Origin of the sequence: Paenibacillus sp. NPDC093718 (assembly GCF_050279985.1) — a bacterium.
Classification (GTDB): Bacteria; Bacillota; Bacilli; order Paenibacillales; family Paenibacillaceae; genus Paenibacillus_AQ.
Genome location: NZ_JBNNUS010000002.1, coordinates 790,657 through 848,327 on the forward strand (window position 1 = coordinate 790,657; position 57,671 = coordinate 848,327).

Here is a 57,671-nt window from a genome sequence, read left to right on the forward strand (position 1 = left end):
AAGCCAAAGAAAAGGGGTTATCGTTATCCTGCAGCATCAACAGCTCCACTGTTCCCGATGTGATCATCGGCGACGCTCTGCGGCTGCGGCAAGTGCTTGTTAACCTCATCAGCAATGCCATCAAATTCACGCATGAGGGCAGCATCACGATGAATGTCGAGGGACTGCGCAGGACAGGGACCCAGGAAATCACGCTTGCTTTTCAAGTAAGGGATACGGGAATTGGCATCCCTGCTGAACAGCAGCATCAGCTGTTCACTTCCTTCTCACAGCTTCACCCATCCTTGAATCGCAAATATGGCGGTACGGGATTGGGGCTGGCGATCAGTAAAAAACTGGTCGAGCTGATGGGTGGGGTCATCGGCGTGGAAAGTCGTGAAAACGTCGGATCCTCCTTCTACTTTACGATCCCTACCCATGCACTGCATGATGATATCACGGACAAATAAGGTTCGGTGTCTCTCCAATATCCACCACAAACAAAAGGGTGATCTACAGCAATGAGCTGTGGACCACCCTTTTCTCATATATGCAAATGGTACTATTCCTCGTACAGGGACTCCAGTTCGTCGACGAGCGATCCTACATAAGCTACCGCTTTGGAGATCGGCTCGGAAGTGGACATATCGACGCCAGCCATCGCCATTAATTCCAGCGGACTCTTGCTGCCTCCGGCTTTGAGGACTTGGAGCCACCGGTCTACTGCCGGTTGTCCTTCCTCGCGAATCAATTGTGCTGCAGCTGTTGATGCGGTCAGTCCTGCGGCATACGTATATGGATAAAGACCCATGTAATAATGCGGTTGTCGCATCCAGGTCAGCTTTGCTCCTTCATCGAGCTCGACCGCGTCACCCCAGAAATCGGATAACACAGTTCCTTTTAGCTCAGATAGCTTATCTGCGGTAATCGGCTCATCGGCCATCGCATGGCGGTATACCCGTCGCTGCATTTCCGCTTCCAGAAGGTGAGTCACATAGTTATGGTAATACGTGCTCAGAAGCTGAAGAATAACAGAGCGCCGCATCCGCTTATCCTCGGATTGACTGAGCAGGTGATCCGCCAACAGCAGCTCGTTCATCGTTGAAGGCGCCTCGATAAAATACAAGGAAGGACGGGCATTGGTGATACGCTGATGGTCCGCTGCCAGCATCAAATGACCAGCATGCCCGACTTCATGCGCTAACGTGAAGGCATTTCGCATATTGTCCGCCCATGCCATCAGGATATAAGAATGCACTCCGTATACGGAGGAGCAGAACGCTCCCGTAGATTTACCAATATTATCGGCATAATCCACCCAGCGCTTGGAGAACGTGGATTGAACGATCTTGCCGTATTCAGGACCCAGTATCGACAAGGCACTGGAAATCGTGGAGCATGCTTCTTCATAAGTAACGCTTGGATTGTAATCCGTGTCCATCGGCGCTTTCAAATCGCAGAACAGCATTTGATCCAGCCCAAGCACACGCTTCTTCAACTTCATCAGTCTTCGCATATGCGGAGCTAACTCCGTCAGAATGGTATCATGAATATTATTGTACATCTCCATCGTTACTTGCTGCGGTTTCAGCAGCATGTCCGTTACGGAATCATACCCTCGAAGCCGGGACATCACCACTTGCTTCTTCACTTCGGTGGCGTACGCCTCGGCAAATGTATGGCGCGAACCCTGCAGTGACTTCGTGAACGAGGCATAGGCCTCGCGCCGAAGCTGCGTATCCTCGGACATTTCGTAAGAGTTCTCGTACAGGCGGAACGAGACTGGCTTGGTTCCGTCATTCACTTGAATATCGTCAAATGTCATATCCGACAGCTTGCTGCGCAAATAGATGCGGTAAGGGGAACCGAGCACCTCTCCCAGCGATGCTAACACGCTTTCCGTCTCAGGACTCAAGCGGTGAGGCTTCGATTCCAGCAACAATGTCAAGCTTCGGGCATAAGGAACAAGCCCGTCTTCCTTCGTTATGTATTGATCGATGATTCCATCCTCGAGATCCAGCAGCTCCGATTCAATAAACGTCAGGGAAGATTGGATGCGTGAGAGAACATCGCCCGTTTTGGCCGAATTTGCCAGGTTGGCCGGATTGGTTCCGTCTTCCGATTGTCGTAATCTGGCATACGCTCCGACTCTGCTAATGCTCTCCATCAGAGCTTCCTGTTCATTCAAGCACTCCAGAAGAACGGATGCACCCTCTCCCAGCCTGCCTCTGAATCGAGTCAATTGAGCAGCTTGCGATTCAATCGCTTTTAATCCCGCTTCGAATGCTTCTTGCGAGACAAACAAATCATCCAGATTCCAAGTTGCCTCGATTGGAACCTCACTTCGTGTCAGCAATTTCCCCATGGATACAACTCCTCTCGTGTCTTGTCCTCTCATGATTGACGACAGCAGTTACTATTGATTAGCAACGGTATAACAATTCCATCATATCACAGTTTTTTAAGGGATCGTATTCGCTTTTCGGCCTTGACTTCTGACCCTATTTATGGATATAGTTATTTCATACTCTTATCAAAAGGAGAGATTTTGATGTCGGTGGTCGTTCTTAACTAACCAAATTTCATATGGATCGAAATGTAAAATTTTGGGCATTCCCTGTATAGGGATATGTTTATTTTTTGATGGATTTTCATTTCGTCCGTTGAATTAGTTAAGAACTGCGGATATCAATGGAAGCCCCTTTAGGGTTTATTCAGATATGATATGGTCATCCGTGCTGAGTTCAGCACGGATTTTTTGGGTCTCCCCCTCCTTCTATTCAAAAGGGTTATTTGGAGCGGTCCCATGCGCCATGCCATCAGAATAACGATCTATGGGCGGAAAGCGAACCTTAGTAGTTCGCTTTCCGCCCTTTTTGTGTTGTTTACCATCCATTTTATAGTCAAAAGGAGAATGTAACCCATGAAACCCTTCGCATTAAACAAATTGGAGTACGAGAAAATACGCACCGAGCTTGAACGCTTTGCCGTATCGTACCTGGGAGTCGAGCATATCCGGAAGATGGCCCCCCTCACCCAGATGAAAGCCATCCGCAATAAACTGAATGAAACGGAAGAAGCCAAAACCCTGCTCCGTACCGGAGCTAGCGTCCCTATACCTTCACTGGAGGGCATTCAAATGATCCTGGATCTGCTCGGCACCGGTTATGTGCTGTCTGAGCGCGATTTCGGGAATATGGTCCAATATCTGAGAAGCTGCCGCCAGCTCATTCAATATATGAAAGCCAAGGACGGCATTGCTCCATTGATCAGTTCCTACGCCTCATCCATGCATGAATTGCGTCCACTTCTGTCCGAAATCGAACGCAGCATTCACGGGGGGCGTGTTGTGGATAGCGCCAGCAAAGATTTGGCCAAAATCCGCAAAAAAATCATCGTAGCCGAGGAACGGATCAAGCGTAAGCTCGAAAGCCTGATGGGCCGTTACAAAGGGATCATGCAAGAGCATGTCATCAGCAAGCGCGGAGAACGTTACGTGCTGCCCATCAAGAAGGAGCACCGTAAATCAGTGAGCGGCTCGATTCTGGATGAATCTTCCAGCGGGCAGACGGTATTCATCGAGCCTTCCGACTTGCAGGGACTTCAGATGGAATTGAATTTTCTGCACGCCGATGAAGTCCGCGAAGAAACGAAGGTGCTGAGTGATTTGACCGCACTAGCCGAGCAATATCAATTCGAATTGAGAACCAATGCCGACATTGTTGGAATCTACGATTACATCATAGCCAGAGGCAAGTACGCCGTTTCCATCGGCGGGCGCAATGTAAGCCTGAACCAGGAGGGGTTCATCCACCTAAAATCCGCGGTGCATCCTTTAATCGGCTCCACGATGGTACCACTGGACTTCTCTATCGGAGAGCGGTATAAAACCTTGATCATTACAGGGCCTAATACCGGCGGCAAAACTTCTGCTCTGAAGACGGTTGGACTCATCACCGTTATGGTGCAATCCGGTCTGCTGGTTCCTGTCGCGGAAGGCAGCCATTGCGCCATCTTTGACGAGATTTCCGTCGATATCGGAGATGGGCAGAGTCTGGAGCATGCCCTCAGCACGTTCTCTGCGCATATTCGCAACATCCGCGATATTTTGCAGACAGCCGGCCGGTCTACGCTTGTACTGCTCGATGAAATGGCGTCGGGAACGGATCCTGGTGAAGGCGTTGGATTGTCGATTGCCATTTTGGAGGAGTTGAGTCAACGTGAAGCAACAGTTGTTGTAACCACCCATTTTACCGAAATCAAAAATTTTGCCGAGCGCACCGCCGGCTTTGAGAATGCCCGCATGGAATTTGACGCCGACACACTCGAGCCGCTCTATCGGCTACGGATTGGTGAAGCCGGGCACAGTTATGCCTTTGTCATTGCAGCGAAGCTGGGCATTCCGGAGTCGATCATTGCCAGATCGCGGGAAATCACGGAAGCGGGAACGGCGAGAGATAACACGGCCCTTATACAAAAGGATTGCTCAGAGTCCGATGATGAGGCTGAAGAAGCGCGTCCGGAAGAATCCGTTATGTTGTCGATAGACAAACAGGATAAGCTAATGAATGATGAAGATCATCAAGACAAAGATGCTCCCTCTTCCCTCTATCAATTAGGCGATCGTGTCTATGTGCCTTATTTGAAACGAAGCGGAACCGTGTATGAAACCATCGACGGTAGAGGTAATATCGGTGTTATGATTCGGAAGGATAGACTGAAGATTAACCATAAACGGCTGAAGCCTTATATTGCGGCCAAGGATCTTTACCCGGAGGATTATGATCTTGATATTGTTTTTGAGAGCAAAGAAAACCGGAAGAAGCGTAAACTGATGAACCGCAAGCACGTAGAAGGAGTGCAGATAGAAACGAAACCGGAATAACGAGACTCTTGACGATGAGTTGACCACGATATCAAAAAGAATGCTAAGGATATTCGGAGGAGAGATTACGATGAACATACGTACAGAAACCAAGAACGATTATGAGAAGGTCCAGAACCTTCTCACTCAGGCTTTTCCCGGACAGGAAGAAGCGATTCTAGTACGGCGGCTGCGGGAAGATAAAGACTTTCAACGGGAGTTGTCAATCGTAGCCGAAGAAGATGGGATCATTAAGGGACATATTATGTTCAGCCGGTCTAGCCTTTTTGACGGGGGGCATAGCCATCACGTGGCTGCGTTAGGGCCGCTGGCCGTGCTTCCGGATTATCAACGACAAGGGATCGGCGGGAAATTGATCGAAGAAGGCAAACGGCGGTGTCTCTCGCATGGCTATCCACTTGTTTTTCTGTTCGGTCATCCGGCATATTATCCCCGTTACGGATTTGTGCAGGCCAGAGCCTATGGAATCGACATCATCCAATTTACGGTTTCCGATGAAGTGTTCATGGTTGCCGAGCTTCAGCCGGGCGCACTCGATCATCTGCATGGCGAATTCCGTTTCCACTCCGCTTTCGAAGATTTGGGGTAAGTCGAGCTTCAAAGTCCATATCATCCGAATAGGTTTGATCAAGCCGGGGAATCCTTGGTGGCATTCAGCTTCTGATATGTTGTACAATAAAATCTAAATGACTATTTGAAGGATGGTTTTCAACATGTATGTAGCTCAGGATTGGCAAGATTACGAGGTTATCGATACCGGAGGCGGAGAAAAGCTGGAGCGCTGGGGCGACGTGATTCTCAGACGTCCGGATCCGCAGATCATATGGCCCATTGAACGTGAAGATGGACAGTGGCGCAGCGTGCACGGACACTATCATCGCAGCTCGTCCGGCGGCGGACAATGGGACATGAAAAAGCAGCTTCCGGACCGGTGGACCATCTCATACGACCAATTGAAATTTCATATTCGACCAACCAATTTTAAACATACCGGTTTATTTCCGGAGCAGGCAGCCAACTGGCGCTGGATGATGGATAAGATCGCTTCAGCCGGACGTCCGGTCAGCGTGCTGAACTTGTTCGCCTATACCGGCGGAGCAACCGTCGCGGCCGCCTCGGCCGGAGCTCAGGTTGTTCATGTGGATGCTGCGAAGGGGATGGTTCAATGGGCCAAGGAAAACGCGGCATTGTCCGGACTTGCCGACCGTCCTATCCGTTATATCACGGATGATGTGTTCAAATTCGTGCAACGGGAGCAGCGGCGGGGGAACAAATATGATGCGATCATTATGGATCCTCCATCTTATGGCCGCGGACCAAGTGGAGAAACGTGGAAGCTTGAGCAAAGCTTGTATCCCTTCCTCGAAAGCTGCATGAGCATCGTATCGGATAATCCGCTGTTCATGCTGATTAACTCCTATACAACCGGAATCTCCCCTACCGTTCTGAATAACATGCTGACCATGACCATGAAGCCGAAATACGGCGGTACCATCAGTGCGGGAGAAATCGGATTGCCGATTACCCGCTCCGGCATGAACCTGCCGTGCGGCATCCTGGGTCGATGGGAGTCCTGATTCGATGAGCAAGCGGGAACCAGCAGCATATCCGGTTGTGCCGATTCTGTTCGAGGATAATCATGTGTTAGGAGTAACCAAGCCGGTAAACATCCCCTCCCAAGAGGATGCTACCGGCGATCCCGACATGCTGACCATTCTGAAACAGGACATCAAGGAGCGCTACAATAAACCGGGCAATGTATTTTTGGGATTGGTGCACCGTCTGGACCGTCCGGTTGGCGGAGCGATGGTGTTTGCCAAGACTTCCAAAGCCGCATCCCGATTATCGGAAGCCGTCCGCAGTCGCAGCTTCCGCAAGCAATATGTGGCGGTCGTTCATGGGATTCCTGCGAAAACTTCAGGTCGGCTCGTAAATATGCTGTATAAGGATGTAAAAACCAACACCGTTCATGTCACCACTAAAGGTATGGACGGGGCCAAAGAGGCCATTCTGGATTACACCGTGCTCCAAACGTCGGAAGGCTTCAGCCTCGTCCTGATCGAGCTGCACACGGGCAGGCCGCACCAAATCCGTGTACAGCTGAGCCATGCGGGACATCCGCTGTTCGGAGATCAGAAGTATGGAAGCAAGGTGAACAAAGCCGGCCAGCAGATTGCCTTATGGTCCGTATTGGTCGGATTTCCTCATCCCGTTACCAAAGAAGAGATCTCCATTCGTTCCATGCCGCCCTCCGTCTATCCCTGGAGTCTTTTCTCGATAGAGAAGCTGGCATCGACATGACGCTCCTATCCATAGAACTCAAAAAAAACGAAATCCAGCCTTGGATTTCGTTTTTTTATATACCCTTGTTTCATAGTGGAAAATACTATAATATTTTATCCCTTTACGATAATATATTATCCCTTTACTTTTATCAAAGAATGCCGAAAAATAGTAACTACATAGTTTAACATTTTTTAGGTGATTTGTACAATCATGGTATAAACTCTGATTTTGAGTTTATATAGATCAATGCTGCCAAGGAGGAGGAGGAGGATCAAAGCTGTTCATGAATGGTCACAAATTAAATATTCAAGGAGGTATTTGTTATGAAACAGGTTCAATGTCAAACAAATCGCCGCTTGCATTTGAAACCGCTGTGGATTTTTTTAGGAAGCACTCTGTTGTTCTTCACCATCATGATCATCACGGCAAGCAGCGTCTCCGCTCATGGGTATATTGAATCACCAGCCAGTCGTGGTTATAAGTGTAAGCTCGGAGAGAACACCAACTGCGGCAGAATCATATATGAACCGCATTCCCTTGAGGGAAAAGGTAACTTCCCCATCGGTGGACCAGCTGATGGTCAGATTGCTGGTGCTGGAATTTTCCACGAGCTCAATGAACAATCACCTACCCGCTGGAGTAAAGTGAACATGAACGGCGGACCGAATACATTTAAATGGGTGCTGACCGCTGCTCACGCCACATCCGATTGGAAATATTATATTACGAAAAAAGGCTGGGATTCCAGCAAACCCCTCGCACGTGCAGATCTCGAATTGTTCTGCTCCTTCAATGACGGTGGCAAACGTCCGCCGAACACCGTAACCCACACCTGTAATGTTCCTACCGACCGCACCGGCTATTATCTGATCCTAGCCGTGTGGGAGATCGCCGATACAGGCAACGCCTTCTATAACGTAATCGATGTGAACCTGAATAACGGCAGCGGAAATCAGGACACGCAAGCTCCAACCGTACCGAGTAACTTAAGATCCACAGGCGTCACCAGCAGCAGCATTTCGCTCTCCTGGAACGCTGCCACGGATAACGTGGGGGTAACAGGCTATGAAATCTATCAAGGATCTAATCTAGTAACAACCGTATCAGGATCAACCTTAAGCCATACCGTCACCGGTCTGCAAGCGTCAACCTCCTATACCTTTACGGTAAAAGCACGCGATGGAGCAGGCAACGTCTCCACGGCAAGCAGTCCGTTAACGATTGCCACATCCAATCCGGTACCGGACACTCAAGCTCCAACGGCCCCTGCCAATTTAAGATTAGTAGGTAATACCTCAACCAGCGTATCACTAGCCTGGAACAACTCCACGGATAATGTCGGGGTTAGCGGCTATGACGTTTATCGGGGCACAACGCTGGTGACCACGGTATCCGGCAGCACGCTTTCCTATACGGTCAGCGGGTTAACACCAAACACAGCCTATAGCTTCACCGTTAAAGCTCGTGATGCGGCTGGCAACGTCTCCCCTGCAAGCAATGAACTGCAGGTTACCACGGCGGACGGCTCCACACCGGAAACTCCGGCCTGGGCACCTAACACTTCATACCGGCAGGGAGCTTTAGTCACATATGGCGGCAACACCTATGAGTGCCGTCAAGCCCACACGTCCCTGCCTGGTTGGGAACCCTCCAACGTGCCGGCTTTATGGTTGCTTAAGTCATGATCTCCATACGTCATGTAAAGATTCAAAACGTGATTTAACGATGATGTTCCATAAGTATGAAAATATGTAACAGCCCCCAAGGGTGAGCTGCCGTCTGCAGCTGCCCAGGGGGCTTCTCTACGTTTACGACGTTAGCATTAGCTTTAGATCTTATACCTCAACCAGGACTTCCTTTGGAGCTGTACTAATCTTACCTAACAGATAGACAAGCAGCTGTTGATTATGCGAGGATATGCGGTTCAAAATTTGGGAAAGGTACTCATCCCTAACCTGTAATCCCCGTGTATATTCCTCACGCCCTTTATAGGAAATCGTCACCCAGACGATCCGCCTGTCATTCGCGTCCCGTTCCCGTTTGATCAATCCATTCTTCTCCATCCGGTCCAATAGCATGGTTACGGCTGCCGGACTTGTGGCCAGGTAAGGAATGAAATCGGAAGGTTTCATTCGCTTTAATTCAGCAAGCACCTCCAGCACCATCAGTTGCGATTCCGTCAATGTCGGTGCTAATCCGGCTTCCATATGGAGCTTATAATCCTTGGCCAGCTTGGACCACACCTTGGCGAATTCGGCAGTATGCATATTTATCCCGTCCCTTCAATTATGCTGTCATGATCAAATATCGGATACCATCCGTGGATGTTGCGCTGTACTTCGGTGAATGGATTTCGTTTGAACCCTGGTCATGATTCCATAATAGTTTATAGGATTAACTTTTCGCGGGCGACCTATCAATATCCTTCTTTTTTCGTTAAAAAATATAATTTCCAACCAAGCGACAAAACCCGCCAACCCTTATATGACGGCATTTCTTATGGTTCACCCTGCTTCGACATGGTCAGGCATATGTCAAATAGTATAAATAGCAGCCCTAATGTTGCGCAAACGCAAAATATAGCAAAAGCACCTCGACAAATATCATCGAAGGTGCTTTTCGTCCATCTATCTTATCTTGTCCAAACTTGGAAATTTCCTAAAGAAGGGTGTTACGCAACCTTGTTTAGCTTTCTTTACCTAACTCCGCATGCGGAAGACTTACCAGATCAACAATCCGTCCTTGCTTGCCAACATCGGCAAGCAGTTTGCCTATCGATTTACGTTCCGCGATCGGTACTTTCTCCGTGTGAATCAGATGAGCTTGCCCGTCTTCGCTGTACGCCATAATCTGCAGCGGTTCACGGCAATAGAAAGCACCGACAATGGCGCTGCCGTTAGGCTTCACCCGCTTGCCTTCCTTAAACTCAAACGTAGCCATGCCTTTTCCGCCGCGGCTTTGCGTCTGGTAATCCAACAGCAAGCTGCGCTTGCCATAGCCAAGATCCGTGATGGTCAAAATCTCACCCTCATCGTTCTCCACCCATAATGCCGCAACGACTTCATCCCCGTCACGGAGCTGGATTCCCCGAACCCCGCCGGAAACGCGTCCCATGGCGTTGACTTCCTGCTCATTAAACCGGATGCTCATCCCTTCTTTCGAGATTAGCACAATATCTTTACTGTTATCACTCACGACGACCTGGATAATGCTGTCTTCCGCAGCGACCTTGGCTGCCGCAACAGCGCCAGCCCGCTTGGTGACATACTCCTTGAGCTCTGTGCGCTTCACTTGGCCTTTGCTGCTGACAAACACAAGTGACTTGCCTTCTTCTTCAAAGTTCGAAACCGGAATGACCGATACGATGTGATCCTCTTTCGGCACCTGAATCACGTTAACGATGGCCGTACCGGCATCCTTCCACTTGTATTCCGGAATCTGGTGAACCGGCAATAAGAAATACTGTCCACGGCTCGTGAATATAAGCAGATTCTCCAGGGTATTGACTTCAAACAGACGTGTGATGTAATCCCCTTCCTTAACGCCTGAGCTTTCCAGCTCACCGCCGCTTCGGGTGAAGGATAACATGCTGGTACGCTTGATGTAGCCTTCATTAGACAGCGTTACGAGCACGTCCTCTGCGTTCACCAGCACTTCAAGATTAACCTTGATCTCTTCCACTTCTTCCTGAATGACAGAACGCCGTTCGATGCCGTATTTCTCGCGAATTTCAAGCAGCTCTTTGCGAATGACGGCAATCAGCTTCTTATCGCTGTCCAGTATCGCACGCAAGCCCTCGATTTTCTTCATTAACTCGTCCAGCTCTTTTTGCAGGGAATGAATTTCAAGGTTCGTAAGGCGGTATAATTGCAAGGTCAATATGGAATCGGCTTGTCTCTCCGTGAAACCGAACATCCATTGCAGATTGTTCTGGGCATCATGACGATTCTTGGACGCTTTGATCGCCGCAATGACCTCATCCAGGATATTTAAAGCCTTAACCAGGCCTTCCAATACATGCGCCCGATCCTCTGCTTTCTCCAGCTCGTATTGTGTCCGGTGCGTGACAACTTCACGCTGATGCTCGATATAGGCGGATAACATGTCTTTAAGCCCCAGCTGTTGAGGGGTTTTATTCACGATCGCAACCATATTGAAGTTATACGTAATTTGCAGATCGGTTTTCTTGAACAAATAAGCAAGAATTCCGTTTGCGTCAGCATCCTTCTTCAGCTCAACGACGATGCGAAGTCCTTCCCGTCCGCTCTCATCGCGAACCTCGGCGATGCCCTCGACTTTTTTCTCCAGTCGTATGTTCTCCATAGTGGTAACAAGCCGGGACTTAACGACCTGATAAGGAATTTCCGTGATGACGATCTGCTGCTTGCCGCCGCGAAGCGATTCAATGTCCGTCTTTGACCGCAGATATACGCGGCCTTTGCCTGTCCGATAGGCGTCCAAAATGCCTTCGCCGCCCATGATGATTCCGCTGGTCGGGAAGTCCGGACCTTTGATAAAGGTCATAATCTCCGCCAGCTCAATCTCCGGCTTCTGCATGACGGCAATACAAGCATCGATCACTTCCCGCAGATTGTGAGGCGGGATTTCAGTGGCGAAGCCTGCGGAAATCCCGCTAGCTCCGTTCACAAGCAGGTTAGGGTACCGTGAAGGCAGCACAACCGGTTCCTTGGCCGTGTTATCAAAATTATCCTTAAACAGTACGGTCCGCTTCTCGATATCCCGAAGCAGCTCCATGGCAATCGGCGATAACCTCGCCTCGGTATAACGCATCGCCGCCGCGGGATCATCATCCTGCGAACCCCAGTTTCCGTGGCCGTCCACGAGCACATGTCCCATCTTCCATGGCTGAGCCATCCGAACCATACCTTCATAAATCGATGAGTCCCCGTGCGGGTGGTAATTACCCATGACATCCCCGACGGTTTTCGCCGATTTACGGTATGGTTTATCCGGTGTGTTACCCGAATCGTACATGGCATACAGGATCCGGCGCTGAACGGGCTTCAGCCCGTCACGGACGTCCGGGATCGCGCGGTCCTGAATAATATACTTGGAATACCGGCCAAATCGATCACCTACGACCTCTTCCAGAAAAGCCGGCAAAAATTGCTCAGATAAACTCATTCCTTCACCTTCTATTCCTCAAACTCTGCGAAGTTGACATTTTCCACGATCCACCGCTTGCGGGGATCTACTTTATCTCCCATCAGCGTAGACACGCGACGCTCCGCTTTGGCAGCATCATCGATTTGTACCTGCAGCAATGTCCGTGATTCCGGGTTCATCGTTGTTTCCCATAATTGCTCCGGGTTCATCTCACCCAGACCTTTGTAACGCTGCAGCTCATAGTTTTTGAATTCCTTCAAATAATTAGCCAGCTGCTCATCCGTCCAGGCATACCGAACGGTTTCCAGCTTCCCGGATTTGCTGGCGATTTTATACAGTGGAGGCTGCGCAAGATAGACGCGGCCTTCATCAATCAACGGTTTCATGTATCTGTAGAAGAACGTAAGCAGCAGCACCTGAATATGAGCGCCATCCGTATCCGCATCCGTCATGATGATGATTTTCGAATAATTGCTGTCCCCAGCGGTAAACTCCGTACCGATCCCTGCGCCAATGGCAGATACAATCGCTCGGTATTCATCATTCTTCAGGATGTCGGCCAGCTTCGATTTCTCCGGATTCATTGGTTTCCCTTTAAGAGGCAGAATAGCCTGGATTTTCGAATCCCGTCCCTGCTTCGCAGAACCGCCAGCGGAGTCCCCTTCGACAATAAACAATTCGGTTCTCGTAAAGTCCTTGGACTGCGCAGGCGTCAGCTTGCCGCCCAGATTGGAGCTTTCGCTGCGCTTCTTGCCGCTGCGCATCTCATCCCTTGCTTTACGGGCCGCTTCACGCGCTTTGGAAGCCTGAATGGCCTTCTTCAGCAGCGTTTGTGCGATCTGCGGATTCTCCTCGAGGAAGATTTGCATCTTCTCGGTGACAATGCTGTCAACCGCACTGCGCGCAGAAGCGCTTCCCAGCTGGTCCTTGGTCTGTCCGACAAATTCGACCTCAGCCATCTTGACGCTGATCACGGTCATCATGCCTTCCCGAAGATCATTGCCCTCCAGGTTCTTGTCCTTTTCCTTCAAAAGATTGTTCTTGCGGGCATAATCATTCATGACCCGGGTATAAGCTGTCTTAAAACCCGTCTCATGCGTACCGCCCCCGCGCGTCGGGATGGAGTTAACGAAAGAAGCCAGCGTTTCGGTATATCCCGCATTATATTGAAGGGCGATTTCAACTTCGATATCATCCTTCTCCGCATAAAAATGGATCACGTCATGCAGGACGTCCTTGCCTTCATTCAGGAACTGAACGAACTGGCTTGCGCCGCCTTCATAGAAAAACTCTTCCCCATTGCCGCTGCGCTCGTCTTTCAATACAATCCGGAGTCCGGAGTTCAGGAAGGCAATTTCCTGTAAGCGCTCCGCTAGCGTATCGTAGTTCAGATGTGTTCCCGCGGTAAACACGCGCGCATCCGGCTTAAACGTAATCTTCGTCCCTGTTTTGTTCGTATTCCCAAGCACCTCAAGACCCGTTACAGGTTCCCCGACATGCTCTTTTCCTTTTTTGTCCTGCCAGTATTCAAATCGTTGGCGGTGAATTTTACCGTCACGGTAAATTTCCACCTCCAGCCACTCGGACAGCGCATTGGTTACGGATGCGCCAACACCATGAAGACCGCCGGACTTCTTATATCCGGAACCACCGAATTTACCGCCAGCATGCAAAATCGTAAATACAACCTGCGGGGTGGGGATGCCTGTCTTGTGCATTCCGGTTGGAATACCGCGTCCGTTATCGTATACCGTCGCGGACCCGTCTTTATGCAATGTAATTTCAATTCTCGAGCAGTACTTGGCCAAATGCTCGTCTACGGCGTTGTCCACAATTTCCCACACCAGATGATGCAAGCCTGACGAGCTTGTGCTCCCTATGTACATGCCTGGCCGTTTGCGTACCGCAACGAGGCCTTCGAGCACTTGAATGTCGTCAGCATCGTATCCTGAACGGTTATTACCGCCGTTCTTCGATGACTCTGCAAACATATCGATCTGTTCGACCATTCATGCTCCTCCTTCAAATTCACGTATCTCGTGTATTTCTAGTTCTACATTTCAATATTTTAGAGGAACGGTGTTCCCTAAAAAATGCAAACAAATGTTTCATGCTTTGTCCATTTTAATTCAAGATATCCCTTCTCGTAAAGACACTGAATGAAACAATAACCGCACAAATTGCCCAGACGGCCAATACGGCAAGGGAAAAATTCAAAGTCATCCCCTCAATTGGCGGCAAATTGCCTGCTAAATAATTAGTTAAATTGAGGTTTACCATGAACAAATATTTCGCGCTGCTCCAGGCCGATGCCATATTCGTCAGAATATTTCCGGCAATCAATGCGGCCATCATGATCACAATGCTCGCCGCCGTGCTTCGAACCAGTACGGACACCATAAAGGCCAGCATACCGACACATACGCCGACAAACCAGACCAATCCGCCCTGCATGAGCAAATACTTCCACTGTGGAACAGCATGAACGCCGGACATATCCACATCAGACCCAACAATCTGGAATCCCGTGAATACCGGTATGTCAAACCCCTTGTATCCGAAGGCTAAACCGGAGATCAGATAGGCTATGACAAAGGTGGAAACGACAATAAGAGACGTAAACATGATCAAGGCGATCAATTTGCTGAGCAGCACCTTCCATCGCTTCACAGGCCTTGTCAGCAGCATTTTGATGGTACCGGTCGTCCGTTCGCCGGAGACGATATCCGAAGCGATAGCCATAATGAGCAGCGGGATAAACAGGGATATCGCATTATTCAAAAATTCCCGTGTAAACGTAACCCCGTTTGGTTGATTAGGATTCACATCATGCTGCAAATAATACTGCATTTGCTGAATAAAGATTTGCCTATATCGTTTCCATTCATCCGGTACCCTGTCACTGCTAAGCGAATTCTCATTATCCGTGATTCGCTGCTGAAGTTCAAGCCGCCAATCACTGTTGAACTTCTCCCGGCTCCGTTCAGCTGACTTCATCTGGGCATAAGTAAACATGGGAACCAGAACAAGAAGAACGAGCAGAACAACATAAAACCGCTTTCGTTTAATAATTTTGATGCACTCGTTTTTGATCAGGGGCAACAGGTTACTCAATACTCTCACCCTCCGTCATCTGCAGGAACAGCTGCTCCAGCGTAGGATTGATCCGATGAACCTCTCGGACCTGTACTCCCGCGGCCACCAGCCGTTCCACAGCTCTTGACGTGTATGTAGTGCTCATACGGGTCACAACAGCATCCGGAGACATGCCTGCCAGCAAATTATCGTCGAGCACGTCCTCGGGGCGTTCGACAATTTGGCAATAATCCAGCTTTTGCAATATTCGTTTCCCTTGCACGGCGGGATTCAGATCCCAGATCACATGATCACTGTTGCCGGCAATCAATTCTTCGACCTCGCCAACCGCAAGCACTCTTCCGCTGCTGATGATCGCCACACGATCGCATAACAGCTGGATTTCGCTCAGCAGATGACTCGAGACAAAAACAGCCAATCCTTCCCCGGCTAATCGATGGATGAACTGCCGCATCTCTTTGATCCCTTTCGGATCAAGACCGTTTGTCGGCTCATCCAGAATGAGCAGTCTCGGTCTGCCGAGCAGGGCTTGGGCTATTCCGAGCCGCTGCCGCATTCCCAGTGAATATGTACTCACCTTGTCATGAATTCTTCGATCCAGTCTCACCGTATCCACAACTTCCTGTATTCGCTGCTGGTCAATGCCGGGCTGCATTCGTGCAAAATGCTCAAGATTTTCCCATCCCGTCATATACGAATACATTTCCGGATTCTCCACGATGGAACCAATATAACGCAGCGCCTGCTCCTGCTGGCGGTTCACATCATAACCGCAGACCTCGATCCTGCCGGAGGTCGGTTTGATCAGATCCACCAGCATCCGGATCGTGGTCGTCTTTCCTGCCCCGTTCGGCCCCAAGAACCCGAAAATTTCGCCTGCGCGCACGTCGAACGACACATCATGTATAATCCATTTTCGACCGATTTTCTTTTTTACATGCTGGACAGATAGTACGATTTCTTGAGCTTGTTCATTCATCGTTTTTCCAACTCCCCATATGACATCCTCATCATGCCTAGAGCATACCCTCTACAATTCGATCCGCTATAGCCTGATATCCTGCCCCGTTCGGATGAAAATGGTCCGAGGACAGATACTCGCCCAACTTGTGCTGAAACAGATCGAACGTAGGGACCAATGTCATATTGGGATCCCGGTTCACGATCTCCATGACCGAATGATTCCAGGCGGAGACCACGATATTGCCGGGTATGAGCAAATCCTCCAAATCGGAAAAAGGATGATATAGACCGATATAAACGATTCGGGCATCCGGATTAATGGCGCGAATCTTCTCCAGAATCGCTTGCAGGCGTTCAGTGGCCTGCGGCAATGCGCCCATCAGCTTGGCAGGTTCGAGCTCCAACTCATCGGAATCCGCCGCCCCGTCCATCAACCCGCTGCCTTGAAATATATCATTGCCTCCGACCGAAAGCATAATCACATTGGCTTGCTTCAAGGCATACTGTATTCCCTTGTCGTCCAGCTTGGGAAGCAGTCCTTCGGTAGTCATTCCGTTTATGGCCAGATTTGCCAGCAGGCTCGCTGTTCGTCCATCGCCATTTAATTGATCCACGCTTCGGCGGACAAAACCGCTCCCGGTATTGTCCCCTGTTCCCTTGGCGAGGGAATCTCCGATCGCAGTTACCTTTAAATCATGGGGCAGAACCGGTTGTGACGGATCGCTCCCCGGTTGTGACGGATCGCTCCCCGGTTGTTCCGGCGCTGTCTCTTCTTCGGACGCCTCGGATTCGCCACCGGTCAGCAAGGGCTGCCCTTGCGGATCATTAATATCTTTGAACGCATACATAAAACCGATAATGAGCACAATCGTTACAATAACCGACACGGAGGCAGTGATTCGCCATATCCATGCAGATGATTTCATGACATTCCCCCTACAAAATTCCTCATTACATTACCTTAAGACTTCTATATAAAATTTGCAAATCAAAACACGCAAAGAAGACTGCCCCGGACGCAATCTTTTGATGCGTGACCGGGGCAGCCCTTTTCATATGAAACAAGATAAGTGCTTATTGACTGATGAATTCTTGAACCCAATATCCGTTATAGTATCCAACGCCGATCATGGTGAAGTTCGGAGACAGGATATTTTCACGGTGACCTTGGCTATTCATCCAGGAGTTCATTACTTCTTGAGGCGTACGTTGCCCTTTAGCAATATTCTCGCCGGCATAGCCGTAAGAAATACCATAAGCTTTCATCATATCAAATGGCGAACCATGTGTCGGTGAAGTGTGGCTGAAGTAATTGTTATTACTCATATCCTTCGCTTTATCCAGCGCTACGGTTGTCAGCTTAGCATGGACCGTGAGCGGCTTCAGACCTGCATTCGCACGTTCTTTGTTCACCAATGTGACAACCTCGGAAGCAAAATTCGATTGTTCCGTTGTACCCGCAGACTCGGAAGGCTGGGACGGTTTTGTAGACGGAGTGCTAGTCTCAGGCTTGCTTGTTTCCGGTTTGCTGGTTTCAGGTTGCGTCACTTCTGGTTTAGTGGTTTCTGGCTTGCTGGTTTGCGGAGTCTCAACAGGCTTGTCTGCCTGAGGTTTTTCCGTTTGCGGCTTCTGAACCACCCATTTAAACTGTGATTCAAAACCTTGGCTTTCTAGGAACTTCTGGATCTTTTGCTGCCAGTTTACATAATTATTACTCTCAGCAGGCGCTGCGGATGCCGTAGTGGGCAGCAAGATACCGACAGCCAGTACAGCAGCAATGCTGCCGCCTGCGATTTTCTTTATCCAATGGTTGTTCATAGATTTTCATCTCCTATGCTCATAGTTGTGAGTTTGCTTGACCGCCCGTTCTAAGATGAATTCCATGGGTGCTGGACGATCAAACAATAGTTACATTTTTGTAATCTCGTACGAACACATTGTAACACATTTGATACCTTGGGCAATCCTACAATTGTTGGAAAAGCGACCTTGAATTCCTACCTATACATGGGTGATCAAGTCGGCACCAGTCCCAGATCGTATGTAGTGATCGATGCCTGATTCAAGCGATGAATCTCTTTTTATATCGGTGGTCTTTCAATCGAGTTTTAGGCCATAACAAGAAAAAACCCATCCCAAAAATGGGATGGGTTCATGAAAAGACCCTGGATTACAGCTTTTTACTAAACTGATATCCAGCCTTTTCAAATCCAATATGCTCATAAAATGCATGTGCGGGAGCAAGTTCTTCCCGGTTGCCGCTTGTGAGAAACAAGAGGTGGCTACCATGCTGTCTTCCCCATGTCTCTGCACCGCGAATTAATCTTTTGCCAATTCCTTGGCCGCGGTAGCTTGAGGTTACAATAACCGAAGTAATTTGAGTGACCGGTTCGGTCATAGTGAAGGATTTGACTTGACGAAGCATGATCATACCAACAACAACACCATCAACTTCAGCAATCAGATTGCCGTATAAAGGATTGTTGTTCATCGCTTCCATCCGTTCACGCATGACATTCAGCGTGGTCGGATAATTCAGTTCGCGCATCAAGGATGTGACAGCTTCCAAATCATTCTTCTCAAAGTTTCGAATCAGCAGTGCAGGCGCAGATAATACGCTTTCGATGCTCATTATACCCTCATGCTTCCCTTCTTCTATGAATTCTGAGTAAACTCTACTTCTATTTTGTAAGTTTATGAAGAAGATTGCAAGTATCAAGCGACATTTTTTTTACATTTGTGTCGGTTTTGTTAAACCTTTGTTAAGCCGTTTTTACAAAAATCGGTATTGCGCTTCAATCAACCCATGGTACGTACCCTGCTTCTGCATAAGCTGGCTGTGATTTCCTTCTTCGATAATCTTTCCGTGATCCAGCACGACGATATGATCGGCATGGCGGATCGTTGACAAACGGTGCGCCACGATGAAGGAGGTTCGGCCCTGAAGCAGCACTTTAAGAGCTTCCTGAATTTTCAGCTCCGTCTCGGTATCGATACTCGCCGTTGCTTCATCCAGAATCAGAATCCGCGGATCGGCAAGGAGCGCCCTGGCAAAGGACAGCAGCTGCCGCTGACCCATAGACAGCATATTCCCGCGTTCTTCAACCTCGGTATCGTAACCGCCCGGCATCTGTACGATGAATTCATGGGCGCCGACCGCCTTGGCTACATCCTCAATCTCCTCATTGGTCGCATCCAGACGGCCAAACCGGATATTATCGCGAATCGTGCCAGAGAATATAAAGGTATCCTGCAGCACGATTCCAATCTGATTGCGGAGGCTTTCCACCGTCACCGATTGGATATCGTATCCGTCAATCGTTAGCTTACCTTCGGTAATATCATAGAATCGGCTGAGCAGATTAATGATGGTACTCTTGCCTGATCCGGTATGACCGACAAGGGCAATCGACTGGCCTGCCTTTACATTCAGATTGATCCCCTTGAGAGCCTGACGTCCTTTTTCGTATTCAAACACCACATTCTCCAGCTTGATATCCCCTTTAATCGTTGGCAATTTCTTCGCCCCAGGCTGATCATCAATGCTCGGCTTCTCGTCAATGAACTCAAATATGCGTTCAGAGGAAGCCATGGCGACAAGCAATTGGTTATACATTTGGCCAAGCCGGTTGATCGGCTCCCAGAAGTTCCCTACATATTGGGTGAAGGCAATTAACAGACCGATGGTGAGCTCGCCTTGTTGGATCAACACGGCACCGAGCCAGAACAAGATCAATGAACCGAAACCACCGGTAATTTCGATAAGAGGCCCAAACCCTTGGTTCATGGCAGACGCTTTATCCCAGGACTTTTTACTGTCCATGTTCATGTTATCAAAGAACTTCATATTCTCTTCTTCTTGCGTGTAAGCTTGGGTTACGCGGATCCCCTGAATCGATTCATTCAAGTGAGAGTTAATCCGCGAGTTCCGAATCCGTACATCCTGCCATGCACGCCGGATGCGCACACGGAGTTTCGTCGAGATGAAGAACATGATCGGTACCGTGACAATAACAGCCAGACCGAGCTTCCAGTTTATTAACAGAAGAATAACCACAATACCTACTAACTGCACACAGTCGATGATCAGGTTCACAACCCCGTTGGTAAACAAATCCTGCAGGGAGTTAACATCATTCGTAACCCGGACCAGCACAGATCCAGCCGGACGCTTGTCGAAGAAATTGAAGGACAAGCGCTGAATGTGCTGGAACAGATCTGCTCGCAGGTCATAAATGACCCGCTGACCGATGATATTCGTAAATCTGATACGAAATATTCCTGCAACCCATTGAATGATATACATCACAAGAACCGCAATTGTAATCTGATACAATAGGGTTAAGCTCGGGTTCCCATCCCTAGGGTCAATGGCCTGGTCGATTGCCAAACTGGTCAAGAACGGAATGGCCAGCTTCGTTATGGTACCGATGACCATCATAAGGCCGATCAACGGTAGAATCTGTTTGGCGTAAGGTTTCATATACGAGATCAGACGTGTCAGCTGCGCCCAGTTAAACGGCTTTTCAATCGCATCGTCGTCCTTGTATACAAAACGTTCATTCGTTTCTTCCGAAGGCTTCCGCGGCCTCGGAATCTTTTGCTTCTGATGCGGTTCAGTATTTACATTGGCGTTCATGCTTGCACCTGCCCTTGCGTGCCTCCTGCTTGAGCTTGCTTCGCAATAAGGTCCGCATATTGTATTTTATATACATCCTGATAAGGCCCCGGCACTGCAATCAAATCGTTATGCTTGCCGCGCTGCACAACTCTTCCCTCATCCAGAACGAGAATTTCATCCGCATGACGCAGGGAAGAAATTCGGTGAGCGATAATAAAGGTCGTTCTGCCGTTCATGACTTCCTGGAAGCCGGACTGAATTTCATGCTCGGTTTCCATATCTACAGCACTGGTGGCATCATCCAGGATCAGGATTTTCGGATCTTTCAGAAGGGCACGCGCAATCGCAATCCGCTGCTTCTGTCCGCCTGAGAGTCCCATCCCCCGTTCGCCGACAATGGTATCGTAACCATCCTTCATTTCCATAATAAAGTCATGGGCTTTGGCCAGCTTGGCAACGCGGATGATTTCTTCCATGCTAACGTCCTTCATGCCGTAAGAAATATTGTTGCGGATGCTGGACGAGAACAAGAAAGTCTCCTGAAAGACCGTGGCAATCTGGCTGCGCAGACTTCGGATCTTTATATCATTAATGTTCATGCCGTCTAGTTTGATGCTGCCCTGATTCACATTGTAGGCATGCATCAAGAGCTGGATAATGGTCGATTTACCAGACCCCGTTCCCCCAAGCAGGCCGATCACGGAGCCGGGACGAGCATCCAGATTAATATCTTTGACGGCTGCCATCTTGTTACCGTAAGCAAAGGTGACATTATCAAATACGACATGACCCTTCACCTCGCTTGGCACCAAATCTACCGCACGCTCACGGTCTTCGACATCAATCGGCTGATTCAGCAGCTCCAGCACCCGTTCACCCGATGCCTTCGACTGTGTGTAGTTATTAATATGAAACCCGATTCCCCAAAGCGGGCCGATTATGTACCAGATCAAAGTAAAGAAAGCTGCCAGTTCCCCTACCGTCATGGAACCTTGGATGACCATCGCTCCGCCGACGGCTAGCAAAATGACGACACTGATATTCGCGAAGAGCTCCATCATCGGGAAGTAACGGGCCCATAAGGAAGAGGCAAATATCTGGTTGGTTTTGTAACGCTCATTCCGTTCGGAGAATTTCTCCACTTCGTGAGGCTCGCGAGCAAAAGACTTAACGGTACGAACACCCGTAATATTCTCCTGAACCGCGGTCGTCAGCGAGCTTAGTGCCAGACGCATCTCCTGGAACGCCGGGTGGATCTTGGATTCGAACTTTAGAGCCGCTACAACCAAAAATGGCATCGCTACCAAAGTTACGAGCGTCAATTTCCAGCTAATGGTAAACATCATGATGGAACCGAAAGTCACCATCAATACCAGATTGAGCAGCTGAGCAAAACCGAAGCCGATAAACATTCGGATCGCTTCCAAATCGCCCGTCAGCCGTGACATCAAATCCCCGGTCCGAGCCGTGTCATAGTAACGGAACGATAGAAATTGCAATTTTTCATAGCAGGCGTTTCGCAACGCGTAAGCCAGGTAGTTCCCCAGCCTCCCCCCAAAAAATCCGTGCAAAAACTGCATGAAAGCTTTAAGGATGACCACACCCAGCACAGTGAGCGCCAGCTGTGGTACGATACCGTAATTCTCCAGCTTGATTGCATCGTCAATCAGCACTTTTAACAGATGCGGATAGACAAGTCCTAAAGCGGTTGCAATCGCCAGACACAGCATGGAAAGAAAAAGATAACTTCGTTTCTCCCAAAAGAAGCCCTGCAGTTGCCTGAGAACATTCATGTTTATCCTCCTTTGGATTATTTTCGTTCAGGTTATGTAGCATTTATGAAGTTTATCATCGACCTGAACCCGCGGCAAAGAGGGAAAACCGCCATAAATGAGCCAAAAGGACCTAAAGGGGGCAAATAGTATAACTTATCTTTGTTTCATAATGAAATCATCGGAAATTCTCATTAATACTAGGGGATATAATCACATTGTCAGTCCCTTCAACCATCAGGCTTCATCCACCATTTTCGACTTTTTTGAACATGCTTGAAAAAGGGTAATATCCTAAGCCGTTTTCACCCCAGTGGCGAACGTTGTAGCGGATTAAAATACGTCATACCATCCTCTTGAACTTTATCCACCCGAATGAGCATAGGAAAAAAGGCGCCCCGCCAGGATGGCATATGGGACGCCCTTGGATGGAAAAGTATGCGATTGGAGTTTAACCTGCATAAAATCGTTATTCGTATAGAAACTTCAAACTCCAATATCTATACCACTATACCAATCGTTGTGCACATGTTCTTGATGGCATAAGATCCGCCATTACCGAGCCGCCTGAATCATAGCTTCCAGCTCATCTGCCAGCTTACTCCACATCATCGGAGATTGACCGTCCTGCAGCGAACCGAGGATGGCAGCCATGGATTCCTTCAGCTGTTCCTCCAACACCGATACATGGTGCTGCAATGAACGTACACTCATCCGAACATAGTGGTCCGTCAGTTGCTCTTCCCGAATGCTCACCACACTCGCCACGGCTTCCTTCACCTTCGGCTCTGCCGCTTCTCGAAGCTTGGAGCTTCCGCTGCCCTCAAAGAAATGCTTCGGGTTCTTAAAGGTCGACCAGAAGGACAACCAATCCCCCTGTATTTGCAATTCCGTTTCTTCCAGCTCCGGCGGTGACCAGTCCTTATCCCGCCGGATGGCAAGGGACAAGCCCTCGGCCATACCGTTGATATCCGCTGCAGCTTTAAGCGCTGCGTCTTCGGTTAATTTGCGACCGGCCATCTCTAATCGAAGCGTTGTTGCCCATAGCTCCTGATCCAGCTCCATGGACATCGTCCGCATCAAATCACGCCCGCAAGCAGCAAAGGCCGATTTCAGGTGGCCCGCGTCCTCCCGAAGCACGGAAGGATTAAACGACTCCTGAAAGAAACGATTCATGGCATAATCCAGCCGCTGCCGTACATGAAACAGCAGCTCGCTGCTTTCCTGAGCGATATCACGGGACATGTTAAACTCCGTTAAAGCCGCAAGCCGGGATAAGGCTCGTTTGTGAACCTCTTCCAGCTCCACGATTTTACGCTCACGCGTGGTCTCATCCTGGGCTGCCATATCGGCCCAAGCTCTGATTCGATCCCTCACCGAAGCCAGTTCATCATAACCGGCGCGCTCTGAAAGCCTTGGCAGCTCTTCAACCGCAAATCGGCTAAGCGCATCTTCGAACACAGGGAACCCCGATTCCTTCAATTTCGCTTCATCCCCATCCAGCTTACTATCCAGCGCTGCCAAACTGGAAACAGGGAAGATATGCGGGCTGCCTACCCCGCTGGACGTCAGGTTGGTACGAACATGCTTCACCACCTCATCCAGCTCCTCTTCGGATTGTGCAAGATCTGCGGCATTGACGATAAAAAACATTTTATCCAGCGCAAAGCTGTCTTTAACCCTGCCCAGCTGGGACAAGAATTGCCGATCCGCTTTGGAGAAAGCATGGTTGTAATACGTTACGTATACGATAGCGTCCGCATTTTTAATATAATTGAACGTGACGCCGGTGTGCCGGGCGTGAAGGGAATCGGCTCCAGGCGTATCCACCAGCACGATCCCCTGCTCTGTCATCGGACAGCTGTAATACAGATCGATTCCGTCGACAAAACAGGATTTGGTTTCGTCGGCCACATAGCCCCGATATTCTGCCAGCTCTACGGTTTCTGTCGTACCCAGTTTGGGCTCCATCCTATCAAAGCCGGCAGCCGCGGCCTTCAAAAACCCATAATGCGGCAAGCCTGCCGGATGAATACCGGCCGGATTCAATGCTTCTGCCGCGCTTCTCCAATTGCTCAGAGTTGGTTCTTGGAGACCCAGCACGCTGAAGGAGTACTTCAGATCGTCCCACCACATATCGCGGCTCTTCATGCGCACGTCTGCGGTACCATGGGTTTTCCCTTCTGTCGGTGCCAGAATCCGGTTCACAGCCGCCGTAGTCGGGTGCGGTGATACCGGCAATACCGACTCGCCAAGCAGAGCATTGGCGAAGGAGGACTTCCCGGCGCTGAACGCGCCGAACAGCGCCAAAGTGAACGAGCCGCCCGCAAGCGCATCCGCGCGGGCGGTTATATCCCGCGCGGCTGAGACAAGCGCGGGATGCGGCGCCAGCAGCGCAGCCGCCGCGCGCAGCTCGGCTGCCGCGGCATTCAGCCGCTGGCGCCGCTGCGGTGCCGCCGCCTGCGCCCCGGCGGCGCGGGGCGCTGTGCGCCCGTGCCCCGGCTGCGCCGCCGGGGCACCGCCCTGGGCAGCCGCTTGCGCGGGCTGCCCTTCCGGCTCCCTCACCTCCGGCAGGAGGCCGGGGGTGAGGGAGGTGCGCGGCGGGAGCAGCTGTGCCAGCTCGGCCGCGCGGGCGGCTTCCGCCTGCTGCAGGGCTGCGTAGCTGGCGGAAGCCGCAGATTGCGCCAGGAGCTCGACACCCTGGCGCTCCAGCTCCTGCAGACGGACGGCCGCAGCGTCCGTCAATACCGCTTTCAGCCGGTCGGCAAGCACCAACACGGCCCTGCGGTAGCTGCCCTTGATTTCCTCGGCCAGCTCCCGGTTATAGTTCAGAACGTATTCGCCGGACACTGTCGCATCCGGATTCACGGTCCGTGTAATCATATCCTCCCGCACACCAGGAAGCTCAGCGTCCATCAGGCTCTCCCATTCGGTATTCCACTCCGTATGCTGCTCCACGCTTTTACGGAACAGCGAACGCAGATGCCAATCGATCTGCGATGCGGTCTGTTCCTCCAATCGATGATAGAAAGCCTCGAGACGGCGCCGGCGCTCCTCTTCCGTCTTGCCGCCTGTGAACAGAAACCCGACTTTAAAACCGCTTTTTTGGCTTTCCAGAAAGGCCAGACTTAAATCCCGAACATCCGCCGGCGTCAGATTGGCGTTTGCCAGAAGGCTATCCACTTCTTTGCGCAGCTCCGAGCGAACGGTCTCTGGCAGCAGCTGGGCGGTTCTTTTTTGATCCTCCAGCTCCTGCAACCGCGCTTTCATCGCCGCTGCGGCCTCTTCGCCGCCCATTTCCTCCAGCAGCCGCTCCTTCTCTTCCTGATGGCTCCTGGTATAGGCTTCCACATGCTGATCGGCAGCATGACGAATGGAGCAGGATACGCTGTAGCGCAGCAATGGCTCCTTATGAGATATCAGTTCACCGATCAAGGACTTTAGTAGCCCCCATTGATTATAGGGATGATCCTGAACTTTAAGCGAAGTGCATAGCAGCCCCTTATACGTGATCTTCCACTGGGCAAACGCCTTCTTCACGTCATTCAGATAAGAAGAAAGCGTCAACTCGTCATCACGATGCTTGTCGATCTGATTTACGATCAGGTACAGCGGTTTGCCCCAATCCGACAAACTCTTGGCAAACATCAGATTACTCTCGGACTGCACATGATTATAATCCATGACGTAAAAAACGATGTCAGCCATATGAAGGGCAGAATGCGTGGCAAGCCGGTGCCCGTCATCCGTTGAATCAACCCCGGGGGTATCCATCAAGACGCCATCTTCGCCAAGCAGAGGCACATCATCCCACACTTCAATCGCGGAATACTCCCGGCCCTCCTTGCAGTATTCGGCAAGTTCGTCAATTGTTACCGTTAAAGGCTCTCCAGGCTCCGCAGCAGATCGGTGAATCAACGCCCACGGCTCACCGCTTCGGATTGTAACCACATTCGCACTCGTAGGTACAGGACCCGAGGGCAGCACCTTTTTGCCGCAAAGCGCATTAATCATGCTCGACTTCCCTGCGGAAAAATGTCCGCAGAAGGCCAGCGTTAGCTCACCACCTGTACCCTTGCGTATTAAATCCTCTGTCAAAGCGGAGGAAGATTCGTCATTCCACTCCAAAAAACGGTCCCGAACTCTGGTTAGTTCCGTAACACTGTATCCGATTTCATGCTCAGCCATCAACTTCAATGTCATTTCTCGCTCCTGTCCATTGATCTCTCAATTTCTGACACAATCTATTCACATCATTTTATTTTATCACCGCTTGCACTGTAAAGGAATCATTGCATTTCATTTTCGGCCGTTGTCTTGATATGACAGCCCTTTATCTAAGCAAAATGGCAGGTCAAGGAAGTGATCTTCCTTGCCTGCCATGGGTCCAAACCTTCTTAATGCCGGCACATTCAGGGAAAATGAGTGGACTTCACACTCGATCACCCTGTAAGAACCAGGTTTATCTCATTTTTTAAAAACATCAAATTTGAAGAACTTAAGATACAACGGTGTTTTCTTCCGCCGGTATCAAAATTTCGAAGACATTTCCGTGCTGCAGAATGGTTAAACCGCGTGATTTATCGCGCATAACCACCACTTCAGGCTTCTGCGACATACGCTCCAGATAATGCTCGGGAGCATCCCCGGAATGACTGAACGTCACGCCTTCGACTTCTTGCTCTTCATTCTCACTCAGCTGGCTTTGGCTCTCCACCACATGTTCAAAAATATCTGAGAACAATTCAAAATTGTCGGTGTAAACAGAGATGCATTTCATGTGTAATCCCATCCTCTTTTAAATTTAGCTCATGCCGATCCAGGAAACCGTCCTCTTTCACCTCGCGAAAAACCGACTTTTGATCACTTTTGTTTCCAGAATTCCATTCTCGCATGCGGCTAAAGATAGAAATCCGGAGACAAAGGCAAGCATTGCGCTTGCTTGCAATTATGTCCAATTCGCTAGCTATTCATTAAAGTGCCGTGCTCCCAATGGATCAGATGAACCTCTTTTTTGTCTATTTCTAGCTGTTTTACAGTTGTTCCTTATTCTTCCTGACTGCTAAGGTTTTCATACGTTTCTTACCTTCACGGCAAACATCCAGCAATGGGCATACCGGGCATTGCGGATTTTGAGCCTTGCAATGATACCGTCCGAAAAAAATGATCCGATGATGGGTCAGCGTCCATTCTTCACGCGGTACCCGCTTCATCAGCTTTTTCTCCACTTCCAGCACGGAATCTTTCCAGGCGGCCAGTCCAAGTCGCTTGGAAACCCGCTCCACATGCGTGTCTACCGCGATGGCAGGCACACCAAAGGCATTGGAAACGACGACATTGGCTGTCTTGCGTCCAACCCCGGGTAATTTGACCAGCTCATCATGAGCTTCCGGTACCTCACCGCCATACTGCTCGATCAGAATCCTGCACAAATTCTGAATATGTTTGGCCTTATTCCGGTATAATCCGATCCGCCTAATATCCTGCTCAAGTTCCTCAATCGGTACCGATACATAATCCAGAGGCGTTTTGTATTTCTGAAACAGATCCTTTGTCACTTTATTAACCGTTTCATCCGTGCACTGAGCGGACAGCAGCACGGCGATGGTCAGCTCAAACGCATTGCTGTGATGCAGTTCGCAATGTGCATCCGGAAACATGCTCTCCATCGTGTCCAAAATATGCCGTACCGTTGCCGCATTCATATGATTTCCCTCCCGCAAAAAAAAATCTTGATGCGGAAATCCCCGCATCAAGACGGTGTTTCTCGAGCAATCCCAGGTCGATAATTTACTGTTTTACGATCTCAACAACGACACCGTTGTTTAAGTACAGTACAATATTATCATTTTCCTTAAGGGATTGCACGGACAAAGTAGTGTCACCTTGATGAACAAATACTTTATCAGATAATGCATACCGGTAATTATCGTTAATCGATTTGCGTTTTACTTGAATTTCCGTACTGCTTGCCTGCCAGAATGCACGTTCAACCTTCTCCAGAACCTGGATAATGGTTACGCCCTGAATATCCTTTCGAATCTCTACGCGATCTCCCGGAGTCAATGTGGTTAAGTTCGAAGCCGTTGAACCATTCTTAACGACTTTAACTCCGCCGCTTACTCCTAACGTCTGGCTATTGCCAGCATGATCTTTCACAGTCAGTGCATTTGCGGAAGGATCAACGCTAGTTACTTCGCCAAGCGTCAATTTGACTTCGGCGATCGCGACAGCCATCACACCTTGTAGCGTAATGTTAACGAGTGTCCCGGGACGCAGGTCTGCAAGCAGGATCGCTTGTCCGCTATCGCCGGTCAATGAAGCCTTATCGGTATAAATATCATTTGTGGCACCATTCGCTTTCACTCGAATCCGGTTTTTCGCAGGCTCCGTAAATACGACCTCGAATTGCGCGAATGTCTTGAGCTTCAAGCTCTGCAAGTAATCCTGATTGGTTGACAGCTGCGCTGAAACTTCGTCACCGACACGTACATCCGCCAGAGATGCGTTCGATTTGCCGAAAATTTCTACAATCAACGTACTGTTGTATGGAATTTCTTCCACTTTTCCGTTGGCATCCACGACCGATATCACTTTCTTGGAAGTATTGATGCTGCTGATTTTACCCTCAACTTTATACACCACTTCCAATGAAAGTGCACGGGTGCCAATCAGCGACACACTCACTTTACGTCCTGCCCCTAGCAGCGGCTCAACCTTATCCAGTGTCGTTCCATTGCTTGATTCCAGTTTCGTCTTATCATCCAGGATGATAACCCGAGGCTGATTGTTGGCATCCTTGACAGTCAGCCAGTGCGTCTTCGAATCGTAGTTTACAATGGTGACACCGTCCAGTTGCTCCATTTGGCGACCGGTAACTTCGATCTTCGTGATTTTTTCTTCACCGTTGATGGTCAATGTCACTTGATCGCCAGATACCGCGTCAGCGAGTAAATCGGACAGAACTGGTTTGACCACGCCGCTCATGATGATTTCCGGCTTCTCGGTCAAAAACTTCGTTTCGAGCTGTGTGCTTCCACTCCGCTTGTAGGTGATCGTCTTTCCATTTTCTTCAACGGAATACAGCATCGCTTGCACGGTACGATCGACACTTTGCGTGACTTCCATCGACTGAAGGATGCTGTTCTTCACCGTAAAGTTCACGGTGTAGCCATTTTTGAGCTCCGCCGGAGCCATAATCTGGTTCTGATATCGAATGACGGTGGCATCATCCCACGTGTAAGTATCCTCATAACCACTGCTATCCTTAAGGGTTACTCTTTTGTTTACCGTATCCACGTTTTGAACGACGCCTGCTCCCGACTTGTTAACCAAGCCGCTCTTCACGCGGATTGACACGATTTTCTTCTGCGGGCTGTATGTCTCGCGTTCAATCGTAAGCAAACTGCCGGCAGCAAGCGTCTTCGGATCGATCTTGGTTCCGTTCTGATCCAGGAACACCGTGCTTGGCTCGTAACTCAGCTCTTCAAAGGTGCTGCCAGTATCCAGCCAAATGACGTTGTTCGGCGACAAGCGTGCATATGTGCGGTCAAACCGCTCCACTTGCTGGGTTGAATCCGTAATTTCCACGTAAGCAGCCGTTCCGTTGTTCACGATGACCACCGCTTGTGTGTAAGGATTGATCTCCGAGAACTGCAGTCTCTTCTCTGAATCCGAGGTGAAATACGCTGTGGAATTATCCAGCTTGAATGAATTCAGCTTTCCATCGGCATAAAGCTCCAGCTTGCCGTTCTCGATCGAAGCGATAGAACCTTTGTATTGGTTCTCGTAATTTGTTGTAATGTAGGCTTGGGCCCGGCTGAGGAACGTTGCTAGCTGGGCACGGGTAACGGCCCCTTGCGGATCGAACTTGTTGCCGTTCAAGCCTTTTGCAAGACCTAACTCAACCGCTACATTGACATAACCCAGACGATCCGGGGATATCTTGGCGTTATCCGCAAAGCCTGTCGCTTTATTTTTGGCTGCATTGGCCTCCGCGGTTCGTCCAATGGAACGGACAAGCACTTCGGTTATCCATTCCCGGGATGCTTTCTGCGCGCCCCAAATGACTTTCTCATCCGTATATCCGGATTCTTTTTGCTTGTCGAGCAGGTTTTGCTGAAAAGCCAGTTCAACATACTTCGTAAAATAATCATTCACTTTAATATTTGTCGGTAATGTCGCAGCGCCGCTGCTTAATTGATCCTGCATGCTTAAGAAACGGATCGCCATCGTTACTGCTTCCTGTTGTGTTACAGGATCGTTCGGGCGAAACTTTCCATTATTCCCAGTCACGATCCCCTGTGCTGCCAGCTGATAAATATACTTTTCTCCCCAATATCCGGCACTAACGTCACTGAATGCGTTTATGGCCGTTTGGGATGCATTTGCCGTTGTCGCATTTGCCGCTTCTTCATCTGCCGAGACGATCGAAGCCCCGCCTCCGAATGCTATAAGTCCGGCCATGACGGCGGAGACCACTTTTTTGGAATGAACATGTTTGCTGTGTCTAAGTACCATTTTCTTTCCCCTCTCAATAACTACTGCTTCATCATATACTAATATTCGACAGCAGATCGTGATCTCCTTCAACCATCATTACCGAGTCATCGGATTTTCCAAATCAACATGACCCATTAACGATTCGGTCTGCTGACCATCCACCAGAATTTGAAGTGATTTCACTTCATCAAACTGGAAAAAGGTTTTTTTGATCGCATCGATGGCAAACGACTCGCCGCCTGCACCCAGGTTGGCTTCGTCCGGAACCGTCACATCGAGCGTCAGAGCTCCGTTTTCAAACTTCAACGAATTCAGTCCGATTTTCTCCCACAGGGGAACCATATCGGCCTTATCGCTCTTTTGCAATGCTTGATAGGCCGCTTCGTATTTTTCTTGATCTTCCTTATACGAAATTTCCGCCGTACCTTCTACCAGCTCCATTAAATCAGGATCCGTGTAATAGGCTTTGATGCTCTCTGTTTTTGCTTCCGGCGTTGTTACTTCGCTGCCGCTGCCCGTAGACGATCCACCTGATCCGTTCGACGTTCCACTATTATCCTGCCCTGTCTGATTATCGGGTGCAGGCGTTATTTGCTCCGGTGTATCGTTTGGAGCTGCTCCGGGTTTCTGTCCGCAACCGGCACCAATCAGCATTACGGCTGCCAATAGGCCAGCCGACCATATTTTTTTATTCAAAAGTAGCCACCTCCTGCAATCACGTTCACTGTCGTATCGTTAATTAACCTTTAAATAACCTTTAATGCCTCTGACAATAGCCTCGGCTACTCGATCCTGCGTTGCCGGATCAAATAGCTTGCTCTCATCTGTCTTGTTGCTCAGAAACCCGACTTCCAGCAGAGCGCCAGGCATTTTGGTCTCGCGAATGACATGGAAATTGCCGTATCTCACTCCGCGATCCTTTAAGCCCATAGCCTTTACGATCTCTTTATGGAGTGCATTCGCCAGCGCTTTGTCAGATTCATTGTAGTAATACGTTTCGGTTCCGCTTGCAGTGGAAGGGCCGCTATTAGCATGTATCGATATGAAAACATCAGCCTTCAGATCATTCGCAATTTTTGCGCGATCCTTCAGCTCGAGGAAAGTATCGTTACTGCGAGTCAAAACGACTTCGATATTTTGTTCTTTGGCCAACAGTTTCTCAACTTTCAGCGCCATTGCGAGGTTGAAATCCTTCTCCCTCTTCTTGGTTACCCCGATAGCTCCCGGATCGTGGTCTCCATGACCCGCATCGATAACCACAAGCTTCTTCCCGCCTGCACCAGGTGTAGGGTTAGAGCCCGTATTCAAGTCCACAATGAACAGGCCCGTTCCGTTCTCAAGGCCTGAAACGGTGTAATTTTTGGCGTAGTTGAGATCAATGACAATGCGCACGGTCATCGGATTGCTGTTGTACAAGGAATAACGTACAGATTTGACATCCGGATATCCCGTTACGTCCATCTGACCGGTCTTCATCACGTCATCAAAGCTGGCATTGCTGCTGAACGTATCCGAGAAATCCGTGTTCACCATATCAATGACGATACGGTCCGGATTGCTAAGCTTTGATACAATCGGCTTGGCATTGCCCGTAACGGCGACCATCAGCCTGTTTTCACTGAAACTGATACCGTCCACGGTCGACGTAGTTACGCCAGGTTCTTCACCAGGGTTACTCCCGTCGTAGGACGAGGTCAGATAGACTGACTTCTGCGCGTTATCCCATCTTACTTGAAGGCCCATCTGCTCACTTACAAACCGGATGGGAACCAATGTTGTTCCGCCACGAAGAACAGGTGCCTTGGTCATTTGTACGCGCTGACCGTTGATGTCAGCTTGCTGACTTCCAATCACCATCGTTACTGTCTGCGATCCGTCTTGGACAGTTACCGCCTTGGTTGCCTTGTTCCAGTACACGTCAAATCCCAGATTCTCGGAAATGACACGGATCGGAACCATGACGGTACCGTTATTGTTCTCGACCTTCACGCCAGATGACAGATTGATTTGTTGGCCATCCAGGTAAATCTTTGCGCTGTACGAACTCGCATCCGCCATTTTAGGAAACGCAATCATGATGACAACCAGAAACATTAAAAAACCGAACTTCTTCATCCTTCACCCCTACCATCCTATTATTTTGCCACAGATAGGCGTTTCTGCACTCGGCCTGTCCGACATTACCTGACAACCTATAGACGCAAAGTCACGATGAAAGTTGCGAAATTGTTCCCTTTTTACCAAAAAAACACCTATTTCAAAAACTGAAATAGGTGTTTGTTCCTTCGTTTGAATTTCATTAATAGTACTTTATAACTACTTTCGAGTCATTGGATGCTCCAGCTCAACATGTCCCATTAAGCTTTCGATCTGATTACCATCTACCAGCAATTCCAGGGACTGCACCTCATCGAACTGGAAGAAAGTTTTCTGTAAGGCATCAATCGCAAACATTTCCCCTCCAGCTCCGAGATTGGCTTCCGCTGGTTTGGTGATATCCAGCGTCAAAGCGCCATTTTCAAACTTGAGAGATTTCAACGTGATTTTATCCGACCATAGTGGACTTAGTTCAGCATCACTGCTCGTTTGAAGTCCTTCAAAGGCTTTCTTATATTTATCCTCTTCACCCGAATACGTGATCTCTTTGCTTGCCTCTTTCAGGTCCATCATTTCGGGGTCCGTATAATAGACTTTAATATTGGCCTTCTTCGCTTGATCCTCCGTAGCTTTCACATCCTTTGTATCCACAGGGGTTCCAGTACTTTCACCGGTTGTGCTCTGCGGTGGTGTGCTTGCTCCCTCGCCTGCGTTTACAGGTATTGCCTCATCTTCCTTATGGTCATCAGCCGCCGTTTCTTCCGGATTATCCTGTGGCGTTTGAACTTCTTCTGTTGCGGTCTCCGGATTTGTCTCGGCAGGGGCTGCAGTCGGCTTCTGTCCACAGCCGGTACTAAATGCAAGCAGCAGCGCCAGCAATCCTGTCATCCAATATTTTTTGTTCATGACTTTTGTCCCCCTCTAAGTTCATCAAATCTTGTACACATTATTGTACTTTAAGATATTCTTTAATACCCGCTACAATACCTTGTGCAACACGATTTTGGAAATCGTCTTCAAACAACTGGGCTTCGTCACCCTTGTTGCTCAAAAAGCCAATCTCGAGCAGGACAGCCGGCATCGTCGTTTCTCTCGTCACATGAAGGCTGCTATATTTGACTCCCCGATCCATGAGTTCAGTCGCCTTGACAAGATGTTTATGCATCACGTTCGCCAAAGGTTTGCTGGCATCTCTCGTGAAGTAAGTCTCTGTGCCGTGCGGACTGCTGGAATTGTTGCTGTTTCCGTGAATCGATACAAATATATCGGCCTTTATGGAATTCGCCACTTTCACGCGATCGCTAAGACCCAGCGTTGAATCGTCGCTCCGCGTCATCACAACATTAATGTTCTTTTCTTTTCTCAGCAAGGCTTCCACTTTCAAAGCAATATTAAGGTTAAGAACCTTCTCCTGATTGCCGTTCGCGCTGATCGCGCCCGGCTGACTGCCGCCGTGACCGGCATCAATAACAACCGTCTTCTTGCCGTTGCCGGTTACCGGGGGAACGGGCGGTACGAGGATTTCTCCTTCTGCGTTCAGATCAACAATAATGAGCCCCGCTTCTTGGGTCACTCCATAATTTGTAGGTCCTGTCAGGTCGATGACAATACGCACAGTTGACGGATTGTCACTGAACGTGGCATATCGTACTTTCATAACATCGGGATAATCCGTGATTTCCATCTCTCCACCGCTTTTCGCATTCACAGCATGTCCGCTCAGGAATGCAGAAGAGAACACGGTATTGGGAAGATCGATAACAATCCGATCGGGTCCTGTTACTTTAAAGACATTTGGCGTAACCGAACCTTCTGTAGCAATCATCAACCGGTTGTCGCTAAAGCTGAGCCCCGTCATGGCTGCCTGGTTCCCTGTTTCGACAGGCGGAGGTGTTTGGATGCCCGGATTGTTTCCGGCACCTGGATCAACCTCTCCTTCAGAGACCGGTGGTACGGAGCTGGAGAGGAACACTGCCTTCGTCTGGTTGTCCCATTTCACATCAAGCCCCATCTGTTCACTAACAAACCGAAGCGGCACAAGCGTGCTCTTCCCATTCAAGACAGGCGGCAAGTTCAGATCAACCTGAGCACCGTTCAATTCTGCCTGATGGCTGCCGACCACCATGCGGACCGTCTTCTCGCTGTTCTCAACGGTAACGGTTTGGCTGGCCTTCTCCCAGCCTACCTTGAAGCCGAGATTCTCGGATACCACGCGGATCGGAATCATCACGTTGCCTTTCATGTTGGCTACCTGGACGCCCGAAGACAAATTCAATGGTTCCCCGTCAAGAAAAATGGTCGCATTTGAAGAACTGGCTTCACCACTTTTCGGAAACGCAAGCAAGAAGACTATCAACATCATTACAAAACCTAACTTCTTCATGAATCCACCTCGATCATCCCATGATTAAATTTGAAAAGCAAATCTAGCAATAAAACTAAAAATATGTAAATCAGCACATTCCCGGCCAGACGCTGCCGGACAATTACTGACATAAAACAATGGTTCCTCTTATCTTCCGCTGCATATTAATTCCATAATACCAAAAAAAACTTCCATTTCCTACACAGGAAATGGAAGTTTAATAATCTTATAACCTTTTGCAGTGGAATTGCGAGATTAAGCGAACAGACGCTCCCCATGCTTCTTCTCGTATGCATCGATCGCACTTTCATGCTGCAGCGTCAAACCGATGTCATCCAGTCCTTGAAGCAGGAATTGACGGCGGTGCTCGTCAAGATCAAAGTCAATATGGAGTCCTTGATCATCCGTTATCGTTTTGCTCTCCAGATCGACGTTCAGCTTATATCCTTCATTACCTTCTGTGCGCTGGAACAACTCTTCCACCTGTTCCTCCGACAGTTTGATCGGAAGAATCCCGTTCTTAAAGCAGTTATTGTAGAAAATGTCAGCAAACGATGGAGCGATGACCACGCGGAATCCGTAATCGAGAATCGCCCAAGGGGCATGCTCACGGGAAGAACCACAGCCAAAGTTGGCACGGGAAATCAGGATCGTCGAACCTTGGTAACGGGGCTGGTTCAGCGAGAAGCTGTCGATATTGCCTCCCTCCTCATCAAACCGCCACTCGTAAAACAGAAACTGTCCAAATCCTGTACGTTCAATCCGTTTCAAAAACTGTTTCGGAATAATGGCGTCCGTATCTACATTCACCCGGTCTACAGGTGCGACAATACCGTGTAATTTCGTAAATGCTTGCATAAACTTCTCCTCCGTCCTTCTTAGCTCACAACTTCTTCGGCTGCAAAGTTCCAGTCACGTACATCCACAAAGCGTCCTTTAACCGCAGCTGCCGCTGCCATTGCCGGCGATACGAGATGCGTTCTGCCGCCGCGGCCTTGGCGTCCTTCGAAGTTACGATTGGATGTGGATGCGCAGCGTTGTCCCGGCTTCAGTACATCCGGATTCATCGCAAGACACATACTGCAGCCTGCTTCACGCCATTCGAAACCCGCTTCAACAAAAATTTTGTCGAGCCCTTCTTGTTCAGCCTGGATCTTCACTCGGCCTGATCCGGGAACAACGATGGCTGTCACATTGCTGGACACTTTATGGCCCTTCGCTACGGCTGCTGCCGCACGCAAATCTTCAATGCGTCCATTCGTGCAAGAACCGATAAAGACATAATCGATCGGAATTTCGGACATTGGCGTCCCTGGCACAAGCGCCATATACTCCAGCGCTTTCTCCGCTGCCTTGCGCTCATTCTCGGTCTTGAAATCCGCAGGGTTAGGAACCGTCGAGGAAATGTCAGTACCCATACCCGGGCTCGTTCCCCAGGTTACTTGCGGGATCAGAGATTCTACATCGAACTCAACCACCACGTCGAACTCGGCGCCTTCGTCTGTCACAAGTTCTTTCCAAGCTGCTACTGCAGCATCAAAAGCTTCGCCTTGCGGAACATATTGACGTCCGCGCAAGTATTCAAAAGTCGTTTCATCCGGAGCGATCATGCCCGCTCTGGCTCCGCCTTCGATGGACATGTTGCACACGGTCATGCGCTCTTCCATCGACAATTCGCGGATCGCTTCACCCGTATACTCAATAACATAGCCTGTTGCAAAATCCGTTCCGTATTTCGCGATGACGCCAAGGATCATATCCTTAGCCGTTACGCCCGGATTGCGGCGACCAACAAAGCGAACTTCCATGGTCTTTGCTTTGGCCTGCTGCAAACATTGGGTTGCCAGAACATGCTCAACCTCGCTTGTTCCGATACCGAACGCAAGGGCGCCGAATGCACCGTGAGTAGATGTATGGCTGTCGCCGCATACAATCGTTTTGCCCGGATGCGTTAAGCCAAGTTCTGGCCCCATGACGTGCACAACGCCTTGATCAATCGTATCAAGATCATACAGGGTAACGCCAAAATCCTGACAGTTCTTGGTCAGTGTATCGATTTGCTGCTTCGAGATCGGATCCGTAATGTTAAAACGGTCTTTCGTCGGAACGTTGTGATCCATCGTTGCGAAGGTCAGTTCAGGACGGCGTACTTTACGGCCGCTAAGACGCAAACCCTCAAATGCTTGCGGTGAAGTTACCTCGTGAACCAAATGCAGGTCAATGTACAAAATACCCGGCTTGCCTTCTTCTTGATGAATAACGTGGTTATCCCAAATTTTTTCAAACATCGTCTTCTTACTCATCATCATCACCCCATTGTTCTTTACGTCCATGAGAAGATAATTGCTTGTTATCTTCTTTAAATATAAGGAAGATCTACAACGCATCATCTTTACGTTGATAGTAATATATCATTTCCTTCTTCATTGTTCCAAGATATAATATCTATAAAAGTAATAGGATTCAGCTATAACGGAGTGATGCTTAAATGGAACTGAGACAACTGCAATATACGCTGCAAATCGCGGCGGATAAAAATTTTTCCCGAGCCGCGGAGAAGCTTCATATCGCCCAGCCTTCCTTGAGCCAGCAGCTCTCCAAGCTGGAGAAAGAGCTCGGCGTGCTGCTGTTCCAGCGCAATACGAGCAACGTTGAGCTTACCCATGCCGGAGCCAGCTTTGTCGAGCATGCCCAGAAGATCATGGACGCCGTCGAGCAGCTGAAGCAGGAGATGTCGGACATCTCCCAGCTTCGAAAGGGTAAGGTCGTAGTCGGCAGCATGCCGATTACAGGTTCTCACCTGCTGCCACGGGTTTTGCCAGCCTTTAAAAAGGGATATCCGGATATTGAGATCACCCTGTTGGAAGACTCCTCCATGAACCTGGAGAAGCTGACGGCCAGCGGCAAGGCCGATCTTAGCCTCCTGGCGCTGCCACTGTCCGAGCCGTCGCTGTCCTGGATCCCGATCGGTGAGGAAATGATCGACTTGGCTGTTCCTCCGCAGCACCCGCTTGCGCTGCGGGCAGCCTCCGATCCCGTACGGCCCATCACAATCGATGAAATCCGGAATGAAGCGTTTGTGGTCCTCAAAAAAGGACAGGGTTTCCGGAAGCTCACCTTTGATATATGTCGGGAGGCAGGCTTTGAACCGAATGTTGTATTCGAGAGCAGCAACATCGAGACGCTCCAATCTCTGGTCGCAACCGGAATGGGCATAACGCTAGTGCCTCGTTTTATCGCCCGTGCGAAACGCAGCGAGTTTATTCCGGTCTACTTGCCGCTCGCTGATCCGGTTCCGAGCCGCACACTGGTTGTGGCTTACCGCAACGGCCGCTATTTGTCCAAAGCGGCGGATGCGTTCATCGATACTTTTAAGCAGGTCATGGACAAGCTGGTTGTGGAGAGCGTTCAGGACTAGTGCACGCTGCCCCATAAATTAAGAGAAGAAGCTCAGCCAAGGTCAATGAACAAGACCAAGCTGAGCTTCTTTTCAACGTGAAATTATAGCACTCCCATTTCGTTTTAAACGGAGTTTTATTTGCGCAAATTATGCTGGTCAATCAATCGGTTTTGTTCATCCGCAGTACGGGACTGGTCCTGAATCGACTCGTTCTTTCCGTTGCCGCCCCCGGCAACGTTTTCCACAAAGTTGCGGAACTGTTGTTTCTGTTGTTCTTCCTGCTCATGGTTTTGGCTGTCGAATTGGTTGTTGTCTGCCATCATTCAAAGCCTCCTCTCAGACGGATTACCCATAGTATACCCGCCTCTGCCCAGATGAAACTTCATTTTTTAGAGGAGTTTAACAATAAACACTTTTATTGAAAATACAAATTCGGACGACGGTCTTCAAAAACCGGAATGCGTCCTCTCACTTCATCTGTAAGACCGCAATCCAGCGTACCGGTCAGGATCATTTCCTGCTCATCCCCTTCGGCAATGACCTCTCCCCATGGATCGATGATCATGGAGTGACCGAAAAAGTCCGTTTCTCCGCTGGTTCCTACACGATTACATGCAACGACGTACATTTGGTTCTCGATCGCTCTGGCCATGAGCAGCGTTCTCCAATGCTGCAGTCGCGGATGCGGCCACTCCGCAGGCACAAACAGTACTTGAGCACCGCCGAGTGCGAGGGTTCGGGAGAGCTCGGGGAACCGTATATCGTAACAGATCGACGCGCCCGCTTTTAATTGTTCGAGCTCAAAGGTTACGGGTTGCTGCCCAGCTTGCAGAAACTTCTCTTCATCCATCAGGCGGAACAGGTGAATTTTGGAATATTTGGCGATCTGCTCCCCGCTCCGGTTAAATACATACATGCTGTTATAAATCCGATCTTTGATTCGTTCGGCTACAGACCCGCCTACGACTTGGATACGATGTTTTCGTGCAAATTCGCTCAGCATGCGAGAGGTTTCCTGTCCCATGGGATCGGCAAGCTCTTGAATTCGGTCCAGCGCATACCCCGTATTCCACATTTCCGGCAGCACAATGACGTCCGGCTTCATATCAGCCGCTGCGGCCTGCTCCATCATGCCGAGCATTTTATTCATATTGGCATTGACGTTTCCTATTTCAATATCGGCTTGGATAAGTGCGATATTCAATTGAGCCTTTGCTTCTCCAGTCATCTTGCAGCCTCCTGTTATTCCGGTTGAATCCAGCACCTGCGCCGCTGTAGATCATAAAATCCATGATCGGGCTCTTTTGCAGGAATTCATCCATTCTCCTTATGTCATCATCATAGCCTCCTCAAGCCTGCTGCTGCAACACCCAAGCACCATTTCCCTCTATACACCCCTGATAAATCGTGTTAAATTAATCCTAATTGTTTTCAATATCAGCTGCATTCGAGCGTAATTAGATAACGGAGTGATGAAACTGCAATGAACAAAAAATTAAACGAATTCCAAATAGAGCCGGCCGAGATGATGTCCCAGCTGCCCACGCAATTTTTCGCGACCTTGGTCTCCAAGGTAAACCGCCAAGTGGCGCAGGGACATGATGTGATCAATCTCGGGCAAGGAAATCCCGATCAGCCCACACCGCCTCATATCGTATCCAGCTTAAAGGAAGCGGCCGACAATCCGCAGTTTCACAAATATTCGCCTTTTACCGGCTTTTCATTTCTTAAAGAAGCCATTGCGCATCGATATAAAGAAGACTACAACGTTGATCTGGATCCGGAGACGGAGGTAGCGATCCTGTTCGGAGGAAAAACAGGGCTTGTGCAGCTGCCGCAAGTGCTTCTGAATCCGGGCGATGTATGTCTTGTCCCGGACCCCGGTTATCCGGATTACTGGTCAGGCGTTGCACTGGCACGCGCCCAAATGAAATTCATGCCCTTAACCGCTGCTAACCGGTTTCTTCCTGACTATGGTGCGATCACACCTGCAGACAGAGAACAAGCGAAGCTGATGTTCTTGAATTACCCGAACAATCCGACATCCGCCGTCGCTCCCCTGTCCTTCTACGAGGATACGGTAGCATTTGCCGCCGAACACGGGATCGTGGTAGCCAGTGATTTTGCTTATGGAGCGATCGGGTTTGATGGTGATCGTCCAGTCAGCTTTTTACAGGCAGAAGGAGCCAAAGAAGTTGGCTTGGAATTCTACACTCTTTCCAAAACCTATAATATGGCCGGATGGCGTGTTGGCTTTGCCCTGGGGAACAAAAAAATCATCTCGCTGATCAATATGCTGCAGGACCACATCTATGTCAGCCTGTTCGGCGGCATTCAGGCAGCAGCGGCCACAGCACTCACATCGCCGCAAGACTGCGTTGAGGAGTTGGTCGCACGCTACCAATCGAGAAGGGACGCCTTCTATGGCGCCCTGTCCGAAATCGGCTGGGAAGCCCAAAAACCGGCTGGCTCCTTCTTTAGCTGGCTGCCCGTACCGAAGGGCTTTACCTCGATATCCTTTGCCGACCTGCTGCTTGAGGAGGCCAAGGTAGCGGTTGCGCCTGGTGTCGGCTTTGGCGATCACGGCGAAGGATATGTCCGCGTCGGCCTGTTAAGCAGCGAAGAGCGAATGCGGGAAGCCGCCTACCGAATCGGCAAGCTGAACCTGTTCGGTTAACCTATTTCCTTTTGAAAAAACAAAAACGATGTGCTATTCTTGCAATAACAATTGAATGCAGATCTCAAAAACGCAATGACGGGACCAGTACGAAAGCATATGGCACGATGACCAGAGAGCGAATTCCATGGGCTGAAAGAATTTGCCGTGACCCCCTTTCCGAAACCTACCCCCGAGCGGCCTGGCTTGCCAGGACAGTGCCTTCTGTTACAGGGCTAAAGCCGGATGAGCTGCGCTCATCAACAAAGGTGGTACCGCGGAAGTCAAACTTTCGTCCTTTCTCATACAGGACGGAAGTTTTTTTATTTTCAGGAAATGGATTCGTTACAGCTTTACCTACCCATCATAAATACAAGGAAGTGATCACGATGCTATCACGCATCGTCGTAAAAATCGGAAGCAGCTCCCTTACGACAGATGAGGGCGGACTTAATCTTGATTCCGTCGCTTTCTTTGCCGGAGAGCTTGCCGCTCTCCGCAAGGCCGGTCATGAAGTTCTGCTCGTGACATCCGGCGCCGTCGCAGCAGGGTTTCGGGAGATCGGCTACGAGAGCAGACCGAAGCTGCTGCATGAGAAGCAAGCATCCGCCGCACTGGGCCAAGCGCTGCTGATGCGTGCTTACCAGAATGCGCTGGCCTCCCATCAATTGAAGGCCGCGCAAATTCTGTTGACAAGAACGGACTTCGCGAACCGCAAACGCATGAATAATGCCAACATGACGATTACGGAGCTTCTGAAGCAAGGCGTTATTCCGATTATTAATGAGAACGACACCGTTTCAATTGACGAACTGAAATTTGGGGATAACGATACGTTATCCGCGCTGGTTGCGAACTTGGTCCGGGCCCAGCAACTAATCATCCTGACCGATACGGATGGTTTGTACACGGCGGATCCACGCAAATCACCGGATGCAACGAAATATGAGGAAATTGATGAAATTACCGATGAGATTTACAGCATGGCAGGAGGCGCTGGCTCCAGCGTAGGTACTGGTGGCATGCGTTCGAAAATCGATGCTGCCAAAATCGCCACCCGCGGCGGCGTCCCCGTCTTCATTGGCAAAGCCAGCGAGACTGGTGACTTGCTCAAGGCGCTTGAGCATGCAGGAAAAGGCACATATTTTGCTACCCACCTATCCTCCCTGCCAATGAAAAAGCAGTGGCTCGGCTTTATGTCCTCGCCGCTAGGCCGGATCGTTGTCGATCCGGGCGCCGAGAAGGCGCTGATTCACGGAGGCCACAGCCTCCTTCCCGTTGGCATTAAACGGATCGAAGGCAGCTTCCATGCAGGGGACGTGGTGGAAGTCGTTAATATGAACAACGAAAGGCTCGGCAGGGGGATCGTCAATTACGATGAGGACCAGCTGCAAGCCGTGCTCGGTTTGCCGAGCAGTCAGGTGATCGGCATCATCGGGGAAATCCATCGGCTCGAGGTCATTCACCGAGATGAATGGATCACGTTAAAATAATCTGGTTCCCATAACCAATATTGCTTTTCCTAATCATCCAACTAAGGAGGAATTATTATGAGTGAGGTTCGCAATAAAGCCAAGCTGGCCAAGCAGGCCGCATTCGGTCTTGGCAGACTGAGCACGGAGGAGAAAAATCAGGCTCTGCTAATCATGGCAGACGCACTGATCCAACGGACAGCTGATATCATGGAAGCAAACGCGGAGGATCTACGCCGCGGGAAGGAGCTAGGCACCTCCGCCTCCCTCCTGGACCGATTGGCACTGAATGAAGCCAGAATCGAGGGCATTGCCGAAGGTTTACGCCAAATCGTTAAGCTGCCGGACCCAATCGGCGACACCCTGGAAACGATCGATCGCCCGAACGGACTGAACATCGTCAAGAAACGCGTTCCCCTTGGCGTGATCGGCATCATTTATGAAGCGCGTCCGAATGTGACGGTCGATGCAGCCGGACTGTGCTTGAAGACAGGCAACGCGGTCGTACTCCGCGGCGGTTCCTCCGCCCTCTCCTCCAACCGCAAAATCATCGAGGTGCTTCACGAAGCTATGGAACGCACCGCACTCCCCAAGGATGCGCTGCAGCTTATCGAGGACCCGAACCGTTCCTCCGTGGATGAAATGCTGAAGCTCAACGGACTGCTGGATGTCATTATTCCGCGCGGCGGCAGCTCGCTGATCCAGAACGTTGTGATGAACGCCACGGTACCCGTGATCGAAACCGGAGCCGGGATATGCCATACCTATATAGATGCAACGGCAGAGCCTGATATGGCGGTTGCCATCAGTCTCAATGCCAAGGTGCAGCGCCCTTCGGTCTGCAATTCCATGGAAACCCTGCTCGTCCATGCTGATTATGCCAAATCGCATCTGACCGTGCTGGCCGAAGCATTCCGTGAGCGTAACGTCGAGCTGCGCGGATGTCAGCGTACTCTGGATTACGTTCCATGGGCTGCAAAAGCGACGTCTGAGGATTACGCTACCGAGTATAACGACTATATCTTGAATATCAAAATCGTGGACCACCTGGATGAGGCCATTGAGCATATTTCGATTTATGGCACAAAGCATTCGGAATGTATCGTTACGGAGGATAAGGATCATGCGCAGCGCTTCTTGCAGGAAGTCGACGCTGCTGCTGTTTATCATAACGCTTCGACCCGCTTCACCGATGGCTTTGAATTTGGCTTCGGCGCCGAAATCGGGATCAGCACCCAGAAGCTGCATGCCAGAGGACCTATGGGATTACCCGCGCTTACTTCCTCCAAATATGTTATTATCGGTAGTGGTCAAATACGCGAATAAATCATTCATCAAAAGCCATGAAGGAGGAAATAACGATGTGCCAATCCCCGCAGAACCGACCTTTAATAGATAAAGCAATCACCTTCTACGGCGCCGGCTCGATGGCCGAAGCGATCGTACGAGGATTAGTAAGCCGCTCTGTCGTGCTTCCTGAGAATATCACGATGCTCAATCGGAGCAATGTTCAGCGCCTTCAGGAACTGAGTGAGCGCTATGGTGTCCAGATCAACAACGACGATGCCGCTAAAATCGAAATTCTGAAAACTTCGCCGGTGATCGTGCTTGCCATGAAACCGAAGGATGCTGCTAAAGCGTTAAAAGAACTGGGACCGAAGCTCTCAAGCGATCAATTGATCATCTCCGTGATTGCCGGACTATCGATTTATACGACCCAGACGCTGCTTGGAACCCGGCAGCCCATTGCACGTACGATGCCCAATACATCCGCCTCCATTGGGCTTGGTTCAACGGGAATCGCGTTCTCGAAGGAAATCAGCGAAGAACAGCGCCAGCTGGTCATGACCTTGTTCGAAGCTGTTGGTAATGTAACAGTCATTGAAGAAGAGAAGATGGATATCCTGACCGGTATATCCGGCAGTGGTCCGGCTTACTTCTATTACATGATGGAAGCCATGACTGCCGCAGGGATCCGCGGCGGCTTGACGCCGGAGCAAAGCCGCGAGCTGACGCTCCAAACCATTCTGGGCGCCGCCCGGATGGTGCAGCAGACCGGGGAACAGCCTTCATCGCTTCGTGCGAAAATTACATCGCCGAACGGATCAACGCAAGCGGCCCTCGAAACACTCGATAAAGGCGATTTCTTCGAAACCGTCATTGCCGCCGTGAACCGCTGTGCTGAGCGCTCCAAAGAAATGGGCGCCATGCTGAAGGAGCAGATCTCATGAGCCGCTGTATCGCAACGTACCGAATCTATGACGACCAGGCGGATTTTCGTAAGAAAGCGACTTCCATCGCCGTTGGCATGACGGTCGGCAGCTGGACCGAGCTGCCGCAAGCCAAGCGTGAGGCGATGCAGAAGCATCTTGGCGAAGTTGTTGACATTCAGGTTCACGAGGGCTGGGAGCCAGGCAGCCGGTATGCGGATGTCAGCATTGCTTATCCGGACATTAATTTCAGCCGGGATATCCCTGCCCTGCTGGTGACCGTGTTCGGCAAAATTTCCATGGACGGGCGCATCAAACTGACTTCCCTGGATTTGTCTCCCGACTTCCTGAGTGCGTTTCCCGGACCGAAATATGGCATCGACGGAGTCCGCGATCTACTCGGCGTCCATGACCGCCCACTGCTCATGAGCATATTCAAATCGGTTATCGGACTGAATGCGGACGAGCTTAGAGCCCAATTTATCCGTCAGGCGCTTGGTGGGGTGGATCTTATCAAAGATGATGAAATCCTGTTCGAGAACGACCTCACCCCGATCGAAAAACGGGTCAGCATGTGCATCCAGGCTGCTGCCGACGTAGAACAACAGACAGGCAAAAAACTGCTCTATGCAGCCAATCTGACCGGACGGACGTCGCGGCTGCGTGAGCAAGCGCTGCGTGCGATTGATGCCGGCGCTAACGCCCTGCTCTTTAATGTGCTGTCCTACGGGTATGACGTTTTGCACGAGTTAAGCAGTGATCCGGATATCACCGTGCCTATCGCGGCTCACCCTGCGCTTGCCGGCGCCATTTACCCATCTCCATACTATGGGATAACGGCTCCGGTGCTGCTCGGCCAGCTGATGCGGATCGCCGGCGCGGATCTGGTGCTCTTCCCTTCTCCTTACGGATCTGTAACGATGCCAAGAGAAGAGAATCTCGCTATACGCGACGAGCTGCACAGCGCTAAACTTGGCGTGAAACGAAGCATGCCGGTACCATCCGCAGGCATTCATCCGGGACTTGTTCCCCGCATCATCCGGGACTTCGGCACCGATGTGGTCGTTAACGCTGGCGGCGGAATCCACGGACATCCGATGGGAACCGAAGCGGGCGGCAAAGCCTTTGTACAAGCAATCGAGGCGACGATGAAATCCGTGCCGCTCGCCCACTTTGCCGAGGAACACGAAGAGCTGAAAGCCGCATTGGACATCTGGGGAGGAGAAGTATGACATCTGGAGATAAACAGCCGATCATTTTTTGCGATTTCGACGGAACCATCACGAATAACGATAACATCGTCGCCATCATGAAGCACTTCAAACCGGAAGGCTTTGAGTCGATCATGCAGGATACGCTTGACCACACCATTTCAATTCGGGAAGGCGTAGGCCGCATGTTCGCGCTCTTCCCTTCCTCCATGAGAGAAGAAATTACCGATTACGTTCTAAACCATGCAGGGATTCGGGAAGGCTTCAGCGCATTCCTGGATTATTTGAAAACCGAACAGATTGAATTCTACGTCACAAGCGGCGGCATCGATTTCTTTGTCGATCCTCTGCTGAAGCCTTTTGGCATCCCGGCAGACCATATCTTCTGCAACGGCTCCAATTTCGAAGGGGATCATATTGAGATTACCTGGCCTCATCCTTGCAAGGAATCCTGCCATAACGACTGCGGCATGTGCAAGGTCACGGTGATGGACCGTTTTTCGGCCGACCGGTATTACCGCATTCTGATCGGTGACAGCCTGACCGATTTTGAAGGTGCCAAGCAAGCGGATCTGGTTTATTCCCGCTCCTCGCTCACCGAGCAATGCAAGAAGCTTGGCGTACATCATGTACCCTTCGAGACATTTACCGATATCCAGAACGACATGAAAGACAAGTTTAAACAGGAGGTGCTGTAAGTGGCATTTTCAGATATCCAGCTCGAACAGAAACAGGCTGCCCTGCAGGATCTTAAAGGGATCAAGGAACTGTTCGCTTCTAGGAACTGGTTCCCCGGCACCAGCGGTAATCTATCTGTCCGTGTTGGCGAGTTCAACCCGGAGCAGTTTTATTTTGCGGTGACAGCCAGCGGAAAAGACAAGTCGGTACATACGCCTGAAGATTATCTTTTTGTGGATCAGAACGGCGTGCCTTGCGAAGCAACCGGCTTAAAACCTAGCGCAGAAACCTTGATTCACTGCGAAATTTATCGCAAGACCGGCTGCGGTGCCATTTTCCATGTGCACACCATTGATAACAATTTGATCAGCGATTGGTATGGGGAACAAGGTTATGTCCCTGCCCAAGGAATCGAGCTGATCAAAGCCTTTAACATTTGGGAAGAGGACGCGGCGATTCGCATTCCAATCCTGCCGAACTACGCAGACATTCCGCGGATTGCTGAGCTCGTTCCGGATGCGCTCGACCCCGCGGTACCCGGCATATTGCTGCGTAACCACGGCATCTATGCCTGGGGCAAAAATGCATTTGAAGCCAAGAAGCATCTGGAGGCTTTTGAGTTTATATTCGAATACGCCTACCGTCGTCTGCTTCTGAATGCAGCCGGATTCAAGTAAAGCATATTCATATTTGCAGTTATAGGGCTTGAACAGCCGGATGCTCCCTTATCCAGCGTTCTCGGGGTGCATCCGGCGTTATATTTCCGTTAGGAGTGTAAAGGGATGCTCGAAAGTTTAGCCATTGGCATCGTATTTGTTTTGTATGGTTTGGTCCTATTTTTGATTCCGCCCAAAAGTTCCAAGAGCATTTATGCTTATAAGACTACGTCATCTCTCAAAAATGAACGAAATTTTAAAGTTGCCAATGCCTATGTGAGTCTGCTGATGATGATTTTTGGGGTCATCCTGCTGCTGATCGCCAGGCTTACCGGCCATTTCATGACGACCGGCATTGCGACCGTGATCGTTTTTATCCTGATTTACATACTCGTTGAACGAAAACTAAAAAACCTGTAAAACGATTCAAAATCGTTTACAGGTTTTTTCTTTACATAAACTATAGCCGATTCTGCTCATGCTCCGTTAAAGAGATCGAAGGCGCAGGTACCTGATCCGGTGATGCATAGGCATTGAAGATAAACAAACAAGTCACAACAAATAGAGCAATATACAACAGATAATACAGATTCTTGGCCACGATATCTCCCTCCATATCTCGTCCATATCATTTCATTGATTAGATCGCGATCCTCTTTATCCAATGGATGTTATTAATGAATGGACATCTCATTCGTTGTCGGTATCATAATATGAGCGCTCTCCCCTTAACGAATCCTTTTTCGAGCCAGTCATCAGCTTGATTCCTCCTCCGATAAGAAGAACGGCGATAATCGCGGTCTTTAAGTAGGAACGAATGCGGTAATCCAGCTGCAGATGAGGAAAATGTGTATCGATATAAGGCATCACAACACTGCTAAATACGAAATAGATACCGAGTATGAGCAGTCCAAGTCCGAGCCAGCGCTGCTGATTCCCAAGTCCCGCGATGATCGGTCGATCACGCAGCGGCTCCCTGCCGTAACGGCTTACTTGCTGCAGACCGTCAAAGAATGCATAAAACCAGATCAACGGAATCAAGAACAGGAACAGCGACAGCTTGAGTACATCCAACACATAAATGCTGCCAAGAAATAGGACCATGAGCTGCAGTCCGCGTTTTTGCAATCCCAAATACATTTGACCCGCTCCGGGAAACGCCGATAATAAGGTGGCAAACACTTTACTCCGACGTCCGCTCTCTCTGCCGCTCTCGAGCTCATCAAACAGCGTGCGATCGATAAGAAATTCTCCAGCTTGCTTGCGGTTAACCAGCTGAACCACATCAAACATGCAATAGAGCCAAATAATGGGCAGCATGCCCAGAAACAGCAGGAATACCGATTCGTGAGTCAAGCCCGTCAAGAACAGCAGAATCGTCCCAAGTCCGAAGAATGCGATCAGGAATGACAACCCTCGCTGCATCAATCCCAGTTGAAAATGCCCCAAACCGGGTATAAAGGACAGCAATATGGTATAAAAGCGTTCTGACTCATCACTCTTTTCCTGACGAATCTCCATCGGACGTCCATATTCATCGTGGATAATCGTTACAGGCGTATATCGGATCAAAGCAATTAGCAGGTCAAGCATGCTGATTCCCCAGATCATTAAGGCTCCGAGAATTCCCAGCGCAAAAACAGGATCGGAATGCGACATGATCCCGAGCACAAATCCGCCGAACAGGCTTCCGAAGAACAAGAACGGATATAGCAGGGCGCGTCCCTTTCTCCCCCAATAATAATGGCCGAGGCCCGGAAGGATATTTAATATAAAGGCAAACCCTTTACTTTTTTGCGGTTGCACTTGGCATCTTCCTTTCTTTTTTCTTATCGGGACAATAGCTGGTCAAGCCAGCCCGTTGTTTTTTCTACCCATTGCTCACTGTAGGAAGGTGTTTCGGATAATGGAACATCATGATTCATTTCGCCGGGAAGAAGTCGGTCAAATGCCCCGGTGAAGAGAAACAGCATGGTAATGGAGGCGGCAATGGTGTAGTGGACGATCGCGCGTTCGTACCATCGCTTCGGACGTTCCTGAATCCGCAGCGGTGCTTTATGGGTGTATGGCTTAATTTGTTCGTGTTCCACCACCTGCTGCGTAAATGTTTCCGGGTCTGACAGGCCAGGGAGTTCGGAATCAAGCTCCGCCAGTACCTGCATGTAGATCTCCAGCACGCTGTCATCCGATAACATGAGCTCTTCATAAGAAGACCGTTCTTCTGCCGAGCCTTCTCCTCTAACATATCGTGCCGTCAGCATCTTAAGCTCGTTATCCTTTACGTTCATTTCCATTCCTCCTCCTTCCAAGATTTCCGAATCCATTGTCTGGCCCGGTATAATTTCGATTCCACCGTCTTGACCGTGACATCCAGCTCGGCTGCGATTTGTTCGTAGTTTTTCTCTTCCAAATAAAAAGCCGTTACAATGGCGCGGTGATTGTCCGGCAATTGTTTAATTTTCTCTCGAAGTTCCTCTCTTCTCTCCTTATGTACGAGCAGAGAAACCACGTCTTCGTCCCGGGAAGGGAGTTTATCCAGCACTTCATCATGTTCGCCGTGCAGCTGCTCCGGCGGTTTACGGGAAAGCTTCCTCTTCATATCAATCGCTTTATTTAGGGTGATGCGTGTAATCCAGGTTTTAAAGCCTTCAGATCGGTACTGGGGGAGAGCTTTGTATACTTGAATAAACACTTCCTGCGACGCATCTTCCGCTTCCTTGGCATCCCGCAGGACCGAGTATGCCGTATGGAACACGTGCTGGCTGTAATGGTTCACCAGTTCCCGAAAGGCTTCTTGATCACCTTGCAGAATGCGCGTGATTAACGTTTCAGCATCAATAACTCTCCCCTCCTTCCCTAATACATAGACGTCAGCTTTGAAAGCTGACCCTGCACTTTTTTTCAAAAAAATTTTTGAATAAATATAAAAACAATACCAACATAGCTTGTCCCATAGTTTGCCCATACCGGTCAAAACAAAAAAAGAACGTCTATCGACGCCCTTTTAGGATGTTACAGGATCATGCCGCTAAGAACAAATAAAACATTCATCACAAAATGCATGACCATCACGGGAACCAAACCTTTCGAACGAATAGCTACGCCGCCCATCATGATACCAAAGATTGAAAACAGCAGACAAACCAGCCATGAAAAACCCAGGTGGTAGTGGTATAAACCAAAGGTAACTCCGGCGATGACAAGCCCTTTCAGCTCCCCAAACCCACTTACAAAATGACTAAGTATGTATCCCCGCCACAACAGCTCCTCAAGGAAGGCATTGATCAGCGCAAATGATAGTGCATAACCGATAAGAACGAGAAATTGCGGCTGTCCCCAGTCAATAAAGAATGAAAAAATGGAACAGACGACAACCAGGAATATGAGCATGAAACGCCAGATCGGATCTTGAACCGGGCCTTTGAATATCCATGGAAAATAAATCGTTTTTCCCCATGAACCTGTTGCAAGGTATAACGGTTTTCCCTTCGTTAACACGGCCGCCAGTGCAAAGGGTAATACAAATAATATCAGGCTTAACCTCGATAGGATGATCGCCCAGGCATCGTGGCCCGCTAATCCATTTTTGATGATTTCACCAGAAGAATGATAGAGCATAAAACCTATCACCATGATAAGCGCCACGATGGCCGTGTCATTTATCTGAATCGATATCTTGCTTACGCTTCTAAGCTTGAACAAAGTATATATTAACAGGATCAGTCCGATTCCCCACGCCACGGATAGAAGGAATGATGTCCATTGAACCCATACGATGGTGGCGATCATGATGATCAAGCAGGTGATATGTTCACCTGGGCGGTTCGTTACTTGCAAGCTTTTCTCTCCCATTCTGTAACGCGTATGATGATATCATGATACCCTTCTATCGTGGCCGGATCAACTAGAGATTGGTGCATCGTCTATTTCTACGGGCTCTACCACATTTAGCAGAAACGGGCGTCCGCGCAAATATTCATGGATATAGACTAGCGCATAGATTTGCTCACTCTTCAGACTTTCTGTCTCTCTTGGATTGGAGGCATGGTGACTATAATTCTCCATCATGATCATGATGAAAAAGCACTCCAGAGACTGAATATAATCCGAGCCCAACTTCCGCATGCTTTCATATCCTTGAAGCACTTTTAAACGTTGATTCGGAACGAGTGACAACAATACTGCTGCCAAATCGTAAAGAAAATAACCGTAGCCACATCTACCGAAATCAATCGGGTGAGGAATTCCCCCTTCAAATACCAGATTCCCTAGATGCAAATCGGCATGAATGAGGCCGTAGTTGCAATCGTCAGCGTTCATATGATGAAGCTGGGACATAACCTTTTCAGCTGCGAGTTGGTACAGTGTCCATGAGGCTTCCGACAAAAAAGTCCCTGCATATCGTTCCAACTTGGCGAGCGCTTCTCTATAAGTGCTTATCCCCCATACGGGCCCCCGGCAATCAGAAGGTCTTTCGAAGCCAAGTGCCGCTTCATGCAGTCGGGCAATCAAGACACCTACCTGATAAGCCTGGTCTTCTGTAAGTCTTTCATGCGCTTGCACACCATCCACTCATTTCATAACGGTGACAAGAGGTGCTTTGAATCCATGATCTGTATCGATTGTAAACCATCTTAACCCACTTGGAGTGGTTAAACCTGTCGGCACTTTGATATCTGCGGTAATAAGGGCATCCAGAAATTGAAGCTCCAGGTCGATTTCATTGCTGCACCGCCGATCCGAATGAATTCTTAACAAGCAGATTTCATCTAGGTTCGTCCTAACTTGATATGTAATCGTGTCCGAAATACCGATAAATTCAATCTTAACCCATCTCAGGTTATATTGCTGAAGTGCCGATATCGCAACCCTTTTGGCTCTTTCGAGCAGCGCACATCTTTGTTCTTCTGTTTCAAATTGAAAAAACTCATTCATGAACTCACCTCTGCTTTATGGATTTGAACGTTCTTGAATGATTATAATTGCTCAGCAGCTGCATTTCCTATATAACGATTAGTTTAAAATGACTTTTTAACATAAGAAAAAGCCACATCAGAATCAGTTCCAATGTGACTTTGCATTACTTGTTTTTGGTATATACGATTTTCTTGATGGAATCGCAGGATAAACAAAATTGAGAAGAAAGCTGGTCAATCGTAGCGCCCGACGCAAACAACTGCCGGATTTCCAGGTTTCTTTTTTTCAAATACACCCGGCTGCCCGAGTTTTCTCCCCATTTCTTGCGTAACCCTTCAGGTTTCGGGATATACACCATCCCGCCCTGTACATATTTCTGCACTTCCTTCAACAGTTCCTCTGGAAGGATAATATCCGCGTTTATATATTTCATGGTAGCTCTGCTCCTTAAAATTAAAATAAAGGTTTTAAGGATGCAAAGTCCATTAGATAAACGGCCTCTCTACACGAGGTAATCAGGCGGTAACTTTCTCATCGCTCCATGCAAACAACCGCCGTTGTTCATCATATAGACTTTGCATAGAGCACATCTGCAATCTTCCCATCATGATCTTACCCCTCCCTTCACAAATTATGACATTCCGACTGGTTATGACCATTATAACCGATGTTAGGCGAAAAATCGAAGGGCTCAGTCTCATCTGATAAGCCGATATTAAACAGCTAAGCTTGCAAACGACCGAAGCACTTCCTCCACGGTTTTAAAATAATAAGTGGGCTCGCATGCTGCCAGCTCCTCTTCGGAACCATAACCATAGCCCGCAGCAATGCTGTGTATCCCGCAGTTCCGGGCTCCAATCAGATCGTGCTTCCGGTCTCCAATCATAACGGCTGCAGGCGGTTGAATCCGGCATGTATCCAGAACGTGTTGAATGATTTCGGTTTTGGCGGACCGGGTACCCTGGAGGGGAGGACCGATAAAACATTCCAGCTCGGAGAGATCGTTTACGATAATCCCACGATGACCGAGTGCGTAACTTACGGCTTCGTAATGCCTTCAGGCGGATCAGTCAAGATGCCTTCCAAATCAAATAAAATATGATTGTATCTCATTAGATTATCCTCCTCCATGCATGATTCCTAAGCCAGATCCTTGATCTCCAGGAGATCCCTGATCATATAAGCAGGTTGATGATCGTCATTTAAAGGGGTACCCCGGCGATTATAATAACAAAAATCAATTCCGGCTCTCGTTGCACCTTCATAATCATCCGTAAGTGAATCCCCTATGTACAGCACCTCATCTGGACTTAAAGCCAATTCCTGTAATGCGAGTTCAAAGATCTGCGGGTCCGGCTTCCAGCACTTCACCTCATCCGAAATGATGAAGGAGTCAAAATAATGAAACAAGCCTCCTGTTGTCAGGCGTTTACGCTGTGCTTCGCCAATGCCGTTGGATATGACCCCTAGCGCAAAGTCACCATGCAGATGCTCCAAAATAAGGTCGGCATTAGGCTCCATATGGTTGGAACTGCAAAACAACCCCCAGTAAGTTTCCGATATCTCCCGGAATTGATTGAACTCCCGCTTCAACCTTAGGAAGGTATCCGTAAAGGAATGCTCCAGCACCTGCCTAATATCATGATTGTTCTGGACTCGCTTCATCCAATAATTAAAATTAATCGGTCCAAACGTGCTCCAGAATTCCTCCCACGTCAGATCCTCATGCAGCCGGTAGTGCTCCAGTGCTTGCTGCATGCATGTCCTTTCACTCTGACTATAGTCTAATAACGTGTTATCCAGATCAAAAATAATGGCCTTGTATCTCATCTCCAACTCCCCTTCTAGCGTGCTGCACCTATATCCATTTGTTGATCCGGGGAAGTTCTCCTGCTAATCACAGGACCTAGCTGCCAATCCTCAGCCCACTGCATAAGAAAATTCCCGTTATCATGGACCTGGACTACAAAATAAATTGAGCATAAAAAAGCACGCCCGTAGCGGACGTGCTTCTTATCTATCTTCCGATATTTCTGAATTTCTGCGTATAGGCTTTGGCATCCTGTGCGGTACGCACCCGGTTGCGGCTCCATTCAAGCAGGATTCTGTCAATGTAGCGGAAATGCAGTTTGCCTGCAAATACCGCTTCTTTCAGAGCCAATAGGATCAACTCGTCCGGATAGCGATCCGCATCAACCCAGCCGGAGATCGTTTCCAGCTCCATGGGCGACAGCGGGCGGCCAAACTCTTTTTCGAAAATGGTGAACAAATTCCGCTCTTCCTTCTCAGGAGCAGGATTCCCCGAAACAGCTGATTTGCTGGTAGCAGGGCGGGCATTCAAAAGCGGAGACGCAAACTTGGTTCCCTCAGGGGTCTTTTCCTTGTGCTCTTCAGCCAGGCAGGAGGCGAGTTTTTCATACAATCCGTGGAGATTGTAGCGCTCGTAATGAATCCCCTGAGTTTCGTCCACATACTCATCAATCCCGATCAGCCCTACCTTCATCAAGCGCTGCAAGCTGGTAGCGATGAATTCGGTGGGAGCCCCTGTCACTTCCGCAAGCTCCTCCAGCGAAGGAAACGCCTTGAACTCCACCTGCTGATATCCAATCAAATGAATGACCAGCATGGCTTCACGATCGCTTAATCCAAGTGACCGGTAATGCATGAGCAAGGCATAAGGAATGATCGCCATTCCTTGGCTCATGCCGGCAGCGGCGCCGGCCGTCCACCCATTCACGCCTGTGTCCACGTTACCGTCGTGGTCCATAGACTCACCTCTCACGGCTTACGGGTACAACCGGTACAGAGTCCGTGGGAACGGAATCGTTTCACGCACATGGTCCAAACCGCAAATCCAGGCAACGGTACGCTCAAGACCTAGACCGAAGCCGGAATGAGGAACAGTGCCGTACTTACGCAAATCCATATACCATTGATAGGTTTCCATCGACAGATCATGCTCCTTGAAGCGCTCTTCAAGCAGCTGCGGATCGTCGATCCGCTGCGATCCGCCAATAATCTCGCCATAACCTTCCGGAGCGATCATATCCGCACACAGAACGACTTCCGGACGATTCGGATCCGGCTTCATGTAGAAAGCCTTGATTCCCGCCGGGTAATGGGTAATAAAGACCGGCTTGTCATACTTCTCGGCAATGGCCGTTTCATGAGGCGCGCCAAAATCCTCCCCCCAAGGAATATCGAAATCTTGCGTATGCAGGAATTCAATAGCCTCATCGTACGTAATCCGCGGGAATGGTGCCTGGATCGCCTCCAGCTTCGAAATGTCGCGACCGATCGTTTCAAGCTCCTGGCGGCAGTTTTTAACCACGGATTGCACCACATGACTAATGAACTGCTCCTGTATCTGAAGACTCCCCTCATGGTCCGTGAAGGCCATCTCAGGCTCAATCATCCAGAACTCGATCAGGTGACGGCGAGTTTTGGACTTCTCGGCACGGAACGTCGGACCGAAGGAGTATACCTTACCGAGCGCCATAGCGGCAGCTTCCATATATAACTGTCCACTCTGGGTCAAATAAGCATCCTCATCAAAATACTTCGTGTGGAACAGGTTCGTTGTACCCTCCGCGGAAGTTGGGGTCAAAATCGGCGGATCCACCAGCGTAAATCCGTTGGAATCAAAGTAATCTTGAACCGCACGGATAATTTCAGCACGGATCACCATGATCGCACGTTGCTTCTGGGTACGAAGCCACAGATGACGATGGTCCATTAAGTAATCGACACCATGCTCTTTAGGCGTAATCGGATAGTTTTCCGTAAGATGTATGATTTCAATGCCGGTAACCGTCATCTCGTATCCCGATTGGCTCCGCGGCTCTTCACGTATAACACCCGTCACATACAAAGAGCTTTCCTGTGTCAGGCTTTTCGCGTCATCCCATACTTGTTCGGATACTTCGCTCTTCACAACAACACCCTGGATATATCCGGATCCATCGCGAAGCTGAAGGAATTGGATCTTTCCGCTGGAACGCTTGTTGTTGATCCAGGCGCCGATCGTGACGGTCTCACCGACATGCTGGTTGACGTTACGAATCACACTTTTGGTGGCCATGCTTAAATCTCTCCCTTATATCACTACTATTTAACGGTTGGAAGCTTGTACGATACGATGCGTATCCCGAGCAATAACCAGTTCTTCGTTGGTAGGGATCACAAGTACCTCGACCTTCGAATTCGCCGCAGAAATACGGCGTGGCTCGCCGGAACGAATGCTGTTCAGCTCCTCATCCAATTCTACTCCGAGATAGGTAAGCTGCTCAAGCACTCTTTGACGAAGAACGATCGAATTCTCGCCGACGCCCGCAGTAAATACGATGACATCCACGCCATTCATGACGGCAGCGTAAGACCCGATGTATTTACGAAGGCGATACTCATACATTTCAAAGGCCAATGTGGAGTTCGGATCGCCCTTTTCCATGCCTTCCGTAATTTCGCGCATATCACTGCTGATTCCGGAAATCGCCAGCAAGCCGCTGTGCTTGTTCAGCATGGAGTTCACTTCATTGACGGTCAGCTCTTCCTTATTCATGACAAACGGTACGATCGCTGGGTCCAAATCACCGCTGCGCGTACCCATCATGAGTCCTTCCAGCGGGGTCATCCCCATGGAGGTATCGATGGATTTTCCGCCTTTTACTGCCGTCAGGGAAGCACCGTTACCGATATGGCAGGTAATGATCTTCAGATCCTCCAGCGGCCGGTTCAGGAATTCTGCCGCTGCCTGGCTGACATAGGCGTGGGACGTG

52 protein-coding genes (2 of these 52 only partly in view) are annotated in these 57,671 nt (G+C 49.5%); 16 read left to right on the top strand and 36 right to left on the bottom strand.

Going from position 1 to position 57,671, the window contains the following annotated elements; genetic code table 11:
- Positions 1-449: the end of a PAS domain S-box protein gene (locus tag ACQKPA_RS09380; RefSeq protein ID WP_427491514.1), read on the top strand. The gene continues 2,566 nt to the left of window position 1, outside the view; 449 of the gene's 3,015 nt are visible here — the last part of the coding sequence; the start codon falls outside the window, past its left edge; the stop codon is at positions 447-449.
- Positions 450-541: 92 nt separating this feature from the next.
- Here ACQKPA_RS09380 and pepF read toward each other — a convergent pair whose 3' ends face one another.
- On the bottom strand, positions 542-2,344 hold the full coding sequence (pepF, locus tag ACQKPA_RS09385; protein WP_427491516.1) for an oligoendopeptidase F: 1,803 nt from the start codon (positions 2,342-2,344) through the stop codon (positions 542-544).
- Positions 2,345-2,902: 558 nt separating this feature from the next.
- Between pepF and ACQKPA_RS09390 the strand changes: the two genes are divergently transcribed.
- The 5 genes from ACQKPA_RS09390 (at position 2,903) to ACQKPA_RS09410 (ending at position 8,835) form a co-directional block, all read left to right on the top strand.
- On the top strand, positions 2,903-4,864 hold the full coding sequence (locus ACQKPA_RS09390) for an endonuclease MutS2 (RefSeq protein WP_427491518.1): 1,962 nt from the start codon (positions 2,903-2,905) through the stop codon (positions 4,862-4,864).
- Positions 4,865-4,934: 70 nt separating this feature from the next.
- Complete coding sequence (locus ACQKPA_RS09395) at positions 4,935-5,453, top strand: GNAT family N-acetyltransferase (protein WP_427491520.1); 519 nt, start codon at positions 4,935-4,937, stop codon at positions 5,451-5,453.
- Between the two features lie 124 nt (positions 5,454-5,577).
- Positions 5,578-6,441 carry a class I SAM-dependent methyltransferase gene (locus tag ACQKPA_RS09400; protein WP_071218328.1) on the top strand — a complete coding sequence of 288 codons (864 nt, stop codon included), beginning with the start codon at positions 5,578-5,580 and terminating at the stop codon, positions 6,439-6,441.
- 4 nt (positions 6,442-6,445) lie between these two features.
- Positions 6,446-7,165 (top strand): RluA family pseudouridine synthase, encoded by a 720-nt coding sequence (locus ACQKPA_RS09405; protein WP_427491523.1) that lies wholly within the window; start codon positions 6,446-6,448, stop codon positions 7,163-7,165.
- A gap of 308 nt (positions 7,166-7,473) precedes the next feature.
- The gene (locus ACQKPA_RS09410) at positions 7,474-8,835 is read left to right on the top strand and encodes a lytic polysaccharide monooxygenase (RefSeq protein WP_427491525.1); all 1,362 of its coding nucleotides are present in this window, start codon (positions 7,474-7,476) and stop codon (positions 8,833-8,835) included.
- Between the two features lie 150 nt (positions 8,836-8,985).
- Here ACQKPA_RS09410 and ACQKPA_RS09415 read toward each other — a convergent pair whose 3' ends face one another.
- The 20 genes from ACQKPA_RS09415 to leuC all read right to left on the bottom strand — a co-directional run bounded on the left by ACQKPA_RS09415 (position 8,986) and on the right by leuC (position 37,996).
- Positions 8,986-9,417, bottom strand: coding sequence for a MarR family transcriptional regulator (locus ACQKPA_RS09415; RefSeq protein WP_194541995.1), 432 nt, complete (start codon positions 9,415-9,417; stop codon positions 8,986-8,988).
- 418 nt (positions 9,418-9,835) lie between these two features.
- Positions 9,836-12,295: a DNA gyrase subunit A gene (gyrA, locus tag ACQKPA_RS09420; protein ID WP_427491527.1), complete on the bottom strand. Its 2,460-nt coding sequence runs from the start codon at positions 12,293-12,295 to the stop codon at positions 9,836-9,838.
- 11 nt (positions 12,296-12,306) lie between these two features.
- Positions 12,307-14,286 (bottom strand): DNA topoisomerase IV subunit B, encoded by a 1,980-nt coding sequence (gene parE / locus ACQKPA_RS09425; RefSeq protein ID WP_427491529.1) that lies wholly within the window; start codon positions 14,284-14,286, stop codon positions 12,307-12,309.
- A gap of 115 nt (positions 14,287-14,401) precedes the next feature.
- Positions 14,402-15,391, bottom strand: a complete 990-nt coding sequence (locus ACQKPA_RS09430; protein ID WP_071218334.1) for an ABC transporter permease — start codon at positions 15,389-15,391, stop codon at positions 14,402-14,404.
- Positions 15,384-16,352 carry an ABC transporter ATP-binding protein gene (locus tag ACQKPA_RS09435; RefSeq protein WP_427491532.1) on the bottom strand — a complete coding sequence of 323 codons (969 nt, stop codon included), beginning with the start codon at positions 16,350-16,352 and terminating at the stop codon, positions 15,384-15,386. Before ACQKPA_RS09435 ends, ACQKPA_RS09430 begins: the two co-directional genes overlap by 8 nt.
- A 37-nt stretch (positions 16,353-16,389) precedes the next feature.
- The gene (locus tag ACQKPA_RS09440; protein WP_427491534.1) at positions 16,390-17,262 is read right to left on the bottom strand and encodes a GDSL-type esterase/lipase family protein; all 873 of its coding nucleotides are present in this window, start codon (positions 17,260-17,262) and stop codon (positions 16,390-16,392) included.
- A 148-nt stretch (positions 17,263-17,410) separates the two neighbouring features.
- Positions 17,411-18,154: a CAP domain-containing protein gene (locus ACQKPA_RS09445; protein ID WP_427491536.1), complete on the bottom strand. Its 744-nt coding sequence runs from the start codon at positions 18,152-18,154 to the stop codon at positions 17,411-17,413.
- Positions 18,155-18,506: 352 nt separating this feature from the next.
- Entirely contained in the window at positions 18,507-18,968 is a 462-nt protein-coding gene (locus tag ACQKPA_RS09450) for an N-acetyltransferase family protein (RefSeq protein ID WP_427491538.1), read from the bottom strand.
- Between the two features lie 141 nt (positions 18,969-19,109).
- Complete coding sequence (locus ACQKPA_RS09455; RefSeq protein WP_427491540.1) at positions 19,110-20,975, bottom strand: ABC transporter ATP-binding protein; 1,866 nt, start codon at positions 20,973-20,975, stop codon at positions 19,110-19,112.
- Positions 20,972-22,750, bottom strand: a complete 1,779-nt coding sequence (locus ACQKPA_RS09460) for an ABC transporter ATP-binding protein (RefSeq protein ID WP_194541990.1) — start codon at positions 22,748-22,750, stop codon at positions 20,972-20,974. The genes ACQKPA_RS09455 and ACQKPA_RS09460 overlap by 4 nt, the downstream gene beginning before the upstream one ends.
- A gap of 534 nt (positions 22,751-23,284) precedes the next feature.
- A complete protein-coding gene (locus ACQKPA_RS09465; RefSeq protein WP_427491543.1) occupies positions 23,285-26,932 on the bottom strand; it encodes a dynamin family protein in 3,648 nt (1,215 codons plus the stop codon).
- Positions 26,933-27,227: 295 nt separating this feature from the next.
- Positions 27,228-27,509 (bottom strand): hypothetical protein, encoded by a 282-nt coding sequence (locus ACQKPA_RS09470; protein WP_006209564.1) that lies wholly within the window; start codon positions 27,507-27,509, stop codon positions 27,228-27,230.
- A gap of 253 nt (positions 27,510-27,762) precedes the next feature.
- Positions 27,763-28,434, bottom strand: a complete 672-nt coding sequence (nth, locus tag ACQKPA_RS09475; protein WP_071218341.1) for an endonuclease III — start codon at positions 28,432-28,434, stop codon at positions 27,763-27,765.
- An 85-nt stretch (positions 28,435-28,519) separates the two neighbouring features.
- Positions 28,520-31,249 (bottom strand): S-layer homology domain-containing protein, encoded by a 2,730-nt coding sequence (locus ACQKPA_RS09480; protein ID WP_427491545.1) that lies wholly within the window; start codon positions 31,247-31,249, stop codon positions 28,520-28,522.
- 78 nt (positions 31,250-31,327) lie between these two features.
- Positions 31,328-31,927, bottom strand: coding sequence for a GerMN domain-containing protein (locus tag ACQKPA_RS09485; RefSeq protein ID WP_427491547.1), 600 nt, complete (start codon positions 31,925-31,927; stop codon positions 31,328-31,330).
- A gap of 39 nt (positions 31,928-31,966) precedes the next feature.
- Entirely contained in the window at positions 31,967-33,346 is a 1,380-nt protein-coding gene (locus tag ACQKPA_RS09490; protein ID WP_427491549.1) for an N-acetylmuramoyl-L-alanine amidase, read from the bottom strand.
- A 201-nt stretch (positions 33,347-33,547) separates the two neighbouring features.
- Positions 33,548-34,234: a GerMN domain-containing protein gene (locus ACQKPA_RS09495; RefSeq protein WP_427491551.1), complete on the bottom strand. Its 687-nt coding sequence runs from the start codon at positions 34,232-34,234 to the stop codon at positions 33,548-33,550.
- A gap of 40 nt (positions 34,235-34,274) precedes the next feature.
- Complete coding sequence (locus ACQKPA_RS09500; RefSeq protein ID WP_427491553.1) at positions 34,275-35,711, bottom strand: N-acetylmuramoyl-L-alanine amidase; 1,437 nt, start codon at positions 35,709-35,711, stop codon at positions 34,275-34,277.
- A gap of 237 nt (positions 35,712-35,948) precedes the next feature.
- Positions 35,949-36,551 (bottom strand): 3-isopropylmalate dehydratase small subunit, encoded by a 603-nt coding sequence (gene leuD, locus ACQKPA_RS09505; RefSeq protein WP_071218347.1) that lies wholly within the window; start codon positions 36,549-36,551, stop codon positions 35,949-35,951.
- Positions 36,552-36,571: 20 nt separating this feature from the next.
- Entirely contained in the window at positions 36,572-37,996 is a 1,425-nt protein-coding gene (leuC, locus tag ACQKPA_RS09510; RefSeq protein WP_071218348.1) for a 3-isopropylmalate dehydratase large subunit, read from the bottom strand.
- Between the two features lie 185 nt (positions 37,997-38,181).
- Between leuC and ACQKPA_RS09515 the strand changes: the two genes are divergently transcribed.
- Positions 38,182-39,111 (top strand): LysR family transcriptional regulator, encoded by a 930-nt coding sequence (locus ACQKPA_RS09515; RefSeq protein WP_071218349.1) that lies wholly within the window; start codon positions 38,182-38,184, stop codon positions 39,109-39,111.
- 116 nt (positions 39,112-39,227) lie between these two features.
- Here ACQKPA_RS09515 and ACQKPA_RS09520 read toward each other — a convergent pair whose 3' ends face one another.
- The gene (locus ACQKPA_RS09520; RefSeq protein WP_427491556.1) at positions 39,228-39,416 is read right to left on the bottom strand and encodes a hypothetical protein; all 189 of its coding nucleotides are present in this window, start codon (positions 39,414-39,416) and stop codon (positions 39,228-39,230) included.
- Positions 39,417-39,508: 92 nt separating this feature from the next.
- A complete protein-coding gene (locus ACQKPA_RS09525) occupies positions 39,509-40,321 on the bottom strand; it encodes a carbon-nitrogen family hydrolase (RefSeq protein ID WP_427491558.1) in 813 nt (270 codons plus the stop codon).
- Between the two features lie 255 nt (positions 40,322-40,576).
- Here ACQKPA_RS09525 and ACQKPA_RS09530 point away from each other — a divergent pair, with 255 nt between their 5' ends.
- The 8 genes from ACQKPA_RS09530 to ACQKPA_RS09565 all read left to right on the top strand — a co-directional run bounded on the left by ACQKPA_RS09530 (position 40,577) and on the right by ACQKPA_RS09565 (position 48,396).
- Positions 40,577-41,770, top strand: a complete 1,194-nt coding sequence (locus ACQKPA_RS09530; RefSeq protein WP_427491560.1) for a pyridoxal phosphate-dependent aminotransferase — start codon at positions 40,577-40,579, stop codon at positions 41,768-41,770.
- A 368-nt stretch (positions 41,771-42,138) separates the two neighbouring features.
- A complete protein-coding gene (proB, locus tag ACQKPA_RS09535) occupies positions 42,139-43,242 on the top strand; it encodes a glutamate 5-kinase (protein WP_427491562.1) in 1,104 nt (367 codons plus the stop codon).
- A 57-nt stretch (positions 43,243-43,299) separates the two neighbouring features.
- Complete coding sequence (locus ACQKPA_RS09540) at positions 43,300-44,547, top strand: glutamate-5-semialdehyde dehydrogenase (protein ID WP_427491564.1); 1,248 nt, start codon at positions 43,300-43,302, stop codon at positions 44,545-44,547.
- 35 nt (positions 44,548-44,582) lie between these two features.
- Entirely contained in the window at positions 44,583-45,452 is an 870-nt protein-coding gene (gene proC / locus ACQKPA_RS09545) for a pyrroline-5-carboxylate reductase (RefSeq protein WP_427491566.1), read from the top strand.
- Positions 45,449-46,663, top strand: coding sequence for a 2,3-diketo-5-methylthiopentyl-1-phosphate enolase (locus ACQKPA_RS09550; protein WP_427491568.1), 1,215 nt, complete (start codon positions 45,449-45,451; stop codon positions 46,661-46,663). The genes proC and ACQKPA_RS09550 overlap by 4 nt, the downstream gene beginning before the upstream one ends.
- Positions 46,660-47,340 (top strand): 2-hydroxy-3-keto-5-methylthiopentenyl-1-phosphate phosphatase, encoded by a 681-nt coding sequence (locus ACQKPA_RS09555; protein ID WP_427491570.1) that lies wholly within the window; start codon positions 46,660-46,662, stop codon positions 47,338-47,340. The genes ACQKPA_RS09550 and ACQKPA_RS09555 overlap by 4 nt, the downstream gene beginning before the upstream one ends.
- Positions 47,341-47,997 carry a methylthioribulose 1-phosphate dehydratase gene (locus ACQKPA_RS09560; protein ID WP_427491572.1) on the top strand — a complete coding sequence of 219 codons (657 nt, stop codon included), beginning with the start codon at positions 47,341-47,343 and terminating at the stop codon, positions 47,995-47,997.
- A 105-nt stretch (positions 47,998-48,102) separates the two neighbouring features.
- Positions 48,103-48,396 carry an SdpI family protein gene (locus ACQKPA_RS09565; protein WP_427491574.1) on the top strand — a complete coding sequence of 98 codons (294 nt, stop codon included), beginning with the start codon at positions 48,103-48,105 and terminating at the stop codon, positions 48,394-48,396.
- 40 nt (positions 48,397-48,436) lie between these two features.
- On the opposite strand, the gene ACQKPA_RS09570 is transcribed toward ACQKPA_RS09565, so the two are convergent.
- The 9 genes from ACQKPA_RS09570 to ACQKPA_RS09610 form a co-directional block, all read right to left on the bottom strand.
- Positions 48,437-48,577: a hypothetical protein gene (locus ACQKPA_RS09570; protein WP_194541975.1), complete on the bottom strand. Its 141-nt coding sequence runs from the start codon at positions 48,575-48,577 to the stop codon at positions 48,437-48,439.
- 89 nt (positions 48,578-48,666) lie between these two features.
- Positions 48,667-49,782: a hypothetical protein gene (locus ACQKPA_RS09575; protein ID WP_427491576.1), complete on the bottom strand. Its 1,116-nt coding sequence runs from the start codon at positions 49,780-49,782 to the stop codon at positions 48,667-48,669.
- Positions 49,783-49,805: 23 nt separating this feature from the next.
- On the bottom strand, positions 49,806-50,264 hold the full coding sequence (locus ACQKPA_RS09580) for a hypothetical protein (protein ID WP_427491578.1): 459 nt from the start codon (positions 50,262-50,264) through the stop codon (positions 49,806-49,808).
- On the bottom strand, positions 50,261-50,881 hold the full coding sequence (locus ACQKPA_RS09585) for an RNA polymerase sigma factor (RefSeq protein ID WP_427491580.1): 621 nt from the start codon (positions 50,879-50,881) through the stop codon (positions 50,261-50,263). The genes ACQKPA_RS09580 and ACQKPA_RS09585 overlap by 4 nt, the downstream gene beginning before the upstream one ends.
- 107 nt (positions 50,882-50,988) lie before the next feature.
- Positions 50,989-51,813 carry a CPBP family intramembrane glutamic endopeptidase gene (locus tag ACQKPA_RS09590; RefSeq protein WP_427491582.1) on the bottom strand — a complete coding sequence of 275 codons (825 nt, stop codon included), beginning with the start codon at positions 51,811-51,813 and terminating at the stop codon, positions 50,989-50,991.
- A gap of 63 nt (positions 51,814-51,876) precedes the next feature.
- Positions 51,877-52,539, bottom strand: a complete 663-nt coding sequence (locus ACQKPA_RS09595; protein WP_427491584.1) for a phosphotransferase enzyme family protein — start codon at positions 52,537-52,539, stop codon at positions 51,877-51,879.
- 9 nt (positions 52,540-52,548) lie between these two features.
- Positions 52,549-52,911, bottom strand: coding sequence for a hypothetical protein (locus ACQKPA_RS09600; protein WP_427491586.1), 363 nt, complete (start codon positions 52,909-52,911; stop codon positions 52,549-52,551).
- Positions 52,912-53,056: 145 nt separating this feature from the next.
- Positions 53,057-53,326, bottom strand: coding sequence for a CD3324 family protein (locus tag ACQKPA_RS09605; RefSeq protein ID WP_071218363.1), 270 nt, complete (start codon positions 53,324-53,326; stop codon positions 53,057-53,059).
- A 282-nt stretch (positions 53,327-53,608) separates the two neighbouring features.
- Positions 53,609-53,779 carry an HAD hydrolase-like protein gene (locus ACQKPA_RS09610; protein ID WP_427491588.1) on the bottom strand — a complete coding sequence of 57 codons (171 nt, stop codon included), beginning with the start codon at positions 53,777-53,779 and terminating at the stop codon, positions 53,609-53,611.
- On the opposite strand from ACQKPA_RS09610, the gene ACQKPA_RS09615 reads away from it, so the two are divergent.
- Positions 53,726-53,995, top strand: coding sequence for a hypothetical protein (locus tag ACQKPA_RS09615; RefSeq protein WP_427491741.1), 270 nt, complete (start codon positions 53,726-53,728; stop codon positions 53,993-53,995). The genes ACQKPA_RS09610 and ACQKPA_RS09615 overlap by 54 nt on opposite strands.
- Positions 53,996-54,033: 38 nt before the next feature.
- On the opposite strand, the gene ACQKPA_RS09620 is transcribed toward ACQKPA_RS09615, so the two are convergent.
- The 4 genes from ACQKPA_RS09620 to ACQKPA_RS09635 form a co-directional block, all read right to left on the bottom strand.
- Positions 54,034-54,723 (bottom strand): HAD family hydrolase, encoded by a 690-nt coding sequence (locus tag ACQKPA_RS09620; protein WP_427491590.1) that lies wholly within the window; start codon positions 54,721-54,723, stop codon positions 54,034-54,036.
- Positions 54,724-54,910: 187 nt separating this feature from the next.
- Positions 54,911-55,660, bottom strand: a complete 750-nt coding sequence (locus ACQKPA_RS09625) for a DnaD domain-containing protein (RefSeq protein WP_427491592.1) — start codon at positions 55,658-55,660, stop codon at positions 54,911-54,913.
- Positions 55,661-55,678: 18 nt separating this feature from the next.
- On the bottom strand, positions 55,679-56,974 hold the full coding sequence (gene asnS / locus ACQKPA_RS09630; protein WP_427491594.1) for an asparagine--tRNA ligase: 1,296 nt from the start codon (positions 56,972-56,974) through the stop codon (positions 55,679-55,681).
- 30 nt (positions 56,975-57,004) lie between these two features.
- Positions 57,005-57,671 carry the 3' portion of an acetate/propionate family kinase gene (locus ACQKPA_RS09635; protein ID WP_427491596.1) on the bottom strand. The gene runs 542 nt beyond the window's last position, so only the last 667 of its 1,209 coding nucleotides appear in the window; the start codon falls outside the window, past its right edge — the gene reads right to left on this strand; its stop codon occupies positions 57,005-57,007.

Bases quoted from the DNA above. Each gene is read 5' to 3' on its own strand.
- ACQKPA_RS09620 (WP_427491590.1), bottom strand. From the start codon at position 54,723: ATGAGATACAAGGCCATTATTTTTGATCTGGATAACACGTTATTAGAC.
- pepF (WP_427491516.1), bottom strand. From the start codon at position 2,344: ATGGGGAAATTGCTGACACGAAGTGAGGTTCCAATCGAGGCAACTTGG.
- ACQKPA_RS09625 (WP_427491592.1), bottom strand. From the start codon at position 55,660: ATGGACCACGACGGTAACGTGGACACAGGCGTGAATGGGTGGACGGCC.
- ACQKPA_RS09580 (WP_427491578.1), bottom strand. From the start codon at position 50,264: ATGAACGTAAAGGATAACGAGCTTAAGATGCTGACGGCACGATATGTT.
- ACQKPA_RS09540 (WP_427491564.1), top strand. From the start codon at position 43,300: ATGAGTGAGGTTCGCAATAAAGCCAAGCTGGCCAAGCAGGCCGCATTC.
- ACQKPA_RS09455 (WP_427491540.1), bottom strand. From the start codon at position 20,975: ATGAACGCCAATGTAAATACTGAACCGCATCAGAAGCAAAAGATTCCG.
- ACQKPA_RS09440 (WP_427491534.1), bottom strand. From the start codon at position 17,262: ATGAAATCATCTGCATGGATATGGCGAATCACTGCCTCCGTGTCGGTT.
- ACQKPA_RS09605 (WP_071218363.1), bottom strand. From the start codon at position 53,326: ATGAAATATATAAACGCGGATATTATCCTTCCAGAGGAACTGTTGAAG.
- ACQKPA_RS09470 (WP_006209564.1), bottom strand. From the start codon at position 27,509: ATGAAATGCATCTCTGTTTACACCGACAATTTTGAATTGTTCTCAGAT.
- ACQKPA_RS09445 (WP_427491536.1), bottom strand. From the start codon at position 18,154: ATGAACAACCATTGGATAAAGAAAATCGCAGGCGGCAGCATTGCTGCT.
- ACQKPA_RS09460 (WP_194541990.1), bottom strand. From the start codon at position 22,750: ATGAATGTTCTCAGGCAACTGCAGGGCTTCTTTTGGGAGAAACGAAGT.
- ACQKPA_RS09495 (WP_427491551.1), bottom strand. From the start codon at position 34,234: ATGAACAAAAAATATTGGATGACAGGATTGCTGGCGCTGCTGCTTGCA.
- leuC (WP_071218348.1), bottom strand. From the start codon at position 37,996: ATGAGTAAGAAGACGATGTTTGAAAAAATTTGGGATAACCACGTTATT.
- asnS (WP_427491594.1), bottom strand. From the start codon at position 56,974: ATGGCCACCAAAAGTGTGATTCGTAACGTCAACCAGCATGTCGGTGAG.
- ACQKPA_RS09390 (WP_427491518.1), top strand. From the start codon at position 2,903: ATGAAACCCTTCGCATTAAACAAATTGGAGTACGAGAAAATACGCACC.
- ACQKPA_RS09490 (WP_427491549.1), bottom strand. From the start codon at position 33,346: ATGAAGAAGTTCGGTTTTTTAATGTTTCTGGTTGTCATCATGATTGCG.
- ACQKPA_RS09515 (WP_071218349.1), top strand. From the start codon at position 38,182: ATGGAACTGAGACAACTGCAATATACGCTGCAAATCGCGGCGGATAAA.
- proC (WP_427491566.1), top strand. From the start codon at position 44,583: ATGTGCCAATCCCCGCAGAACCGACCTTTAATAGATAAAGCAATCACC.
- nth (WP_071218341.1), bottom strand. From the start codon at position 28,434: ATGAATGCGGCAACGGTACGGCATATTTTGGACACGATGGAGAGCATG.
- ACQKPA_RS09400 (WP_071218328.1), top strand. From the start codon at position 5,578: ATGTATGTAGCTCAGGATTGGCAAGATTACGAGGTTATCGATACCGGA.
- ACQKPA_RS09610 (WP_427491588.1), bottom strand. From the start codon at position 53,779: ATGATTGGAGACCGGAAGCACGATCTGATTGGAGCCCGGAACTGCGGG.
- ACQKPA_RS09395 (WP_427491520.1), top strand. From the start codon at position 4,935: ATGAACATACGTACAGAAACCAAGAACGATTATGAGAAGGTCCAGAAC.
- ACQKPA_RS09600 (WP_427491586.1), bottom strand. From the start codon at position 52,911: ATGAATGAGTTTTTTCAATTTGAAACAGAAGAACAAAGATGTGCGCTG.
- gyrA (WP_427491527.1), bottom strand. From the start codon at position 12,295: ATGAGTTTATCTGAGCAATTTTTGCCGGCTTTTCTGGAAGAGGTCGTA.
- ACQKPA_RS09415 (WP_194541995.1), bottom strand. From the start codon at position 9,417: ATGCATACTGCCGAATTCGCCAAGGTGTGGTCCAAGCTGGCCAAGGAT.
- ACQKPA_RS09480 (WP_427491545.1), bottom strand. From the start codon at position 31,249: ATGGTACTTAGACACAGCAAACATGTTCATTCCAAAAAAGTGGTCTCC.
- leuD (WP_071218347.1), bottom strand. From the start codon at position 36,551: ATGCAAGCATTTACGAAATTACACGGTATTGTCGCACCTGTAGACCGG.
- parE (WP_427491529.1), bottom strand. From the start codon at position 14,286: ATGGTCGAACAGATCGATATGTTTGCAGAGTCATCGAAGAACGGCGGT.
- ACQKPA_RS09500 (WP_427491553.1), bottom strand. From the start codon at position 35,711: ATGAAGAAGTTAGGTTTTGTAATGATGTTGATAGTCTTCTTGCTTGCG.
- proB (WP_427491562.1), top strand. From the start codon at position 42,139: ATGCTATCACGCATCGTCGTAAAAATCGGAAGCAGCTCCCTTACGACA.
- ACQKPA_RS09410 (WP_427491525.1), top strand. From the start codon at position 7,474: ATGAAACAGGTTCAATGTCAAACAAATCGCCGCTTGCATTTGAAACCG.
- ACQKPA_RS09405 (WP_427491523.1), top strand. From the start codon at position 6,446: ATGAGCAAGCGGGAACCAGCAGCATATCCGGTTGTGCCGATTCTGTTC.
- ACQKPA_RS09530 (WP_427491560.1), top strand. From the start codon at position 40,577: ATGAACAAAAAATTAAACGAATTCCAAATAGAGCCGGCCGAGATGATG.
- ACQKPA_RS09565 (WP_427491574.1), top strand. From the start codon at position 48,103: ATGCTCGAAAGTTTAGCCATTGGCATCGTATTTGTTTTGTATGGTTTG.
- ACQKPA_RS09520 (WP_427491556.1), bottom strand. From the start codon at position 39,416: ATGATGGCAGACAACAACCAATTCGACAGCCAAAACCATGAGCAGGAA.
- ACQKPA_RS09435 (WP_427491532.1), bottom strand. From the start codon at position 16,352: ATGAATGAACAAGCTCAAGAAATCGTACTATCTGTCCAGCATGTAAAA.
- ACQKPA_RS09555 (WP_427491570.1), top strand. From the start codon at position 46,660: ATGACATCTGGAGATAAACAGCCGATCATTTTTTGCGATTTCGACGGA.
- ACQKPA_RS09450 (WP_427491538.1), bottom strand. From the start codon at position 18,968: ATGAGCATCGAAAGCGTATTATCTGCGCCTGCACTGCTGATTCGAAAC.
- ACQKPA_RS09550 (WP_427491568.1), top strand. From the start codon at position 45,449: ATGAGCCGCTGTATCGCAACGTACCGAATCTATGACGACCAGGCGGAT.
- ACQKPA_RS09465 (WP_427491543.1), bottom strand. From the start codon at position 26,932: ATGACATTGAAGTTGATGGCTGAGCATGAAATCGGATACAGTGTTACG.
- ACQKPA_RS09525 (WP_427491558.1), bottom strand. From the start codon at position 40,321: ATGACTGGAGAAGCAAAGGCTCAATTGAATATCGCACTTATCCAAGCC.